This is a genomic window from Peptoniphilus sp. BV3C26, from assembly GCF_000478985.1.
Classification (GTDB): Bacteria; Bacillota; Clostridia; order Tissierellales; family Peptoniphilaceae; genus Peptoniphilus_B; species Peptoniphilus_B koenoeneniae.
On the sequence record NZ_AWXB01000015.1, the window covers coordinates 1 to 57,671 of the forward strand.

General features: G+C 31.1%; 55 protein-coding genes and 2 pseudogenes (1 of these 57 running past the window's edge). 33 read left to right on the forward strand and 24 right to left on the reverse strand.

Annotated features, from left to right (window positions below):
* Positions 1-303 precede the first annotated feature (303 nt).
* Genes HMPREF1253_RS01620 through selD form a run of 6 tightly spaced genes read right to left on the reverse strand, consistent with a single transcriptional unit; the run spans position 304 to position 4,914 of the window.
* Positions 304-1,053 (reverse strand): NADPH-dependent oxidoreductase, encoded by a 750-nt coding sequence (locus tag HMPREF1253_RS01620; protein WP_023055061.1) that lies wholly within the window; start codon positions 1,051-1,053, stop codon positions 304-306.
* Between the two features lie 25 nt (positions 1,054-1,078).
* Positions 1,079-1,969, reverse strand: a complete 891-nt coding sequence (locus tag HMPREF1253_RS01625) for a DMT family transporter (protein ID WP_369758365.1) — start codon at positions 1,967-1,969, stop codon at positions 1,079-1,081.
* Positions 1,939-3,066: an aminotransferase class V-fold PLP-dependent enzyme gene (locus HMPREF1253_RS01630; protein WP_023055068.1), complete on the reverse strand. Its 1,128-nt coding sequence runs from the start codon at positions 3,064-3,066 to the stop codon at positions 1,939-1,941. The genes HMPREF1253_RS01625 and HMPREF1253_RS01630 overlap by 31 nt, the downstream gene beginning before the upstream one ends.
* A complete protein-coding gene (locus HMPREF1253_RS01635) occupies positions 3,063-3,335 on the reverse strand; it encodes a DUF3343 domain-containing protein (RefSeq protein WP_023055064.1) in 273 nt (90 codons plus the stop codon). The genes HMPREF1253_RS01630 and HMPREF1253_RS01635 overlap by 4 nt, the downstream gene beginning before the upstream one ends.
* A complete protein-coding gene (gene yedF, locus HMPREF1253_RS01640; RefSeq protein WP_023055053.1) occupies positions 3,335-3,919 on the reverse strand; it encodes a sulfurtransferase-like selenium metabolism protein YedF in 585 nt (194 codons plus the stop codon). The genes HMPREF1253_RS01635 and yedF overlap by 1 nt, the downstream gene beginning before the upstream one ends.
* Complete coding sequence (gene selD / locus HMPREF1253_RS01645) at positions 3,916-4,914, reverse strand: selenide, water dikinase SelD (protein ID WP_023055057.1); 999 nt, start codon at positions 4,912-4,914, stop codon at positions 3,916-3,918. The genes yedF and selD overlap by 4 nt, the downstream gene beginning before the upstream one ends.
* Before the next feature lie 65 nt (positions 4,915-4,979).
* Between selD and mnmH the strand changes: the two genes are divergently transcribed.
* The gene (gene mnmH / locus HMPREF1253_RS01650) at positions 4,980-5,999 is read left to right on the forward strand and encodes a tRNA 2-selenouridine(34) synthase MnmH (protein ID WP_023055042.1); all 1,020 of its coding nucleotides are present in this window, start codon (positions 4,980-4,982) and stop codon (positions 5,997-5,999) included.
* A 32-nt stretch (positions 6,000-6,031) separates the two neighbouring features.
* On the opposite strand, the gene HMPREF1253_RS01655 is transcribed toward mnmH, so the two are convergent.
* Positions 6,032-7,123: a histidinol-phosphate transaminase gene (locus HMPREF1253_RS01655; protein WP_023055051.1), complete on the reverse strand. Its 1,092-nt coding sequence runs from the start codon at positions 7,121-7,123 to the stop codon at positions 6,032-6,034.
* A 71-nt stretch (positions 7,124-7,194) separates the two neighbouring features.
* Between HMPREF1253_RS01655 and HMPREF1253_RS01660 the strand changes: the two genes are divergently transcribed.
* Positions 7,195-8,214 carry a low specificity L-threonine aldolase gene (locus HMPREF1253_RS01660; RefSeq protein ID WP_023055036.1) on the forward strand — a complete coding sequence of 340 codons (1,020 nt, stop codon included), beginning with the start codon at positions 7,195-7,197 and terminating at the stop codon, positions 8,212-8,214.
* Positions 8,215-8,278: 64 nt separating this feature from the next.
* Here the strand turns inward: HMPREF1253_RS01660 and HMPREF1253_RS01665 are convergent, their stop codons facing one another.
* The 9 genes from HMPREF1253_RS01665 to mnmE all read right to left on the reverse strand — a co-directional run bounded on the left by HMPREF1253_RS01665 (position 8,279) and on the right by mnmE (position 19,420).
* Positions 8,279-9,295 carry a PTS transporter subunit IIC gene (locus tag HMPREF1253_RS01665; RefSeq protein ID WP_023055041.1) on the reverse strand — a complete coding sequence of 339 codons (1,017 nt, stop codon included), beginning with the start codon at positions 9,293-9,295 and terminating at the stop codon, positions 8,279-8,281.
* A 620-nt stretch (positions 9,296-9,915) separates the two neighbouring features.
* Positions 9,916-11,043, reverse strand: a complete 1,128-nt coding sequence (locus HMPREF1253_RS01670) for an alanine--glyoxylate aminotransferase family protein (RefSeq protein ID WP_023055047.1) — start codon at positions 11,041-11,043, stop codon at positions 9,916-9,918.
* Positions 11,044-11,056: 13 nt separating this feature from the next.
* Positions 11,057-11,479: a hypothetical protein gene (locus HMPREF1253_RS01675; protein ID WP_155803717.1), complete on the reverse strand. Its 423-nt coding sequence runs from the start codon at positions 11,477-11,479 to the stop codon at positions 11,057-11,059.
* A gap of 8 nt (positions 11,480-11,487) precedes the next feature.
* Positions 11,488-12,375, reverse strand: coding sequence for a PhzF family phenazine biosynthesis protein (locus tag HMPREF1253_RS01680; RefSeq protein ID WP_023055037.1), 888 nt, complete (start codon positions 12,373-12,375; stop codon positions 11,488-11,490).
* A complete protein-coding gene (locus HMPREF1253_RS01685; protein WP_023055046.1) occupies positions 12,372-13,319 on the reverse strand; it encodes a ParB/RepB/Spo0J family partition protein in 948 nt (315 codons plus the stop codon). Before HMPREF1253_RS01685 ends, HMPREF1253_RS01680 begins: the two co-directional genes overlap by 4 nt.
* Positions 13,320-13,323: 4 nt before the next feature.
* Positions 13,324-14,097, reverse strand: coding sequence for a ParA family protein (locus HMPREF1253_RS01690; RefSeq protein ID WP_036739129.1), 774 nt, complete (start codon positions 14,095-14,097; stop codon positions 13,324-13,326).
* A 1,351-nt stretch (positions 14,098-15,448) separates the two neighbouring features.
* Entirely contained in the window at positions 15,449-16,150 is a 702-nt protein-coding gene (gene rsmG, locus HMPREF1253_RS01700; protein ID WP_023055078.1) for a 16S rRNA (guanine(527)-N(7))-methyltransferase RsmG, read from the reverse strand.
* Positions 16,140-18,041, reverse strand: a complete 1,902-nt coding sequence (gene mnmG / locus HMPREF1253_RS01705; RefSeq protein WP_023055077.1) for a tRNA uridine-5-carboxymethylaminomethyl(34) synthesis enzyme MnmG — start codon at positions 18,039-18,041, stop codon at positions 16,140-16,142. Before mnmG ends, rsmG begins: the two co-directional genes overlap by 11 nt.
* 8 nt (positions 18,042-18,049) lie before the next feature.
* Positions 18,050-19,420, reverse strand: a complete 1,371-nt coding sequence (gene mnmE, locus HMPREF1253_RS01710) for a tRNA uridine-5-carboxymethylaminomethyl(34) synthesis GTPase MnmE (RefSeq protein WP_023055044.1) — start codon at positions 19,418-19,420, stop codon at positions 18,050-18,052.
* Positions 19,421-19,581: 161 nt separating this feature from the next.
* Here mnmE and HMPREF1253_RS01715 point away from each other — a divergent pair, with 161 nt between their 5' ends.
* Positions 19,582-22,101, forward strand: coding sequence for a ribonucleoside-diphosphate reductase subunit alpha (locus HMPREF1253_RS01715; RefSeq protein ID WP_023055045.1), 2,520 nt, complete (start codon positions 19,582-19,584; stop codon positions 22,099-22,101).
* Positions 22,102-22,112: 11 nt separating this feature from the next.
* The gene (locus HMPREF1253_RS01720) at positions 22,113-23,153 is read left to right on the forward strand and encodes a ribonucleotide-diphosphate reductase subunit beta (RefSeq protein WP_023055014.1); all 1,041 of its coding nucleotides are present in this window, start codon (positions 22,113-22,115) and stop codon (positions 23,151-23,153) included.
* Between the two features lie 90 nt (positions 23,154-23,243).
* Here HMPREF1253_RS01720 and HMPREF1253_RS01725 read toward each other — a convergent pair whose 3' ends face one another.
* A complete protein-coding gene (locus HMPREF1253_RS01725; protein ID WP_023055022.1) occupies positions 23,244-24,485 on the reverse strand; it encodes a uracil-xanthine permease family protein in 1,242 nt (413 codons plus the stop codon).
* 171 nt (positions 24,486-24,656) lie between these two features.
* Between HMPREF1253_RS01725 and rpmH the strand changes: the two genes are divergently transcribed.
* The 17 genes and pseudogenes from rpmH (at position 24,657) to HMPREF1253_RS01810 (ending at position 38,834) form a co-directional block, all read left to right on the forward strand.
* Entirely contained in the window at positions 24,657-24,791 is a 135-nt protein-coding gene (gene rpmH / locus HMPREF1253_RS01730) for a 50S ribosomal protein L34 (protein ID WP_023055015.1), read from the forward strand.
* A complete protein-coding gene (gene rnpA, locus HMPREF1253_RS01735) occupies positions 24,791-25,114 on the forward strand; it encodes a ribonuclease P protein component (protein WP_023055021.1) in 324 nt (107 codons plus the stop codon). Before rpmH ends, rnpA begins: the two co-directional genes overlap by 1 nt.
* Positions 25,111-25,326: a membrane protein insertion efficiency factor YidD gene (gene yidD / locus HMPREF1253_RS01740; protein ID WP_023055058.1), complete on the forward strand. Its 216-nt coding sequence runs from the start codon at positions 25,111-25,113 to the stop codon at positions 25,324-25,326. The genes rnpA and yidD overlap by 4 nt, the downstream gene beginning before the upstream one ends.
* A gap of 12 nt (positions 25,327-25,338) precedes the next feature.
* Complete coding sequence (locus HMPREF1253_RS01745; protein ID WP_023055025.1) at positions 25,339-26,058, forward strand: YidC/Oxa1 family membrane protein insertase; 720 nt, start codon at positions 25,339-25,341, stop codon at positions 26,056-26,058.
* The gene (jag, locus tag HMPREF1253_RS01750; protein WP_023055039.1) at positions 26,055-26,933 is read left to right on the forward strand and encodes an RNA-binding cell elongation regulator Jag/EloR; all 879 of its coding nucleotides are present in this window, start codon (positions 26,055-26,057) and stop codon (positions 26,931-26,933) included. The genes HMPREF1253_RS01745 and jag overlap by 4 nt, the downstream gene beginning before the upstream one ends.
* Before the next feature lie 412 nt (positions 26,934-27,345).
* Positions 27,346-28,688 (forward strand): annotated as a pseudogene (gene dnaA, locus HMPREF1253_RS01755) (chromosomal replication initiator protein DnaA).
* Between the two features lie 144 nt (positions 28,689-28,832).
* Positions 28,833-29,909, forward strand: coding sequence for a DNA polymerase III subunit beta (dnaN, locus tag HMPREF1253_RS01760; protein ID WP_023055072.1), 1,077 nt, complete (start codon positions 28,833-28,835; stop codon positions 29,907-29,909).
* Positions 29,910-29,916: 7 nt separating this feature from the next.
* A complete protein-coding gene (locus HMPREF1253_RS01765) occupies positions 29,917-30,126 on the forward strand; it encodes an RNA-binding S4 domain-containing protein (RefSeq protein ID WP_023055066.1) in 210 nt (69 codons plus the stop codon).
* Positions 30,117-31,199, forward strand: a complete 1,083-nt coding sequence (recF, locus tag HMPREF1253_RS01770; protein WP_023055062.1) for a DNA replication/repair protein RecF — start codon at positions 30,117-30,119, stop codon at positions 31,197-31,199. The genes HMPREF1253_RS01765 and recF overlap by 10 nt, the downstream gene beginning before the upstream one ends.
* Positions 31,196-33,118, forward strand: a complete 1,923-nt coding sequence (gene gyrB, locus HMPREF1253_RS01775) for a DNA topoisomerase (ATP-hydrolyzing) subunit B (protein WP_023055024.1) — start codon at positions 31,196-31,198, stop codon at positions 33,116-33,118. The genes recF and gyrB overlap by 4 nt, the downstream gene beginning before the upstream one ends.
* Positions 33,119-33,126: 8 nt before the next feature.
* Positions 33,127-35,556 carry a DNA gyrase subunit A gene (gene gyrA / locus HMPREF1253_RS01780; RefSeq protein ID WP_023055076.1) on the forward strand — a complete coding sequence of 810 codons (2,430 nt, stop codon included), beginning with the start codon at positions 33,127-33,129 and terminating at the stop codon, positions 35,554-35,556.
* Positions 35,557-35,862: an STAS domain-containing protein gene (locus tag HMPREF1253_RS01785; protein WP_023055055.1), complete on the forward strand. Its 306-nt coding sequence runs from the start codon at positions 35,557-35,559 to the stop codon at positions 35,860-35,862.
* A 4-nt stretch (positions 35,863-35,866) separates the two neighbouring features.
* Positions 35,867-36,211, forward strand: coding sequence for a hypothetical protein (locus HMPREF1253_RS01790; protein WP_023055075.1), 345 nt, complete (start codon positions 35,867-35,869; stop codon positions 36,209-36,211).
* A 1-nt stretch (position 36,212) separates the two neighbouring features.
* A pseudogene (locus HMPREF1253_RS01795) lies at positions 36,213-36,993 on the forward strand (SigB/SigF/SigG family RNA polymerase sigma factor).
* 2 nt (positions 36,994-36,995) lie between these two features.
* Positions 36,996-37,628 (forward strand): transporter associated domain-containing protein, encoded by a 633-nt coding sequence (locus HMPREF1253_RS01800; protein ID WP_023055019.1) that lies wholly within the window; start codon positions 36,996-36,998, stop codon positions 37,626-37,628.
* A 95-nt stretch (positions 37,629-37,723) separates the two neighbouring features.
* Complete coding sequence (locus tag HMPREF1253_RS01805; RefSeq protein ID WP_023055050.1) at positions 37,724-38,290, forward strand: chromate transporter; 567 nt, start codon at positions 37,724-37,726, stop codon at positions 38,288-38,290.
* The gene (locus tag HMPREF1253_RS01810) at positions 38,280-38,834 is read left to right on the forward strand and encodes a chromate transporter (RefSeq protein ID WP_023055031.1); all 555 of its coding nucleotides are present in this window, start codon (positions 38,280-38,282) and stop codon (positions 38,832-38,834) included. Before HMPREF1253_RS01805 ends, HMPREF1253_RS01810 begins: the two co-directional genes overlap by 11 nt.
* 12 nt (positions 38,835-38,846) lie before the next feature.
* Here the strand turns inward: HMPREF1253_RS01810 and HMPREF1253_RS09570 are convergent, their stop codons facing one another.
* Positions 38,847-39,668 (reverse strand): LysR family transcriptional regulator, encoded by an 822-nt coding sequence (locus HMPREF1253_RS09570; protein WP_023055069.1) that lies wholly within the window; start codon positions 39,666-39,668, stop codon positions 38,847-38,849.
* 163 nt (positions 39,669-39,831) lie between these two features.
* Here HMPREF1253_RS09570 and HMPREF1253_RS01820 point away from each other — a divergent pair, with 163 nt between their 5' ends.
* The 11 genes from HMPREF1253_RS01820 to HMPREF1253_RS01870 all read left to right on the forward strand — a co-directional run bounded on the left by HMPREF1253_RS01820 (position 39,832) and on the right by HMPREF1253_RS01870 (position 51,986).
* Positions 39,832-41,178, forward strand: coding sequence for an MATE family efflux transporter (locus HMPREF1253_RS01820; protein ID WP_023055027.1), 1,347 nt, complete (start codon positions 39,832-39,834; stop codon positions 41,176-41,178).
* A 57-nt stretch (positions 41,179-41,235) separates the two neighbouring features.
* Entirely contained in the window at positions 41,236-41,781 is a 546-nt protein-coding gene (locus HMPREF1253_RS01825) for a GNAT family N-acetyltransferase (protein ID WP_023055026.1), read from the forward strand.
* 4 nt (positions 41,782-41,785) lie between these two features.
* On the forward strand, positions 41,786-42,790 hold the full coding sequence (locus HMPREF1253_RS01830; protein ID WP_023055073.1) for a DnaD domain protein: 1,005 nt from the start codon (positions 41,786-41,788) through the stop codon (positions 42,788-42,790).
* A gap of 1 nt (position 42,791) precedes the next feature.
* Positions 42,792-43,754, forward strand: a complete 963-nt coding sequence (locus HMPREF1253_RS01835) for an ATP-binding protein (protein WP_023055038.1) — start codon at positions 42,792-42,794, stop codon at positions 43,752-43,754.
* 107 nt (positions 43,755-43,861) lie between these two features.
* The gene (locus HMPREF1253_RS01840; protein ID WP_023055079.1) at positions 43,862-44,563 is read left to right on the forward strand and encodes a response regulator; all 702 of its coding nucleotides are present in this window, start codon (positions 43,862-43,864) and stop codon (positions 44,561-44,563) included.
* A gap of 1 nt (position 44,564) precedes the next feature.
* A complete protein-coding gene (locus tag HMPREF1253_RS01845) occupies positions 44,565-46,352 on the forward strand; it encodes an ATP-binding protein (protein WP_023055067.1) in 1,788 nt (595 codons plus the stop codon).
* Positions 46,349-47,680, forward strand: coding sequence for a hypothetical protein (locus HMPREF1253_RS01850; protein WP_023055033.1), 1,332 nt, complete (start codon positions 46,349-46,351; stop codon positions 47,678-47,680). The genes HMPREF1253_RS01845 and HMPREF1253_RS01850 overlap by 4 nt, the downstream gene beginning before the upstream one ends.
* A gap of 8 nt (positions 47,681-47,688) precedes the next feature.
* On the forward strand, positions 47,689-48,504 hold the full coding sequence (locus HMPREF1253_RS01855; RefSeq protein ID WP_023055070.1) for a hypothetical protein: 816 nt from the start codon (positions 47,689-47,691) through the stop codon (positions 48,502-48,504).
* A 1,020-nt stretch (positions 48,505-49,524) separates the two neighbouring features.
* Entirely contained in the window at positions 49,525-50,340 is an 816-nt protein-coding gene (locus tag HMPREF1253_RS01860) for an MBL fold metallo-hydrolase (protein WP_023055071.1), read from the forward strand.
* The gene (gene surE, locus HMPREF1253_RS01865; protein WP_023055048.1) at positions 50,318-51,052 is read left to right on the forward strand and encodes a 5'/3'-nucleotidase SurE; all 735 of its coding nucleotides are present in this window, start codon (positions 50,318-50,320) and stop codon (positions 51,050-51,052) included. Before HMPREF1253_RS01860 ends, surE begins: the two co-directional genes overlap by 23 nt.
* A gap of 4 nt (positions 51,053-51,056) precedes the next feature.
* On the forward strand, positions 51,057-51,986 hold the full coding sequence (locus HMPREF1253_RS01870) for an alpha/beta fold hydrolase (protein WP_023055074.1): 930 nt from the start codon (positions 51,057-51,059) through the stop codon (positions 51,984-51,986).
* Between the two features lies 1 nt (position 51,987).
* Here the strand turns inward: HMPREF1253_RS01870 and HMPREF1253_RS01875 are convergent, their stop codons facing one another.
* The 6 genes from HMPREF1253_RS01875 to HMPREF1253_RS10355 are packed head-to-tail and all read right to left on the reverse strand — an operon-like array spanning position 51,988 to position 57,216.
* Positions 51,988-52,512, reverse strand: a complete 525-nt coding sequence (locus tag HMPREF1253_RS01875) for a DUF3783 domain-containing protein (RefSeq protein WP_023055018.1) — start codon at positions 52,510-52,512, stop codon at positions 51,988-51,990.
* Between the two features lie 27 nt (positions 52,513-52,539).
* Positions 52,540-53,262, reverse strand: a complete 723-nt coding sequence (gene ymfI, locus HMPREF1253_RS01880) for an elongation factor P 5-aminopentanone reductase (RefSeq protein ID WP_023055023.1) — start codon at positions 53,260-53,262, stop codon at positions 52,540-52,542.
* Positions 53,263-53,301: 39 nt separating this feature from the next.
* A complete protein-coding gene (locus HMPREF1253_RS01885) occupies positions 53,302-53,730 on the reverse strand; it encodes a lipoprotein (RefSeq protein ID WP_023055065.1) in 429 nt (142 codons plus the stop codon).
* A gap of 8 nt (positions 53,731-53,738) precedes the next feature.
* Positions 53,739-54,137 (reverse strand): hypothetical protein, encoded by a 399-nt coding sequence (locus HMPREF1253_RS01890; protein ID WP_023055029.1) that lies wholly within the window; start codon positions 54,135-54,137, stop codon positions 53,739-53,741.
* Positions 54,134-54,490, reverse strand: a complete 357-nt coding sequence (locus HMPREF1253_RS09575) for a DUF6483 family protein (protein ID WP_023055054.1) — start codon at positions 54,488-54,490, stop codon at positions 54,134-54,136. The genes HMPREF1253_RS01890 and HMPREF1253_RS09575 overlap by 4 nt, the downstream gene beginning before the upstream one ends.
* Positions 54,487-57,216 carry a TRAP transporter fused permease subunit gene (locus HMPREF1253_RS10355; protein ID WP_023055040.1) on the reverse strand — a complete coding sequence of 910 codons (2,730 nt, stop codon included), beginning with the start codon at positions 57,214-57,216 and terminating at the stop codon, positions 54,487-54,489. The genes HMPREF1253_RS09575 and HMPREF1253_RS10355 overlap by 4 nt, the downstream gene beginning before the upstream one ends.
* A 113-nt stretch (positions 57,217-57,329) precedes the next feature.
* Here HMPREF1253_RS10355 and hpf point away from each other — a divergent pair, with 113 nt between their 5' ends.
* A protein-coding gene (hpf, locus tag HMPREF1253_RS01905) for a ribosome hibernation-promoting factor, HPF/YfiA family (protein WP_023055016.1) crosses the window boundary here: on the forward strand, positions 57,330-57,671 show its 5' portion. 186 nt of this gene lie beyond the right edge of the window; the window shows 342 of its 528 coding nt (coding positions 1-342); its start codon is at positions 57,330-57,332; its stop codon lies off the right edge, out of view.

The following is a 57,671-nucleotide window of genomic DNA, read 5'->3' on the forward strand; positions in this document are numbered from 1 at the left end:
TATGATGAAAACTTTTTTGTCAACAGTTTTTTTTTTAATTAAAATTTCATTTTTTTAATTTTTTTCCTGCCTCGAAAAAAGTCAGCTTTAATAGTATATGCAGCCTTTGTTTTCTTGTCAACACTTTTTTTAAAAAATTTTTTAATTTTTTTTAATTTTTTGCTTTTGCGCTAAAAATAGGCTTTTCTTTGCTTTATTATCTTTATTTTTTAGTCTTTTTTATTAAAATTTCTAAATAAAAAAATCCTAAAGCCCTATAAACTTATTTTTCAAAGTTTATAAGACTTTAGGATTTTTATTTTTTTACTTTAAGCCTAAGTCAAAGCCTTGTTTTTTTATGGAATCTAATACTTTTCTTCTCTTTTCGTTAGCTTGTTCGTATCTAGTTACCACTTGTTTACTAAAGGAGTCGCTTCGTCTTCCCTCTGCCCTTGTGTCATAGTAGTGGGTCATTTCCATGTCATAGTCTTTTATCTTTTCAAGGTAAGAATCAAATTTTTTGTACTTATTTTCAAAAACTTTAAGTTCCATGGGCATTCTCGGTTTTATTTGAGGATCTTGATTGGGGTATCCCATTCCCAGTCCTACTACGGGAAAGGTAAGTTCGGGTAGGTCCAGAAGTTCTATTATTCTGTCATAGTCATTTAAAATGCTTCCAAAGTATACTGTTCCCAAACCTAAAGATTCTGCTGCAACTACCATATTTTGAGCAGCAAGGCAGGCGTCTGTAAAACCTTGAAAAAACCTGTCCATGTCCCTTGCTTTTTCAAGATTTTTTCCTTGTTCTTCCCCTATTTTTAAATTCCTATAATTATCAACTATAAAAATTAAAAGTTCCTTAACTCTTGAGGCATATTCCTGATTGCAAACCTTAGAAATTTCTTTTTTTAAATTTTCATCTTTTACTCTTATTATGGAGAAACTTTGCATTCCCGTTGATGTAGCAGTTCTGTTTGCAACTTCAAAAAGTTTTTTTAAGGTTTTGTCGTCTATTTCTTCTTCCGTAAATTCCCTTATTGATCTGTGCTTCAATTGGTTTTCAATGGTATTCATAATTTTTTTCTCCTTTCAGGTTTTCTTAAGTTTCTGCTTCTTGGACTTTTTTTGCCATTTTATAGTTGTAGTACCCTGCTCCTATTATCATTGCCATTCCTATTAGGCTTAAAGAATCCACTTTTTCTCCAAAACAGATAAGGCCTAAAATTATTCCTATGGGTATGGCGCTGAAGTTATATATGCTGACTTCTGATGCAGGAGCGTATTTGTAGGCAAGGGTTACGAAAAGTTGTCCTAGGCCTGCAGTGATTCCTATCATTATTAAAAGTAAGGCTTCTTTTAAGTCGGGAACTTGGAAATTTCCCACTATAAAGGGTAAACAGCCTAAGGTTGAGTAAAGTCCGAAATAAAATATTATAACTTCTGAACGTACTTTATTTTTAAGAACTCCCAACATTGTGTAGGCCAAAGATGCTCCTATGGCGGAAATTACAGCAATCATAGCAGGCCCCGGATCGTTTACTAAGTTGGGTCTTATTACTATAAACATACCTGCTATGGAAAGTATCAGGGCAAAAATTGAATAGCCCCTAAGCTTTTCTTTTAATATAAGGGCTGCAAATACCATAACAAAAAATGGACTCATTTTTGTTATGGCAGATACGTCTGCTATTGCCATATGATTAACGGCATAAAAGTTTGTTATCATTCCTAAAAATCCGAAGGTACACCTTAAAAATAAGGGCATTTTCCCATCTTCAACTTTTAAATTTTTAAGATTTTTTTCTAATGCCAAGGCTATAAACATGCCTATTGTTATTATTAAATTTCTGGAAATAAGTTGTTGAAATATTGGTATTTCAGCTGTATATCTTACAAATATATTCATAAGAGAAAAGAAAAAGGCCGATAAAAACATATAAAGAGCCCCTTTTTTTCTGTCTACTTTGATACTATCATCTCCTCTAAAAATTTTTTTAGTATATCTATTTCTTCTTTTGTATTAAATGTGGATAGGGATAATCTTACCATTCCTCTTTCTTCAGTGCCAGCTCTTTTGTGTAAAAGAGGAGCACAGTGGGAATTTGGTCTTGAACAAAGCTCAAGTTTTTCCCAAAGTATTTGGGAAACAAAGGCCGAGTCATAATCTAAAAGATTGAAGGATAAAATTGGAAGATGATTTTTTTCAAAATCTCCATATATTTTTATTCCTTCTATGTCTTTTAAAGAATTGTATAGGTAAGAGCTTAATTCTTCAAGTTTTTCATAGGGGGGATTTTTTAAAAGGTAATCCACTCCGGCTCCAAGTCCTATTATGGAATGGACATTTATCGTTCCATATTCAAATAGGTCTGGATAAATGTCTGGAGTGTGTCTTTCAAAGGATCTATAGCCGCTTCCTCCACTGAAGACTGGCTTAAATTTTTCAGAACTTCTATTTATTATGCCCCCTGTACCTGTGGGTCCATATAGGGATTTATGACCAGTAAAACAATAAATTGCATTTTCAAATTTGCTCAAATCAGTTTTTATTGCTCCGGCTCCCTGGGCTCCATCTATTATTAAAAGTAGCTTATGTTTTTTTGTAAAAGCATAAATTTTTTCCAAGTCGCTTATATTTCCCACTACATTGGAAGCCTGGGTTATTATAAGGGCCCTGGTATTTTTTCTCAAAAGTCCTTCCAAGTCCTGATATTTTAAATTAAATTTATCATCACAATCTAAAAAGCTTATTTCCATTCCCCTGTCTTGAAGTTGATAAAGGGGTCTTAAAACAGAATTGTGTTCTAAGACACTTGTGATTACATGGTCTTTTTCATTAAACAAGCTTTTTATAACTAAATTTAAGGAACTTGTAATGTTAGGGGTAAATGCAATGTCCATTGCTTCCACTCCGAAAAGTTTTGCAATGGACTTTCTAACTTGATAAATTTTATTCATGGCCGCTAATGCTGGTCCATAGGCTCCCCTTGAAGGATTTGCGTATTTTCCTGAAAGGGCATCTGACATGGCAACTTTTACTTCTCCCGGCTTTATTAAACTTGTTGCGCTGTTGTCAAAATATATCATAACTTTTCTATCTCCGGCAGGGCAAAGGTACAAGATCTGGGATTTCCATAGGTGAAGGTGTATCTTCCCAAAAGGTGCATATCTTTTTTGTCAAAAAGTTTTTCTATTTCTTCTCTATTTTCAAAGGGGCTTCTAAGACAAAAACCACAGCCCGACTGAACTTTTGAAGGAACAGGTATAAGCCTTGCTTCAATATTATTTTCTTTTAAAAGGTCATTAGCAGCTTCAGAATAATTTAAACCCTCAAAGGTATACACAATATATTTCATTAAGGTTTCACCACCCTGTAAGTGGCCATAAGCCTTGCTATTTCATACATATTAGTTATTGTTCCCACTTGAATTTTTTCTTTAAGACCATATTGACCGGCGCAAAGTCCGCAGGAAAAAATTTCAACTCCTCTTTCTTCCAAAAATTTTAAATCTTTTATGGAATCTTCCCAAGTTGCAGGAATATAAACTCCCTTATTGTAAAAAATTATTTTTTCAGGAAGGTGGTTTTGCTCAGTTAGGGCGTAGATAAAGCCTCCTAAAAGTTTTTTAGAAAAGTCCTCATCTCCTACTCCCATCATATCTGATGAAATTACAACTATATAGGCATCTGAACTTTCACTTACTTTTTTACTTTCTTTTTTTTCTCCATTTTGTGTAAATAAAACTTCAAAATCAGTCTTTGAATTTTCTTTTACCTTGGTAATATAGCCCATTTGTTCTGCTAACTTTGAAAGATTTTCTGTTGCAATTAAATTATCTACAAGAACTGTAAATTCTTTTTCCTTTTCATCTTCAATAAATTTTTTTGACATTATAACAGGTTTTGGACAAGGAATCCCCCTGGCATCTATAATTTTCATACTACTCTTATACCTCCCTCTTCTTCTATTTCTCCAATTCTTTTTAAAAATAAATTTTTTTCTCTAAATCTTCTCATGACTTGTTCGCCCTTTTCCCTATCTATGGTAAAGAGCAGTCCTCCCGATGTTTGTGGGTCAAATAGAAGTTCCTCCATGGCAAAATCATCTATTTCAAATTTTACATTTTTTAAATAATTTCTATTTCTTTGACCGCCTGCTGTAAATAAAAATTTTTTAGCTGCATCAAGAGCTCCAGGAATTTCCGGAATCATAGAAGAATAAATCCTGGCTCCATGATTTCCTATCATTTCATTTAAGTGGCCTAAAAGACCAAATCCAGTCACGTCTGTAACGGAAGATGGATTAAATTCTTTTAAGGCTTCGCCACTGTATTTGTTAAGGCTTATCATGGATTTTACCGCTTCCTCATAGGATTCTTTACTTGCCTCATTTTGCAAATAAGCTCCAGCAACTAAGGAAACTCCCAATTTTTTTGTAATAAAAATATAATCTCCCGGCTTTGAGCCTGTATTTCTCCAAATTTTTTCAGGATTTACCATGCCCGTTACGCTTAAACCATATTTTATTTTTTTATCGTGAATGGAATGACCGCCTGAAAGGGAAGCTCCGGCTTCTTTAACCTTGTCAGCTCCACCCCTTAAAATTTCTTGTAAAATATTTATGTCTTCCTCTTCTGGAAAGGCGACAATGTTAAGAGCTGAAATAACTTGTCCACCCATGGCATATACGTCGCTCATGGCGTTGGCAGCGGCAATTTGCCCAAATATATAGGGATCTTTTACCATAGGAGGGAAAAAATCCAAAGTGTTTATTATGCCAATTTCATCTGTAAGTTTTATGACGCAGGCATCGTCTTTTCCTTCAAAACCTACAATAATTTCCGGTCTTTTATAAATGTCCAAATTTTTTAAAATTTCATCTAAATTTCCGGCTCCTATTTTTGCATTGCAGCCTCCGCAAACTTCAAGTTCCACATTCTCATCTCCTTTGTATATTTTATCACAGTGTTGTAAAATGACAATGGAGGTCGGATAAGCCTATGTTTGAAGATAGTAAAATTGAAGATGTAATAGACAAAGATTTTATTTATATAGATTTAAGAAGCCCATCAGAATATAAATCTTCTCATATTGCAGGAGCTTTAAATTTGCCAATTTTAGATGATGATGAAAGAAAAATCGTCGGCACCCTTTACGATAATTCCCAAGTGGAAAAAGCAAAGCTTTTGGCTGTCAAATACGCCTCAGTAAAGCTTTCAGACTTTTATGAAAAAATTGTAAACCTTACAAAAGAAGCCACTCCTATTTTATATTGCTCAAGGGGCGGCATGAGGTCTGGAGTTTTATTTAATTTTTTAAGATCTATGAAAATCCCTGTGAAAAAATTGCATGGCGGCTACAAGGCTTATAGAAATTACCAAATTGAAGCCCTTAAAAAAATGACGGAAGAAATTGATTTTATAGTCCTTGACGGCTATACAGGTTGTGGAAAAACTCACATTATAGAGGAACTTAAAGGCCTGGGCCTTGATACTTTAAATTTGGAAAAATGTGCAAACCACAGAGGATCTATTTTAGGAGCTGTCCTTTTAAGTGACCAACCCTCCCAAAAACAATTTGAAACAAATATTTTTGAAGAACTTAGAAAGAGAAAATCAAACCTTGTTTTTGTGGAAGCTGAAAGCATAAGGATTGGAAAATTAAATGTTCCCAAATATCTTTTTGACAAATATAACTCTTCAAAGAGGATTTTAATCACTTCTTCCCTTGAAAAAAGGAAGGAAAGAATAAAAAAAGATTATGTTCATGACAATGACCTTGAATTAATTGACACTTTAAAAAATTTAAAAAAGCGTATTAATGAAAATCTTGTGGATCAAATGATAAAAGAAATAGAAAATAAAAACTATGACATAGTTATAGAAAGACTTATGGTAAATTATTACGATCCCCACTATAAAAGTTCAAACAAGACTTTTATTAGGGAATTTTTAAATGAAAATTCAAGGGATACGGCTTTAAAAATTAAAGAATTTTTAAATGAAAAAAATAAGATGTGAAAAAATCACATCTTTTTTTATATTTATTAAACTTATATCTTGTTCTTAAAAAATTCTTCAATTCCCCTTAATAAATTTCTGTTGTCCTCTGTTTTTAAAAGGCAAAATCTGAAAAAACTTTCATCTAAATTTTTAAAGGAGGCGCAATCTCTTATTACCATTTTTTCTTTTAGCAGATATTCCCTTAAATCTTTTGCACTTTTACCATTTAAGATTTTTCCCAAGATAAAATTTCCCTGAGATTCATAAACTTTAAGGTCTTTTATTTCTTTTAAATGGGAAATCATATATTTTCTTTCCTTGCTTATGTGCTCATAAACCCTTTCTTCATAATCCCTATCTAAAAACATGACTTTTCCCATTATTTCAGCAGCTATATTTACTCCCCAAAGGATAAGTTTTTTTGAAAAACTTTCTAAAACTTCTTCATTTCCGCTAATACCATAGCCAAGTCTTATTCCAGGACTTGCAAAAAATTTGCTTGTGGAACGGACTGCCAAAAAATTTTTATACTTTTTAATAAGTTCAAGGGAAGTATATCTTTTTATATCTGTAAATTCCACATAGGTTTCATCTATTAAAAAGTTGCAACTTTCATTTTTTAATAGGTCTTCTATTTCTTCTTTTGTAAAAATAGAACCTGTGGGATTGTTGGGATTTGCAAAGGCGAATAATTCTATTTTTTCATCTTTTATTATCTTTATAATCTCTTTAAGGTCAGCCTTAAAATTTCTTTCTTCTTTTAAATTATAATAAAATATTTGAGCATTTATTTTTTTAAGTTCATTTTCATATTCACTATAACAAGGGGACAATAAAAGGGCTTTTTTAGGATTTATAAGCCTTATATAGTTACAAATAAGCTCCGTTGTCCCTGAACCTAAGATTATATTTTCTTCATCTATTTTTGTGTAAGTTGATATGGAGTTTTTAAGGTCAAAATATTCCGGATCTGGATAAGTTGTAAATAAATTTAAATTTTCCTTTAAGTAATTTATAGCTTTTTCTGAATTTCCAAGGGGATTTATATTGGAAGAAAAATCCCTGATTTCTTTTACGTCAAACTTATATTTTCTTGCAAGTTCAAAGAGATTTGCTCCGTGACTGTCTTTTTTTATTTTCATAGTATCTTTCCCTTTCTTATTCTATAATGTAATTATATAAGTCATTTTGTTTTAAAACAACGGAGGTAGTTATGAAAAATTTTTTAAACGACTATAACGATAGAGGCCACGAAAAAGTTTATGACTTCTTAAGCAAGCTTCCCGAAAGGGGTTTAAAGGGTTATTCTCTTGATGAATATTCTTTTTCTGTAAGGGAAAAGTTGAAAAAAGAAATAGGAAGAGACGATATTGATGTGGAATTTGTTGCAGGAGGGACTGTGGCAAATATTGTATGTGCAACCCACACTTTAAGAAACTATGAAGCTATTGTTTCTGCAAAGACTGGACACATTGCCATCCATGAAAGTGGAGCTCTTGAAGCAACAGGTCATAAAATTATTACCTTAGAAAGTGAAGACGGAAAATTAAATCCCGAGCTTCTTTTAGATAGACTTTCTCTCTTCGGAGCTGAAAATGATGTTATACCAAAGATGCTTTATATTTCAGAAACTGCTGAAACAGGAGCTGTATATACAAAAGAAGAGTTAAAGGATCTTTATGAAGTTTGCCTACAATATGGACTTTATATGTTTATTGACGGTGCAAGACTTTCAGTCGCTCTTGCTGCAACAGGTATGACTTTAAAAGATATTTCAGAGGTTTGCGACATTTTTACAATCGGTGGAACTAAAAACGGGGCCCTTTTCGGAGAAGCTCTTGTTATTGTAGATGAAGACCTAAAGGAAAGATTTAGAAATCACATGAAACAAAAGGGTGCAATTATGGCAAAGGGCTTTATCCTTGCAGCGCAATTTGACGGACTTTTCGATCAAGGTCTTTATTATGAAATTGGAAAAATTGCCTATGAAAAAGCTATGACTTTAAAGAAAAAACTTGATTCTTTAAATATTTCCTATGCCTTTAAGCCTGAATCAAACCAAATTTTTGTTAAACTTTCAAAAGATCAAATTGAAGAACTTAGAAATAGACAAGTTTTATTTGATGTGGAAAATTTGGGAACAGATAAGTTCAATATAAGATTTTGCACTTGTTACAGGACAAGTGATGAAGAAATTGACGGCTTAATAGAAGATTTAAAAGAAATTTTATAAAATAAAAAAAACAGTTTATGGCTTTCGTTTTTCACGAAAAAAACCATAAGCTGTCTTTTTTTGTTTAAAAATTAAGTTTCATGTCCCCGTCTTTTATCCAATTTGCCTTTTTTAAAACCATATAAATTATATAACTTACTATGGCAGGCAAAATAATATGAAGAAGTATTATAAGTCCCAATAACTTTGTAAAAGGAACATTTTCCATGGCGGTAAAAGTTGCAATTTGTCCTACTAAACCACTGGTACCCATGCCACTTCCAAGAGGAGTATTCTCCATTTTAAAAACTAGAGTGGCAAGAGGCCCAAGTATTGCCGAAGCAAGAGTTGGCGGTATTAAAACCTTTGGATTTTTTATAATATTTGGCATTTGAAGCATGCTCGTTCCAAGACCTTGAGCAACAAGACCTTGCAGACCGTTGTCCTTAAAAGATGTTACAGCAAATCCTATCATCTGACAGGAACATCCAATAGTTGCAGCTCCGCCAGCAAGACCGGAAAGAGAAAGCATCATACATAGGGCTGCACTGGATATGGGAAGGGTTAAAACAATTCCCACTATAACGGAAACAATTATGCCCATTAAAAATGGCTTTTGATTTGTTGCAATCATTATTATACTTCCTATACCAGTCATAAATTTTTGAATATAGGGTCCTATAAAGGTGGCTACAGTTACTCCCACAAGAACTGTCACAACAGGAGTTATTACTATATCTATTTTTGTTTCCTTGCTTACAATTTTTGCAACCTCTACTGCAATTAAACTTGCTATATAAACTCCCATAGGTCCGCCCAGTTCATTTCCGCATATTCCTACAAGAGTTATGGAAAATAAAATTAAATTAGGTGCTTGAAGGGCGTAGGCTATGGAAACTGCTATTGCAGGTCCCGTTGCTTTTTGAGCTAAGGGCCAAATTGTCTTGCTTAAAAATTCTATGCCCAAGCTTTGTCCCAAAGTATTAAGTATAGTTCCTACCAAAAGACTTGCAAAAAGTCCATATGCCATTGCTCCCAAGGCATCTACAAAATAAATTTTCGGAGATAGGGAAATGCCCTTTCTCTTTAAAAAAGTTCTCATCATGTCCTCCTTTTTTTACGCTGTTTATTATTATACACCTATTTTCTCGAATGAAATAAGATAAAAAACGAGAAAGCAAAAATAAAAAGAAAAGATCAATTGAAAAAATTTTAAAATAAATTGAATAAAAAATTTTGAGTTTTTCTCCAACAAAAGACACGCGGACCGGTAAACCGGTCCCTAGGCCCCACAAAATCCCACGCATAAATTTATAGTAATTTTATCCAAACATGGAATCCACGCAGGAATGTGGGGTAAATTTATGCGAAGAGATTTCATAAGATTAAATCTTTACATATGAATGTAGGGACCAATTTATTGGTCCGGTCGCCGTAAGGCGAATTATTTGGAAACAAAATAAAAAACGAAAAAGAATAAATGGAGAAAATGTATGTTGAAAAATTTAAAATAAAATAAAAATAAAAATGTAAATTAAAATAAATTTTAAATCAAATATTTATTTTGTTCTCCCACATTATACACGCGGACCGGTAAACCGGTCCCTACAAGATTTTCAAGGGTTATTGTGAAAATAAATTTGTTTAAAATGAAAGGATTTCTTAAATAATTTAAAAAATCCATTGATTTTATTTTCATATTTTCAATGGATTTTTTGCTTTTTACTTATTTATTTCTTTTTCAAATTGATCTTTTAAGGATGTTTTTAATTTTACTCCCAATTCTTCAAATACTATGTCAAGCTTTTGGAAGAGCTCTATGAAATTTTCCTTGTTTATGTTGTTGCCCATATGACCTATTCTGAAAACTTTATCTTCTATGTCTTGAATACTTCCTGAAATAATCATTCCATGTTCTCTCATTTTTCTTGTGATTTCTCTTGCATCTATTCCTTCTGGGGATAAAACTGCTGTTACTGTGTTGGAGTGGGAGTCTAAGGGATAAAGTTTAAGTCCTGCTTTTTCTATGGTCTTTCTTGTTGATTCTGCATATTTTTTATGAAGGTTTATGGAGTCTTTTTCAAATAAGATGTCCAGAGCCATATTTAGGGCGTAGACTAAGTTTTCATTCATTGTATAGGGAAAATCAAAGGAGTCATAGGTGTAGTTGTAATAATTTTCAAAGTTTAAATAATAACTTGAAACTTTTGTTTTTCTTTTGGCTATTTTTTCTTTTGCCCTTTGTGAAATTGTTATTGTTGTAAGTCCTACTGGGGCTGAAAGACATTTTTGGCTTCCTCCTATTAAAATGTCAACTTTGTCTTCATCAAAGTTTATTTCTTCTCCACCTATTGCTGAAACTGAATCTACTATGGTTAAAATTCCTCTTTTATTTAAGGCTCCTGCTATTTCTTTTATGCTGTTTGTAATTCCCGATGGAGTTTCGCAATGAACGAAGGTGGCAATGGAAAAGTCTGAGTCTTTGTCTAAAAATTCATTTAATTTTTTAAGGTCTATTCCTCTTCTATAATCAAATTTAAGCTCTACTGCCTTGCCGCCGTATCTTTCTACATAATCGCTAAAGCCTTTTCCAAAATACCCGTTGTGAAGGACTAAAACTCTTTCTCCTCTTTCCATTAGGGAGCAAACTGCTCCTTCAAGACCCATAATGGCTTCTCCTAACATTAAAAATGAGGTTGCTTCTGTTTTTAAAAGTTTCGAAATCTTTTTTTCCACGTTTCTGTGAAATTTTGTATATTCAGGATCCAGGTCTGGGTTGGTTAAAAACTGACCCATTGCATCCATTACTCTTTTATCTATACTTGTTGGTCCTGCACATAATAATTTCATTTTTTTCTCCTATCTATTTTGTAAATTCATCAAAAAGTTTGTCAAATCTGTCACTGCTTGAGCCTATTATCTTATACCAAATTCCATCTATGGAAACAAAGGTGTTTTTTCTTAAAATTTCAATTTTCCCTCCGTTTTTCTTATATAAGTTTAAGACTCTTATTTCCGAGCTTTCTGAAGCGTCTTTAGTTGATTTTTTGCCTTTTATTTTTTTTATTGCTGATGCCATGACTTTTATTGATTGTTTGTCATTTACCGTTCTCATGGTTTCTTCTTTATATTTTACAAATTCAAGGTATTCTATATCCCTTGGATTTATTTTTATTATTCTGTTTTGAATGGCAAAAAAACTGCTGCTTATATAAATTAAAAAGGCTATTAGTAAAACAATTTTTATTTTTTTCTTGTTTTCCCTTTTCCTTTTTCTGTCAATCATTTTTTGGTTCAAATTTTAAGCACTCCTGTCATAAATACAAATCCTCTGCCCATTACTCTTGTCATATCAAATTCTTCCAAATATTGAGCATAAACTTTTGAAGTTCTGTTCATATGGCTTCCCTGGGTACAAGTTATTCTTCCTGTTTTTGATAGGTTAAGACTTCTTAAATATTGTAAAACCGTGGCGGCACTTGTTCCGGAACCTGGCTCTTCAAAAATATCTATCCCTGGGCTAAAGGTCCTTTGGCTTATGTTTATAAAGTCATCGCTTGTAAAGGCAAGGATACTTATTGCTTCTTCCCTTTCTACCAATTTTTTTGCTTCTTGGTAGTCGAGCTTTATGTTTTGTAGGCTTTCTTCATCTTTTATGGGAACTACTAGGTCGCAAATTCCCGAGGATATTTTTTTTATGGGAAATTCTTCATCATTAAGGCCTATTTTATCTTTACTTATGCCTAAGATTTTTTCCATTTCTTCTTTTGTTACTTGTGTGGGCTTTTCTTCCAAGGTTAATCTCATTTTCACATTTGTAACTTTACTATCAATATAATCTATACAAACAGGAATTTTACCGCACTTTGTGTGTTGTATTATCTTTATTTCACCTTCATCTATTGGCATTATATATTCCTCTTCTGCTAAGGCGTAAAAGGTTGCTATTGTTGCATGACCACAAAGATCAATTTCCCCTTCTTTTGTGAAAAATCTTGTAGAATACCTATTTACGTCAAGTTTTTTTATAAATACCGTTTCGCTTTGATTTAAGTCTTTGGCAATATTTTGCATGTCTTTTTCGTCCATATTGCCATTATCTATTACAACTCCTGTTGCGTTTCCTGTAAATGCTCTATTAGAAAATGCGTTTACTAAATACATTTTGTATTCTTTAATCAATATATTTCATCCCCCAGTATTACATTTGAAATTCTTTCTAAGTCTTCATCTGAGTAAAATTCTACTTCCAGCTTTTTTATTTTTCCCTTTCCCTTTATGGAAACCTTAGTTCCCAAAGCTCCGGAAAGTCTTTCTCTTAAATCTTTAAGATACTTATCTTCTGCAATTTCAGGGCCCTTATCTTTAGAATCTTTTGTTCCTCCTATAAATTGGGCTATTGTGATCCTTTTATTGGCAATTCTTCTTGCTTCTTTTACTTGCCTTTGAGGATCTTCTATGGAAAGGAGAATCAGTCCATGAGATAGGGATAGTTTTCCTGTATTAATCATGTCTTTAACTTCTTGGGGAAGTTTTAAAAGTCTTATTCTGTTACCTATATATTGCCTGCTCTTGCCCATTAATTTTGCTAAATCTTCCTGGGTCATGTCATATTCTTCAAGAAGTTTTTCATAGCCTCTTGCTTCTTCAAAAGCAGTTAAATCCTTACGTTGAACATTTTCTATTATGGCTATCTTATCAGACTGAAAATCATCCAAATCCTTTATGATTGCCGGTATTTTTTTAAGACCTGCAAGCTTTGAAGCGCGAAAACGCCTTTCCCCTGCAACTATAATATAATAATTTTCCTTGGGTCTTAAAACTATAGGTTGAATAATTCCATACTCTCTAATAGAATCTGCCAGCTCCATAAGAGAATCCATATCGAAAAATTGGCGAGGCTGATCTTCATTTACTTCAATTTTATCTAATTCAACTTCTCTTAAACTTGAATTATTTTCCAAATCTTCATTTTTATTTTTCTCATCAAGATTATTTTCTTCATAAAAATTTTCAAAGTCCTGATTTGTTTCTTCCTTTATATTAATAATATCTTCAATTATTTCTTCTGAATTGTTGGTTAAGAAATTTTCTATACCTCGTCCCAAACCTCTTTTTTTAACCAAAAAATCACCTCTTTAAAATTTCTTTGGCAAGCCTTCTATAAGCAAAAGCCCCCTTGCTTATACCTTCATACCTGAAAATATCCATTCCATATCCAGGAGACTCGGCAAGCCTTACATTTCTCGGGATCATAGTTGAAAAGACCTTATCCCCGAAAAATTTCCTAACATCATCGACAACTTGCTTACTAAGTTTATTTCTGCCGTCATACATGCACATAATAACTCCGAAAATTTCCAACTTATTATTAAAGTTTTCCCTTACAAGGTTTATGGAATCCATAAGTTGTGAAACTCCCTCAAGAGCGTAATACTCAGTTTGAACGGGAATTAAAATGCCATCTGAAGCAATAAGAGCCATCATGGATAAAATTCCAAGAGAAGGAGGGGAATCAATAAGAACATAATCATAGGCTTCCTTTAATTTATCCAAGTGGTTTTTTAACCTGTATTGCCAGTTTCCATCCCTTGCAAGCTCAATTTCAACGCCTGCAAGCTCTCCATTAGATGGAATTATATCAACATTTTTTGATGGAGTTTTTAAAATTAAATCCTCTTTTCCATCAATTATCAAATCATAGATAATATCCATATCCCCATTTTTATCAAGACCTATTCCACTAGTTGCATTGGCTTGAGGATCGATATCAACTATCAAAACCTTTTTCTTAGATCTTCCCAGAGCTGCTGCAATGTTTATAACACTGGTAGTTTTCCCTACTCCGCCCTTTTGATTGAAGATCGTTAAAACCTTAGTCTTTGATTTATTCTTATCTTCTATGATTTCAGTATTGTCAATTTTTTCTTCTTTTATTTTTTCAGTCACAATTAAACCTGCCTATAAAATAATCTATAAGAACATATGTTCTGTAATATATTTAAATTTTTACTTTCTTATTTATATTATAAGAGATAGGGATTCTTTTTAAAGGGAAAGTGTTTTTATTTTTATATTTTTTATGCTTCACGTAGAGCATTTTTGTTTTTATGTTTTTTATGCTCTACATAGAGCATTTTTTTCAATAAACTTTTATCCATATTTTTTCTTTTTCGTTTTTCCATTTTATTTTATTTAATTCGGCTTACGCCGCCGGACCAATAGCAGATATTTGCAGCCAAATCAAAGATTTGGGCAAATAGTTGCATGAGACCTACCACGATTTTTTTCAAAAATCGGGTTAGGGCTTCAAATTGGTCCCTACATTCGCTTGCAGGGGTTTATTCTTGTGAACCCTCTTCGCATAAATAAACTCCTCATTCTTTCGTGGATTCCATGTTTGGATGAAATTACAATAAATTTGTGCGTGGGCTTTTGTGGGTTGTAGGGACCGGTTTACCGGTCCGCGTGTATAACGTGGGAAAACAAACCATGCATTTAATTTAAAATTTATTTTAAATTTTTTTATAAATATTTTTTTACGCTCTACGTAGAGCATTTTATTTTTCATTTTTTACGCTCTACCTAGAGCATTTTTATTTTATGTTTTTTTATGCTTCACGTGGAGCATTTTTATTTTTCATTTTTTACGCTCTACCTAGAGCATTTTTATTTTATGTTTTTTTATGCTTCACGTGGAGCATTTTTATTTTATGTTTTTTTACGCTTCACGTGAAGCATTTTTATTTTTCATTTTTTTATTTTGTTTCCAATTATTCGCCTGACGGCGATCGGACCAATAAATTGGTCCCTACATTCTGTTGCAAATATTTACTCTCTTGAAACCTGTACGCATAAACAAACCCCTCATTCTAACGTAGGATTTGTGGGTTGTATGGACCGGTTTACCGGTCCGCGTGTATTGGGTGGGAGAACAAACCACACATTTTTTTATAAATTATTTTTATGCTCTACATGAAGCATTTTTAAAATTTATTTTTTTATGCTTCACGTAGAGCATTTTTATTTTATGTTTTTTTACGCTCTACGTAGAGCATTTTTATTTTATGTTTTTTATGCTTCACGTGGAGCATTTTTATTTTATATTTTTTACGCTTCACGTGGAGCATTTTTACTTTATGCTTTTTACGCTCTACATAGAGCATTTTTTGTTTTAAATCTTATGCACTATAAAAGAACATATGTTTGCATTTATTTTTAAAAAAAATAAGAGCCTTTTTAGGCTCTTTTCCTTTTATAAGGGTTGTGTCCTTGGTTTTCCGCCGGCTCTTGGATATTTTTTTGGGGTTTCTCTTATTTTTTCTACTATTATAAGGCTATGAAGGATTTCTCCTGGCAGTTTTATTTCTTTTATGTCTACAATTTTTCCTCCCAAAATATCTATGGCGTTTTTTGCTTCTTTTACTTCTTCCTTGTATTCGCTGCCTTTCATGGCTATAAAATATCCGGCTTTTTTTACAAAGGGCAGGCTATATTCTGCAAGGCTTGACATATTTGCCAAGGCTCTATTGGTCACCAGGTCAAATTTTTCTCTATAATCTTCTTTTCTTCCATATCCTTCAGCTCTTCCGTGGACTGCTTCAATATTTTTTAAGTTTAATTCTTTTATAACTTCTTGTAAAAAAATTATTCTCTTGTTTAAAGAATCCATAAGGCTTATTTTTAAGCCTGGATACATTATTTTTAGGGGAAGTCCTGGAAATCCACCGCCTGTCCCTATGTCTATAAGGCTTTTACCCTCTTTTATTAGCCCTGTATTTATAAGGGTGAGGCTGTCTAAAAAATGCTTTATATATATTTCTTGGGCTTCAGTTATTCTTGTGATGTTTATTTTTTCATTCCATTCTAAGAGGAGTTTTTTATAGATTTCAAATTGATTTATTTGTTCCGGATTTATGTCTATATTGTATTCTTTTAATGTTTCTTCAAATTTCATTTTCTCTTCTCATTTTTTCAAGTCCTATTAAAAGCACATTTATATCGGCAGGGGATACACCTGTGATTCTTGCGGCTTGAGCTATACTTTCCGGCCTTATTTTTGATAGTTTTTCTATGGCTTCAAGTCTTAGTCCTTGAATTTTTTTGTAGTCCAAATTTTTATCAAGTTTTTTGCCTTCCAATTTTTTAAATTGATTTATTTGTTGGGCTTGTTTTTTAATGTAGCCTTCATATTTTATTTCTATTTGAACTTCTTCTATAATGTCGTCTCTTAATTCTTGTCTTTCTGGATCTAAGGCTGCAAGTTTTTTATAGTCCAATTCCGGTCTTCTTATGAGCTCTTCAAGGCTTAAGACGGTTTTTATAGGAGTTGAACCTAAGCTTTCAATTATCTTGTTATTTTTTTCATTTGGATTTATTTTTACTTCCTTAATCCTTTTAAGTTCTCTTTCTATATTTTCTTTTCTATAAAGATATCTTTCATACTTTTCAGGACTTACAAGACCTATTTTATATCCCTTTTCAGTCAGTCTTAAATCTGCATTGTCTTGACGAAGGGTAAGGCGATATTCAGCTCTTGCAGTCATCATCCTATAGGGCTCTTTTGTTCCTTTTGTTACAAGGTCATCTATTAATACTCCTATATAGGCTTCACTTCTATTTAAGATTAAAGGTTCTTTTTCCTTAACTTTTAAAGCTGCATTTATACCTGCAATAAGTCCTTGGGCTGCTGCTTCTTCATAGCCACTTGAACCATTTATTTGACCGGCAAAGAATAGGCCACTTATATCCATGTGTTCCAATGAACGGTCTATAACTGTTGCATCTATTGCATCATATTCTATGGCATAGGCACTTCTCATAATTTTTGCATTTTCAAGACCTAAGATATGTTTATAAAATTCAACTTGCACTTCTTCAGGTAGGGAAGAGCTTACTCCTTGAATATACATTTCATCTGTTGAAAGTCCTTCCGGCTCAATGAAAACTTGGTGAGATTTTTTATCCTTAAATCTCATTACCTTATCTTCAATAGAAGGGCAGTATCTTGGTCCTGTACCTTCAATATCTCCTAAATAAAGGGCACTTCTCATAATGTTGTCCCTTATAATTTCATGGCACTTTTCCGTTGTATAAGTTAAGTGACAATCTATTTGGTCTATGGTCATGTCCTTATCTATATTATCAAAGGAAAAGGGAACTATTTTTTCATCACCCTTTTGTACTTCCATATTGGAAAAATCTATGGAAGATTTTAAAACTCTTGCAGGAGTTCCCGTTTTAAGTCTCATTAGGCTAAGGCCCAAATCCCTTAGGGAAGAGGAGAGTTCATTTGCCGGTTGAAATCCGTCTGGCCCTGCAGGATAATTTACTTCGCCCATAAAAACTCTGCCCTTTAAATAAGTTCCTGTTGCCACAACTACAGCCTTGGCACCGTAAATTGCCCCTGTTTTTGTTAAAACTCTCTTAACTTTTTTATCTTCAACAATTATTTTTACAGCCTCTCCTTGACGTAAATCCAAGTTTTCTGTCTCTTCAATAACTTTTTTCATGGAGTCGTGATATTTTCTCTTATCTGCCTGAGCTCTTAAACTGTGAACTGCTGGGCCCTTTGAAGTGTTAAGCATCCTTGACTGAATAAAAGTCCTGTCAATATTTCTTGCCATTTCACCACCAAGGGCATCAATTTCTCTAACTAAATGGCCCTTTCCAGTGCCTCCTACATTGGGATTGCAGCTCATTGCAACAACTGAATCCAAATCAATTGTAAGAAGTAAAGTTTTAAGGCCCATCCTTGCAGAGGCAAGACCCGCTTCACTTCCTGCGTGTCCTGCTCCTATTACAACAACATCATATGATTTTGCTTTATATTCTCTAACTTCCGCCATATCTACCTCTATTTACCAATACAAAATTCTTTAAAGACCTTATCCAGAATATCTTCCGTACTAGTTTCTCCTGTAATAAGTCCCAGCTCATTTAAAGCCTGTCTTAAATCAACTTCAATTAAATCTAAAAATTCCTGACGTTTAATACCGTCAATAACTGATTCCATTGAACTATAAGCATCTTTTAAAGCTCTTACGTGCCTTAAATTATTTACATAAAAATCTTCTTTGCCAACAATTTGGCCTTGAAAAAACATCTCCACAATTTTATTTTCAATTTCTTCAATAGAACCCTCTAAAATGGAAACGCTCATATATTTCTTATCCTTTAAGAGGTCTTTAATTTCCTCATCTGAAACTTTTCTTTTTAAATCACTTTTATTTAAAAGAATAAGGGTCTTTTTATTGTCAAGAAGTTTTATAATTTCTCTATCATCATCATTAAAAGGCTGAGAAGGATCTAAAAGGGCAATAATAAGATCAGCATCTTCAATAGATTTTTTTGCTCTTTCAACTCCAATTTGTTCAACCTTATCATCAGTTTCTCTAATGCCTGCAGTATCCGTTATCTTTAATAAAATTCCATCAAGATTAATATAATCTTCAATAATATCCCTTGTAGTGCCGGGAATATCAGTAACAATAGCTCTTTCATACTTGAGCATGGCATTTAATAAACTGGATTTTCCAACATTGGGCTTGCCTAAAATAACTGTATTTATTCCATCACGAATAAGCCTTCCCCTGTCAGAACCTGAAATTAATTTAAAAAGATCATCTTTAACTTCAAAAGCATCTTCAAGTAAAGATTCATACTGAGCTTCTACAATTTCATCTTCGGGAAAATCAATATTTGCAACAATAAGAGAAATCATAGCCATAATTTTTTCACGAATAAGAGAAATAAGTCCCGTAAGCCTTCCTTCCAATTGCTTTACCGATTGCTCATAAGAAGAATCCGTCTTTGCCTTTATAAGGTCAATAACAGCCTCTGCCTGGGATAAATCCAATCTTCCGTTTAAGAAAGCTCTCTTTGTAAATTCACCTTTTTCCGCAAGCCTTGCACCCTTATCTATAATTAAGTTTAAAATTTTTCTTACGGATATAATTCCCCCGTGACAATATATTTCCACAAGATCTTCACGAGTGTAGGTGTAGGGCTTTAACATTTTTACAATTAAAACTTCATCAATAACCCTATTTCCGTCAACAATGTGTCCATAAGATAAAAATCTGTTTTTTATATCTGTCAGAGAAATATTTCTTTTTGATCTAAAAATTTTTTCTGCAATTTCAATACTCAAGGGTCCGCTCATTCTAACTATGCCTATTCCAGCCTCACCCGTTGCACTTGATATTGCACATATTGTATCAACCATATTTCACCTCTTTATCATTATATCAATAAAACTTTTTTAAATTATATAATTATTTCGCCAAAAATCATAATAAATTCTCCACTTAAAGTCAATTAATGTTAATATATAGTATGTAAACAAAATTTTTTTAATTTAAAAATACAAGATATGGGAAGGTAGAAATGAAAATAAAAAAGCGAAACGGTAGAACCGTTGATTTTAATTTGGAAAAAATAGTTATAGCCATTAAAAAAAGTTTTATAAGTATTAATAAAAACTTTGAAGATTCCGAAATTTTAAAAATGGCTGAAGAAGTTAAAAGTCAAATTGAAAAAGACTACAATCCGGAAAAACTTCCCACAGTGGAGCAAATTCAAGATTTAGTTGAACTTACCCTTATTGAACACAAATATATTGACGTTGTAAAATCCTACATCACTTACAGGGCTAAACATTCTCAAGATCGTATGGTTGTTGAAGGATTTAAGGAATATATAAAAGATGAAAAACTTTTAAATATAATAAGGAAGCTTCGTGATGATTTTGATGGAAGTTTATATAAAATTGAAGCCCTATTTTTAAAATTTAAAAGTTTTTGCAAGCCCAATATGGAAAAAAATGAAATCAGAAATATTTTAATTAAGGCTGCTGCAGAACTTACAACAAAAGAAGCTCCAAAATGGGAATATATAGCGGGAAGATTTTATCGCTACGACTTGGAAAAGAAAATCATAGAAACTTATGATGGCAAAGATTTTTATGAAAAAATTAAATTTTTAACAGAAAAAAATCTCTACGGAAAATATATTTTGGAAAACTACAGCGAAGAAGAAATAAAAGAATTGGAAAAAGTCATGGATCCTAAAAGGGACAGACTCTTAACCTATTCTTCCATAGACCTTTTGGCAAAGAGATATTTAATAAGAAGCCATGACATGAAAATATTAGAAAGACCCCAGGAAATGTTTATGGGCATTGCCATGCACTTGGCTCTTCCAGAAAAAGAAAACAAACTTAAATGGGCAAAGAGGATTTATGATGTTCTTTCTTCTTTAAAAGTTACAGTGGCAACTCCCACTATGAACAATGCAAGAAAGCCCTTCCATCAACTTAGCTCATGCTTTATAGATACAGTACCCGATACCCTTGATGGAATTTATAGGTCCATAGACAACTTTGCAAAAGTTTCAAAACATGGTGGAGGAATGGGTCTTTACTTTGGGAAAGTTCGTGCTGCCGGTAGTGATATAAGAGGCTTTAAGGGTGTTGCAGGAGGAGTAATCCGCTGGTTAAAACTTGTAAATGACACTGCTGTTGCTGTTGATCAATTGGGAGTAAGACAAGGTTCCTGTGCAGTTTACCTTGATGCTTGGCACAAGGACTTGCCGGAATTTTTACAACTTCGTACAAATAACGGAGATGACCGAATGAAAACTCATGACATCTTTCCGGCTGTTTCCTATCCAAATTTATTTTTCCGTCTTGCTAAAAATAATATAGATGCCGACTGGTATATGTTTGATCCCCATGAAATAATGATAAAAAAAGGTTATTGTCTGGAAGATTTTTATGGGGATGAATGGGAAAAGAAATATTATGAATGTGTAAATGACAAAGAAATCTCAAGAAGGGTAATGAGCGTTAAAGATATGGTAAGGCTAATTATAAAATCTTTAACTGAAACAGGAACTCCCTTTGCCTTTTTTAGAGATAATGTAAATGAAATGAATCCCAATTCTCATAAGGGCATGATTTATTCATCAAATCTTTGCACTGAAATAATGCAAAATATGAGTCCCATAGAACTTATTTCTCAAGAAATACAAAGTGAAGAAGGACCTGTTATAGTTACAAAGACAAGACCCGGCGATTTTGTAGTTTGTAACTTGGCAAGTCTTGTCCTTGGAAATATAAATCTTCACGATGAAAAAGAAGTGGAATATGTAATAGAAACTGCCGTAAGAGGACTTGATAATGTAATAGATTTAAATTATTATCCTCTTCCTTATGCAAAAATAACAAATCAAAAATATAGGGCAATAGGTCTTGGAACAAGTGGCTACCACCACGCTCTTATAAAGGAAGGCTTCGCTTACAGTGATGAAGAAGACCACTATAAATTTGCTGATGAAATTTATGAAAAAATAAATTATTACGCAATAAAATCTTCCATGAAAATTGCAAAAGAAAAGGGTTCCTATGAATATTTTAAAGATAGTGATTGGGAAAATGGAAGATATTTTGAAAAGAGAAACTACACCGATGAAAGGTGGACTAAATTAAAAGAAGATGTGAAGTCCTACGGCCTTCGTAACGGATATATAATGGCAGTTGCACCTACAGGTTCAACTTCTATAATTGCAGGCACTACAGCAGCGGTAGACCCTCTTATGAAGAGATTTTTCCTAGAGGAAAAGAAAGGCTCAATAATTCCAAGAGTTGCCCCAGAACTTAATACACAAACTTTCTGGCTCTATGAAAATGCCCATGAAATAGACCAATCAATAACAATAAAGGCAACTGGCATAAGACAAAGACACGTTGATCAGGGCCAATCGGTAAACCTATATATAACCAACGAATTTACCATGAGACAAATTTTAAATCTCTATATCCTTGCCAGTGAATTGGGACTTAAATCAATTTATTATGTAAGAGGAAAATCTCTTGAAGTAGAAGAATGTGAAGTATGTGCATCTTAAAGGAGGAAAAAATGGAACTGAAAAGAAGAGGACTTTTCAATGAAAATGGAGACATTGAACTTTCAAAAAGAAAAATAATTAACGGAAATACCACTAACTTAAATGATTTTAACAACATAAAATACAAGTGGACCAGCGATTGGTATAGACAAGCCATGAACAACTTTTGGATTCCCGAAGAAATCAATCTTTCAACGGACGTTTTAGATTACAGAAAATTAGATCCCTATGAAAAAAAGGCCTATGATAAAATTTTAAGCTTTTTAATTTATCTTGATTCAATACAAACGGCACAACTTCCAAACTTAGAAGCCTATATAACTGCCAATGAAATCAATCTTTGTCTATCAATACAAGCCTTTCAGGAATCAATACACTCTCAAAGCTATTCCTATATTTTAGACACCATCTGTTCACCGGAAGAAAGAACGGAAATCTTATACCAATATAAGGACGATAAATTTTTACTTGAAAGAAACAAATATATAACAGACCAATATGCAAGTTTCTTAAATGAAAAAAACACAGACACTCTAATGAAGGCAATGATAGCAAATTATATTCTTGAAGGAATTTATTTTTACTCCGGATTTATGTTTTTCTACAATTTGGGAAGAAATGGAAAGATGCCTGGAACAGTACAGGAAATAAGATATATAAATAGAGATGAAAACACCCACCTTTGGCTTTTTAGATCAATAATACTAGATCTTAAAAAAGAAAGCCCTGAACTTTTTACCCAAGAAAAAACTGAAGAATACAGAGCCCTTCTTAAAAAAGGTGTGGAAGAAGAAATAGCCTGGGGAAAATATGTAATAGGAAATAATATTCAAGGCCTAAACGAAGAAATGGTTGAAGATTATATAAAATACTTAGGCAATTTAAGAGCAAAAAATTTAGGTCTCGATGCCCTTTATGAAGGCTATGACAAGGAACCAGAAAGCATGAAGTGGGTAAGTCAATATTCTGACATAAACGAAATAAAAACCGACTTCTTTGAAGCAAAAGTATCAGCTTACTCAAAATCCAGCATAATAGAAGATGACCTATAATAAAATAAAAAAGGTGGAATCAAAAGAGATTCCACCTTTTTTATTAAGGTGACTTTTTATTTTATGAAAAAGTTTTTAATTTAAAATCTTTTATTTATTTAGAGATTCTTCATATTTCTTAAAAATTGCATTTAAGATTACTCCCACAAGTGCTGCAAGAGAAAGACCGGATATGGAAACAATATCCGTTATTTTTATACCCACATTTATTCCCACATGACCACCTAAACCGAGAATCAATATAGTTGCCATAACAATTATATTTTTAAGATTAAAGGGCATATGAGAATTTTTAATAGTCTTAACTCCGATTACGGCAATCATAGAGAAGAGAATGACACTTATTCCGCCCATAACTGCAGTTGGAATAGTTTGTAAAAATCCTCCTATCTTGCCTATACAACCAAGACCTATGGCAAAAACAGCCGCAAGTCTTAAAATACTTGGATCATAATTTTTAGTAATTGCTAAAACTCCTGTATTTTCACCGTAAGTTGTATTTGCAGGTCCTCCAACAAATCCTGCAAACATAGTTGCAAGTCCATCTCCTAAAAGAGTTCTGTTAAGACCCGGATCTTCAATAAAATTTTTCCCTACAACTTGTGAATTTGTAGTTATATCTCCAATATGTTCCATAAATACTGCAAGAACTACAGGCGCAATTATCATAATAGCTCCAAAGGAAAATTTAGGTAAACTTAATGGAGGTATTGCAAAACTTTCAGCAGTTCTTAAGGGCTCCAAATCTACAATCCCAAGTTTTAAACTCATTAAATATCCCACAACAACCGCAATTATTATGGAAAGTTGTTTTAAAAAGCCCTTTGCAAATTTATTAAGACAAATGCAAGTTAAAAAAGTTACTCCAGCTGCAAGATAATTTGAGCTTGCCATACCAATAGCGGTGGGAAGTAAATTAAAACCTATAACAATAACCATGGGACCAACTACTTGGGGAGGAAAATATGAAGTTATTTTTCCAACTCCCAGCTTTTTTATTAAAAAAGACATTATTACATACAAAAAGCCTGCCACAATTATGCCTCCTTGAGCATATGACAGACTTCCGTAAATTTTTGAAACACTTTGAATAACAGGAATGAATGCAAAAGATGAACCTAAAAAAACCGGTACCTTTTTCTTCGTACAAAAATGGAAGATTAAAGTACCGATACCCGCACACATTAATGAAGTTGAAACATTAAATCCTGTTAAAAGAGGAACCAAAACAGTTGCACCGAACATTGCAATCATATGTTGCAAAGCCAAAACAGTCTTTTTAGCAACTTTTAAAGCTTGGAATGAATTTTCTCTTTCAATTGATTTTTCCATTATAAATTTTCTCCTTCTATACATTTTTACTAATTTTACTCTTATAAAATTTTAAAGTCAAGAATATTTTTTAATAAATTTAAATAAATTTTAAGGCTTAAGGTTAAGATAAAAACTTGACACCGTAGAATTAAATAAATATAATTCTATGGTGGAGAGGAGGCGATATTTGTGAAGAGAACTTTTCAACCGAAAAACAAACAAAGAAAAAGAGAACACGGTTTTCGTGCAAGAATGAGAACTAAATCCGGTAGAGCTGTAATTAAAGCGAGAAGAAGAAAGGGAAGAAAGAAACTTTCAGCATAATGAATGAAATTTTAAAAAAGAACAGGGATTTTCAAAAAGTTTATAATAATAAAAATGTAGCCGGCAACAAAATCTATACAATGTTTATTAAAAAAAATAATTTGGACTTTTCAAGGATTGGATTTACCATAACAAAAAAATTCGGTCATGCAGTTCAAAGAAATAAATATAAAAGAAGACTTAAAATGATTTTAAGAGATTTTGAAATCGTGCCAGGTTATGACATTGTAATTGTTTTAAAAAAAGATACTTTCGGAGTGAGCTACCAAGATATGAAAAAAAGTTTCGCTCATATTTTAAATAGAAAGAAGCTGATTAAATGAAACACATTATGATTTTAATAATTAACTTTTATCAAAAAATTATTTCTCCGTACCTGCTTCCAGGTAGGCACTGCAGATTTAATCCCACATGTTCCCAATACGCCAAAGAAGCCTATATTAAATATGGCTTTTTCAAAGGGACCTATCTTTCAGTTAAGAGAATTTTAAGATGCAATCCCCTATGTAAAGGCGGTTATGATCCTCTTCCCTAAATAGGAGGAAATATGTCAGCAATAAGTAGAGTATTAGGTATGTTTTTTAAATTTATTTATGACAGCCTTTCAGGAATTATGAATGAACCTAAAAGCATATCAATTTTTGCTATTACTATTATTATCTCTACAATAATTTTAAAGATTATAGTTATGCCTATAAGTATTTCTCAAATGAAAAACCAAAAGAAAATGGCTGAACTTCAACCTGAACTCCAAAAAATTCAAAAGAAGTACAAGGGAGATCCAAAAACTCTTGCAGCTAAACAACAACAGCTTTATAAAGATGCAAACTACAATATGTTAAGCGGTTGTCTTCCCATGGTTATTCAAATGATAATATTATTAGCATTTTATAGGGTCTTTTATGAACCGGCAAAATATGTTTTTACAGAACCCGGTGCCTATGACCAAATAGCAAAACATTTTTTCTATATTAAAAATATAGATCATCCGGATACAAGTCTAATACTTCCTGTTGTTGCAGCTTTTGCTACATTTTTGTCTTCGTGGATAATGTCAAATAATCCTGCTACAAAAATGCAACAAACTGAACAATCAAAGTCCATGATGAATACTATGAATATTCTTATGCCTATAATGATTTTTTTAATGGGCAGAAGATTTGCAGCGGCTCTTGTATTATACTGGATAGTTTCCAGTTTATTCCAAGTTTTCCAAACACAAATTCAAAATATAATCATCAAACGTGAAGTGGAGGCTGAACAATGACTTATGTAATTAAAACCGGAAAAACCGTAGATGAAGCAGTAAATGAAGCTCTTAAAGAACTAAAACTTTCTCGTGACAAAGTTAATATTGAAATCCTTCAAGAGGCCTCAAAGGGCTTTTTAGGATTCGGCTCAAAAGATGCAGCCGTAAAGGTAAGTGAAAAAGAAGATACTAAAGATATTTTAAAAGAAATTTTTAGTTCAGACCTTGAATCAGAAAAGAGCAATAAGGTAAACCTTAAAAACAAAAAAGAAAACAAAACTGAGGTAAGTAAAAATTCAGAATTTTCTCAAAAAAATCTTATTGAAGATAAAAAAATAGAAGAAAATAAAGAAAAGGCTGAAGAAAATAAAGTTGAAAAGCTTGAAGAAGATAATTCAGAAGAAGATTCTTACGACTACAGCCTAAACGAAGAAGAATTTAAAAATCTTGCCAAAGAATTTATAGAAAAAGTTATGACTCCTTTAAATCTTGAATATGAGTTGGAAACATCTCTTGAAGAGAATGTTTTAACTGTAAATATTTTAGGAGACGAGAAAAAACTTGGAATTGTAATTGGAAAAAGAGGAGTAACCCTTGATGCAATCCAATATCTTTTAAGTTTAATAATTAATAAACATTCTGACAGATTTGTAAGAGTAATAGTAGACTCTTCTGGTTATAGACAAAGAAGAAAACAAACTCTTGAAAGTCTTTCAGAAAGAATGGCAAAAAAAGTTGTAAGAACAAATAGGTCTGTAAAACTTGAACCTATGAATGCCCATGAAAGAAAAATAATTCATGAAGCCCTTCAAAATTTTGAAGGAGTTTTAACTCATTCAGAAGGAACAGAACCTTACAGAAGAATTGTAATTCAAAGAGAAAGAAAATATTAAAAATTTAAAAATATTTTAATTTAAAAGTGTTTCTTAATGAAACACTTTTTTATTTATAAAGCCCTTTTTTTCGCCCTTTATTGAATTTTTTAAAGAGGGTGTGCTTGTTGATAACTTTTATTTTATTTGTTAAAATAAAGTTAATATAATTAAAAAAATGTGGATAATTTTAATTGTTGTTGAAAAAAATACTTATTAACAAACTGTTGATAAATCTGTTAATAATCTGTTTCTTAATATTTTTATTTTTTTATTTTTTATCAATTTAAGCTTTTCATACAAAACTTATCAACAAAATAAACTTATTAACAGTTGTTTATAAATCTTTTTATCTACAAAATATCTACAATTGTTAATAAGTTTTATACATGTTTTTTATCAACATAACTTTTATCCACTTAAGGAGGAATAAATGAATCAGGAAATTTCTGAAATTTGGAAAAATTTTATGAATCTTATCAGAAAAAATTCCATGAGCGAAATATCTTTTAATACTTGGTTTAAAAAAATGAATCCCAGGGAAATTAATAGAGAAAATAACGAATTTGTAATTTCCGTTCCCAATGATTTTACAAAAAGATATCTTCAAAATAGTAAAGTAAATATGGATTTAATTAAAAGATGTCTTTATGAAGCTTCCTCTGTTCATTATGACATTAAAATTATTGCAGATGACGAAGACACAAATAGATTTAATTTTAAAGATGACTTTTATATTGAAAAATCAAGGCTTAATCCTAAATATAATTTTGAAAATTTTATAGTTGGAAAAAGCAATGAATTTGCCCATGCGGCAAGTCTTGCAGCTGCAGAAAGTTATGAAAATCCTGAAGCCGCTCATTCAAATCCTCTTTTTATCTACGGAGGAGTAGGTCTTGGTAAAACTCACTTAATGCAAGCTATAGGTCATTTTATATTAAGTCAAGATCCCAATAAAAAAGTCCTTTATGTTACAAGTGAACAGTTTATGAATGAACTTATAAATTCAATAAAGACAGGAAAAAATGAAGACTTCAGAAATAAATACAGGTCAGTTGATGTACTTTTAATTGATGATATTCAATTTATTGCAGACAAAGAAAGCACTCAAGAAGAATTTTTTCACACTTTTAATGCCCTTCATGATGCAAACAAACAAATTGTACTTACATCAGATAAACCGCCTAAAGATATAAAAGCTTTAAAAGAAAGGTTGGTATCCAGGTTTGCTTGGGGATTAATAGTTGATATACAAGCACCGGACCTTGAAACGAGAATAGCCATTCTTCGTTCAAAATCAGATACTGAAGGTTTTAACGTTCCAGAAAATGTTTTAAATTTTATTGCTCATAACGTAAGAAGCAATATTCGTGAACTTGAAGGCGCTCTTACAAGAGTAAAGGCCTTTTCAAAACTTGCAAATGGAGAAATAACAGAAGAACTTGCAAAAGAAGCTATAAAAGACATTTACAATACTAAAAAGAAAAAGTTATAAACACAAAACTTATTAAAGAAGTTATATCAAAAAACTTTGACATTAGTATTGATGACATAAATTCAAAAAAAAGAACAAGAGAGATAGCTTACCCGAGACAAATAGCCATGTACATTACAAGAGAACTGACTGATTTGTCCCTACCTAAGATAGGGGAAGAATTTGGAGGAAGGGATCATTCCACTGTAATTCACGCTTATGAAAAAATAAGAAAAGACATTGAAAGAGATGTTTCTTTAAAAATAAAGGTAAGAGATCTCATAAAAGAAATTAAAAGTTAATGTGAATAAACTATGACTTATAAAAACTTATTAACAAATTATAAATAAGACTTCCTTTTGAATTTTTAATAAGTTAAATACTTATCCACAAATTAACAGCTCCTACTACTATTACTAATATAATTTTATATTATTGGAGGTAACATGAAATTTAATATAAGCAAAAAAGAATTGTCAAAACATATATCAATAGCTCAAAAAGCAATTTCTTCAAGATCTGCTATGCAAATATTAGAAGGTCTTTTACTTGTTGCAGAAAACAACACCTTAACAATAATAGGTACTGATACTGATTTAACAATTATAACAAGTGCAAGTGCCATTGTTGAAGAAGAGGGAAAAATTGTAGTAAATTCAAGACTTTTTGGAGATATAATAAGAAAACTTGACGATTCGGATATAAAAATAAGAATTGAAAAACACAATATGAACATTATTTGCAACAAGAGTGAATTTAATATAACTTGCCAAAGCCCCGATGAATATCCTATGGTAACAAATTTTGAAGAAAAAAATTCTTTTAAAATTTCCAGTGAAGAACTTAAAGAAGCTATAAGAAAAACATCTTTTGCAGTTTCTCAGGAAGATACAAGAAAGATGTTTACAGGTGTTTATATGGACTGCACCAAGGGAATAAATTTTGTTGCCCTTGATGGTTTTAGAATGAGTTTAGTTAAACTTAATAAGGAAACTAAAGAAAGTAAATCAATAATACCGGCAACAAGTTTAAATGAACTTTCAAAAATTTTAGAAGACTCTCAAGTTGATGTAAAAGTTGGAGAAAATAAAATTTTATTTGAATTTGATAATACAAAATTATATTCAAATTTATTTGGAGGAGAATATTTCAGCTACAAGGATTTAATAAGAGATAACCACACTACAAAAGTAAAAGTAGACAGGGGTCTTTTCCAAATAAGTCTTGAAAGAGCATCTCTTCTTGCTAAAGAAGAAAGGGCAAATCTTATAAAACTTGAAATAAAGAAAAATAGTTTAGTAATAAGTTCAAATACTGAAATAGGAAATGTAACTGAAGAAATTCCCTGCCAAACTGAGGGAGATGAACTTACAATTGCCTTTAACTCAAAATATCTTCTTGATGGAATAAAAATAATTGAAGATAAAGATGTTGTTCTTAATTTTACAGATTCAGTAAATCCTTGCATTATAAATACTGATTCTTACACATATTTAGTTTTACCTGTAAGACTTGCAAAGTAGGTTTTTTATGGAAAGAATAAAAATAGACACTCCCTTTATAAAACTCGACAGTTTTTTAAAACTTGCCTTGGGAATAAGTGGGGGAGACGCGAAAAATATAATTAATGAAGGTCTCGTAAAAGTAAATGAAAATATTGAAACGAGAAGGGGCAAAAAACTTTATGATCACGATAAAGTAAGCTTTGAAGATGAAATTTTTGAAGTAATATGCTTGTAAAATCAATTAGATTAAAAAATTTTAGAAATTATAAAGAAGCCCTCTTTAAAGATTTTGAAAAAATAAATGTATTTATAGGGAAAAATGCCCAGGGAAAGACAAATTTTATAGAAGCTTTGTTTTTTCTTATAAGAGCCAAGAGTTTTAAAAATGCAAAAGATACGGAACTTATAAGTTTTAATGAGGATTTTTGTGAAGTTGAGGGAATAATTTCTTTAAAAAATGTTGAAAATTCTTTTAAAATACAAATTTCAAGATACGATGGGAAAAAGTATTTTTTAAATGATAAAGAAGTAATTTTAAAAAATTATAAAAAAGCCATAAGTCCCGTTGTTTTTAAGCCGGATGATCTTTATATTGTAAAAAATTCTCCTCAAGACAGGAGAAAATATATTGATGATATTTTAATAAGTATAGATTCAATTTATGCTTACAATTTAAGTTCATACAAAAAAATTCTTTTTGAAAGAAACAAAATTTTAAAAGATTATAATAAAAATTTAAAATTATTGGATATTTATGACATACAACTTGCAAAATACGGATCAAAAATTTTAATAGACAGGCTTAAATTTTTAAAAAATCTTGAAGAATTTTCGAAAAAATACTATAAGGACCTTTCAAAGGACGATTTTAAAATTTTATATCTTTCAACAATACCTCCTAAAAAAAGTCTTGAAGATACTGTTGATATGTATATTAAAATTTTAAAAACAGTAAGAAATAGAGATTTGGATTTAAAAATAACAACAATAGGTCCCCATAGGGACGATATTGATTTTAAAATAAATGATAGGTCCGTTAAGACTTACGGATCTCAAGGGGAAATAAGGTCTGTGGTTTTAAGTTTAAAACTTGGCGAACTTAAGCTTTTGACCCTAAAAAATAATATAAATCCAATACTTTTATTGGATGATGTTTTTTCAGAACTTGACAGTGAAAGAAGAAATTATCTTTTTAATTCTATTAAAGATATTCAAACTTTTATAACTTCAACAAGTGCTGAAAATTTAAAATTTAATGAAGCCAAGTATTATTTAATAGAAAATGGAACTTATAAGGAGATAAAATGACAAATAATAGGCATTATGGTGCTGATGATATTGAGGTTTTAACTGGTCTTGAACCTGTAAGAGTAAGACCTGGAATGTATATAGGTTCAACAGGAAGTAAGGGACTTCATCATTTAATTTATGAAGTTGTAGACAATTCCATTGACGAGGCTCTTGCAGGTGTTTGCGATACAATTACAATAAATTTAAATGAAGATGGCTCAGTAACTGTTATTGACAATGGTTCAGGAATACCTGTTGAAAAACATAAGACAACTAAAAAATCAACTCTTGAAACTGTACTTACAATTTTACACGCAGGAGGAAAATTTCATAATTCCGCCTATAAAGTTTCAGGAGGTCTGCATGGAGTAGGGGTTTCTGTAGTAAATGCCCTTTCTACAAAACTTATTGCAGAAGTAAAAAGAAATAAAAAGTTATATAGACAAGAGTTTTCTATTGGAAAACCTACAAGTGAATTAGAAATTGTTGAAGAATTAAAAAAAGATGAAACGGGAACAAAAATTACTTTTTATCCTGATCCTTCTATTTTTGATACTTTAGAGTTTGATTATCACACTCTTGAAAGACGGTTTAGAGAAATGGCTTTTTTAAATAAGGGTGTAAAAATTATTTTTAATGACAATAGGGATAAAAATAATATAAAAAATAATACCTTTATGTATGAAGGTGGAATAAAATCTTTTGTTGAATATATTGATTCAAAAAAGAACCCCATTCACAAGGAAATTATCTATATTGATGAAGTAAGAGAAAACACTGCAGTTGAAATTGCAATTCAATATACAGACAGCTACAATGAAACAGTTTTGACTTTTGCAAATAACATAAATACAGAAGAGGGCGGAAGTCACTTATCAGGTTTTAGGTCAGCTCTTACAAGAACAATAAATGACTATGGAAGAAAGTATAATCTTATTAAGGAAAAGGAAGAAAATCTTTCAGGGGATGATGTAAGAGAAGGACTTACTGCTGTAATAAGTGTAAAAATTCCAAATCCTCAATTTGAAGGACAAACTAAAGCAAAGCTTGGAAATTCAGAAACAAGAGGAATAGTTGATTCAGTTCTTTCCGATAACCTTTCAAGATTTATGGAAGAAAACCCTAAAATTTCAAAAACAATTTTAGATAAGGCTCTTTCAGCAAGAAGAGCAAGGGAAGCTGCAAGAAAAGCTAGAGATTTAACAAGAAAAAGATCTATCTTAGATTCCATGAGTTTACCGGGAAAACTTGCTGATTGTCATGAATCAGACATTTCATTAAATGAAATATTTTTAGTGGAAGGGGATTCTGCAGGTGGTTCTGCAAAATCAGGTCGTGATTCAAATTATCAGGCGATTTTATCTTTAAGAGGTAAAATTATGAACGTTGAAAAGGCAAGACTTGATAAAATGTTAAATTCTGAAGAAATAAAAGCTATGATAACTGCCTTTGGTACAGGCATAGGAGAAGAATTTGACCTTTCCAAACTAAGATATGGAAAAATTATTATTATGACCGATGCCGATGTTGATGGTGCTCACATTATGACCTTGCTTTTAACCTTCTTCTTTAGATACATGAAACCTCTTATAGAAGAAGGCCATGTTTATGTGGCACAACCCCCTCTATTTGGTATAAAAAGAGGGGAAAAGGTAATAAGATATTGCTACGATGAAAACGAACTGGAAAGAGCCCTTAATGAGCTTGGAAGAGATAAAAATTATAAGATAGCAAGATACAAGGGACTTGGAGAAATGAATGCGGATCAACTTTGGGAAACCACAATGGATCCGGATTCAAGGCTTCTTTTACAAATTCATGTAGAAGATTTAATTGAAGCTGATGAAGTTTTTTCAACTTTAATGGGAGTTGATGTAGATCCAAGACGTGAATTTATTGAAGAAAATGCAAAATATGCAGAAAATATAGATGCATGAGGTAGATTATGGTAGAGAAAAATGAAAATGGAATAATTGAAGTTGATATTTCAAAAAAAATGAGGAGTTCTTACCTTGACTACTCCATGTCGGTTATAGTTTCAAGAGCTCTTCCAGATGTAAGAGATGGACTTAAACCTGTTCACAGAAGAATTGTTTACGGAATGCAAACCCTTGGTATTACACCGGATAAGAGTTTTAGAAAATCTGCAACTCTTATAGGTGAAGTAATGGGAAAATTTCACCCCCATGGAGATTCCAGTATATATGATGCCGCAGCAAGACTTGCTCAGGATTTTAACATAAGATATCCTCTTGTAGAAGGTCAAGGTAACTTTGGTAACATTGACGGAGATAGACCAGCCGCTGCTCGTTATACAGAAGTCAGGATGGATAAAATAGCTCTTGAAATGTTAAGGGACATTAATAAAAATACTGTTGATTTTGTTCCTAATTTTGATGAGAGAGAATTAGAACCTACAGTTCTTCCATCAAGGTTTCCAAACTTAATTGTAAATGGATCTGCCGGTATTGCAGTAGGTATGGCAACAAATATGGCTCCTCACAATTTAAAAGAAGCTATAAATGCAGTTGTATCTTATATGAGAAACGAAGACATAAGCATTGAAGAAATCATGAAGGATTTAAAGGGTCCGGATTTTCCTACAGGAGCAATAATTTTAGGGAAAAAGGGAATAATTGATGCTTATAAAACAGGAAGAGGAAAGATACAAGTTAGGGCAAGAGCTGAAATTGAAGAATATAAAAACAGAAGTAAAATTGTCGTAACGGAAATTCCTTACCAAGTAAATAAATCAAATTTAATAATAAAAATTGCAGACTTAGTTAAAAATAAAGAAATAGAAGGCATTGCAAATATAAAGGACCTTTCATCTCATAAAAAAGGTATAAGAATTGAAATAGACCTAAAAAGAGATGCAAATCCAAAGGTAATATTAAATCAACTTTATAAAAATACCCAAATGCAAATAACCTTTGGTATTATAAATCTTTGCCTGGTCGATGGAGAACCTAAAGTTTTAAATATAAAAGAACTTATTAAATATTATGTTGACCATCAAAGGGAAGTTGTAAGAAGAAGAACTGAATTTGATTTAGATAAGGCAAAGGCAAGGGCCCACATCATTGAAGGTTTAAAAATAGCTCTTGATAATATTGACAGAATTATAGAAATTGTAAGAAATTCAGAAGACGATGCTGAAGCAAAAGAAGCTTTTACAAGGGAATTCGGACTAAGTGAGCTTCAAGGTCAAGCAATTCTCGATATGAGAATTAAAAGACTTACAGGATTAGAAAGAGAAAAATTAGATAATGAATATAACGACTTAATAAAGCTTATAGCAAAACTTGAGTCAATTCTTGAAAACAAAAAATTGTTGGATCAAACAATAATTGATGAAATTGAAGAAATAAAGGAAAAATATTCAGATTTAAGAAGAACTGTAATTGTTGCAGATGAAGGAGAAATAGACGAAGAAGAGTTAATTGCAGAAGAAGATGTTGTAATAACCCTTACCCAATTTGGCTATATAAAAAGAATGCCTGAAGGAACCTATAAACCACAAAGGCGTGGAGGAACGGGAATAGCAGCTCTTACAACAAGGGAAGAAGATTTTGTAAAAGACCTTTATATAACATCAACTCACGATACAATTTTATTCTTTACAAATTTCGGAAGAGTATATTCATTAAAAGCCTACGACATTCCTGAAAGTTCAAGACAGGCAAAGGGAACTGCAATTGTAAATCTTTTAAATCTTTCAAGAGATGAACAGGTTACAGCAGTTGTTCCTGTAAGAGATGAAGAAGAAAGCTCAAGTCTAACAATGATTACTAAAAACGGACTTGTAAAAAAGACCGGATACAGTGAATTTAAAAATATAAGGAAAAATGGACTTAATGCAATAAATTTAAGAGAGGGAGATTCTCTTATAGCAGTAAGACTTACAAAGAAAAACGATGAAATTATACTTGTAACTAAAAACGGAATGAGTATAAGATTTGGTGAAAATGCAGTAAGGTCTATGGGAAGAAGTGCTCAGGGAGTAAAATCAATAGAACTTAAAGATGATGATGAAGTTGTAAGTTTTGATATAGCGGAAAATGAAAAATATTTGCTTGTAATAAGTCAAGGCGGCTACGGAAAGATGACTAAGATGAGTGAATATAGAAATCAAAACAGAGGCGGCATAGGTCTTATTACTTATAAAATTACAGAAAAAACAGGAAAAGTAATTTCTGCAAAAGTAATAGATAAATCAGATGAAGTTATGATGATAACGGAAAAGGGAATAGTGATAAGAATACAAACCGAAGGTATTTCAGTAATGGGAAGACACACATCAGGAGTAAAACTTATGAACCTTAAAGATTCCGAAGTAGTAGCCGTTGCAAAATATGTGGGAGATGAAATATAAATGGGCTTTGAATTGAAAACAAAGGTAGAAGAAAAAATTATTGTAAAAGCAATAGGTGAACTGGATATATTTGCAACTGATGAATTTAAAGAAAAAATAAGCGAGATTTACAAAGAGAATAAATTAGATATTTTGTTTGATTTTGAAAATTTAGATTATATAGATTCAACAGGACTGGGATCCTTAATTTTTATCTATAAAGAAATGGTAAAAGACAATAAGAAAATAGAGCTTATAAATGTCAAACCAAACATCAGAAAATTATTTTTAATAACAAAACTTGATCAAATGTTTGAAATTAGGTGAAGACATGGATAAGATAAAAATAAGCATACCTCAAAAAATAGAATATTATTCCTCTGTAAGATTATTTATTTCAGGAATTTTATCTAACTTTGACTTTGATGTTGAATATATAGAAGACTATAAGATGGCAGTAACAGAAGGCTTAAACATTTCAAAAATCCAGGGAAAATTAGAAAACATAGAAATTGAATTGGACATTGAAGAAAATTATATTATGACCTTTATAAAGGGAATAGAAGAAAATTTTAAAGAAGAAGAAACAGAAATGTCCAAACTTATAATAGAGTCCCTAATAGATAAAGTAATTTTTGAGGCGGACGGACTAAAATTAATAAAAATCAGAGAATAATATGGAAAAAAACAACTCCAAAGAAAAAAAATCAATTAAAGAAGAGCGAAGAAAAAAATTTGAAGAGTATTATGAAACAAAAGATCCAGAAATAAGAGAAGAATTAATAAAAGATCATCTTTATATTGCAGATATTCTTTCAAAAAAATATTCGGGAAGGGGCATAGAATACGAAGACATATATCAAGTAGCCTCATTAGGGTTAATATATGCCGTAGATAGATATGATCCCAAAAAAGGATATGAATTTTCTAGTTTTGCAACGCCAACAATAATTGGTGAAATAAAAAAATACTTTAGAGATAAAGGATGGACAATAAGAGTACCAAGAAGAATTCAGGAACTCTCAAAAAAAATTAATAATGCAAAAGCATATTTATCTCAAAAATATCAAAGAGCGCCTACAGTAAACGACATTGCAAAATATCTTTCCAGCACACCGGAAGAAATACTCGAAGCTGCAGAAGCATCAAAAGTATATTCTCTTCAATCCCTTGATGTTATCTATGAAGCCACAGAAAGTGACAGAGATGTAAATCTTTCTGAAATCATAGGAGAAGATGAAGAATATTTTGATAAAATTGAAATGAACGATTTTATAGAAAAACTTCTTGAAAATTTAAACGAACTTGAAAGAAACATTTTGATGGAAAGATATTTTAAAAAGAGTACACAAATAGCAATAGCAAAAAAATTTCAAATATCTCAAATGACAGTATCCAGAATAGAAAAAAAGTTTTAGAAAAATTAAAAAAGAAATAGAAAAAAATCTTGGAGAATAAAAATGAATAGAAGAAAATTTTTACTCAACTTAAATAAGATAGTATATTTTTTTGAAATGTTAATTTCAATATTGTTAATAGTTGGAATAATTATTTCAGTGCCGGATATTTTCAGATACTATCATTCTATAATAATTTCACCGGCAGAACCCAGTTATGAATTATTTAAACACTTTTTAGACCACGTTCTTTTACTTGTAATAGCTGTTGAATTTGTTCTCCTAATGGTTGCCCATTCGGACTCAACAATAATTCACTTAATAATGCTTGTAATAGCAAGAAAGATGCTAATAAAATCAGACACCATGAATGACATCATAATAGGAGTAATAGCAATATCATTATTATTTGCAGTAAGAAAATTTTTAATAGGAGCATCAGACGTAGGAATATTTTCATCAAATGATAATGTATTTAGTGCTTCAACAGACATAGAAGAAATAAACAGAAAATGTAATTTTCAAATAGAAGATTTGGGATATAATTCTATAGGCGGTTTGGTTTCAGATCTTATACAGGAAAAAGGTTATGACCTTGAACTGGGAACAATGGTAGATGACGGAAAATATATTTATGAAGTTATAAAAAGTTCTAACAACGTAATAGAAAGTGTAAGCATCCATCCTATAAACTGAAAATAAAAATAGAAAACACGCAAAAAGCGTGTTTTTTTTATTTTTAAAAAATAAAAAAATTTTCTATGCTATAATGCAAAAGAGGTGTAAGTAAAATGAAAAAAATTTCCTTGGCAAAACTTTTTTGGACTTTTTTTAAAATAAATGCCATAACCTTTGGGGGAGGCTACACAATTGTTCCCATAATAAAAGATATATTTGTGGAAGATTTAAAATTAATAGATGAGGAAAAAATGCTTGATATAGTTGCTCTTGCCCAGGGAGGACCGGGAGCAATGGCAATATCCACATCAGTCTTAACAGGATATAAATTAAGAGGACCTGTGGGAGCCCTTGTTTCACTAGTGGCATCAAGTCTTCCCTGTTTAATAACTCTTTCGATAATTTCAAAATTTTATCAAGCTTTTAAAACAAATTTTTATATAAGTTCAGCTCTTTTAGGTATAAGTGGGGCAATAAGTGCCGTACTTTTTATAACAGTATACAGGATGGGAAAAAGTGCAATTAAAAAATTTCCTATTTTTTCAAGTTTTGTAATTATAAGTGTTTTTATCCTGGGATTTTTCTTTAAAGATATAAATAAAATTTATTTAATTATATTTTCAGGTCTTTCAGGACTTATAATTTTTAGTCTTTTTAAGGAGAAAAAAAATGCTGATTGATTTATATTTAACCTTTTTAAAAATAGGAATGATGGCTTTTGGTGGAGGATATGCAGTAATTCCCCTTATAGATGAATTTGTTGTAGAGGGAAATAAATGGATGAATTCAAAGGAATTTTTAGATTTGATTTCTATTTCTCAAATGACGCCGGGACCTATAGCAATAAATTCAGCAACCTTTGTAGGGCAAAAAGTAGATGGAATAATAGGTTCAATAGTTGCAACTCTTGGAGTTATAACACCTCAATTTATTTTAATGATGATCCTTGGATATTTTTTATTTTCAAAAAATAAAAAATTTGTATCTCTGGATAGGATGTTAAATGGAATAAAGGCAGGGGTGGTTTCTCTTATTTTAATAACGGCTATAAATCTTTTTAACCAATCGGTTTTTAAGGGAGCCTATTCTTTGGAAAATATGGTTTTTCCCGCAGCAGTAACTTTTATATTGGGACTTATCCTATATGGAAAAAGAACTTCTCTCTTTAAAATAATAGGAATAAGTGCAGCTTTAGGCATAGTTTTAAATTTAATAATAAAATAAAAAAATGGACTTTTAAAAAACAAGTCCATTTTCTTTTATTGATTTAAATTCATTTAATAAAATTTTAAAATCCTTGGTTATAAATTTATCTTTTTTGTAGTGAAGGATAAATCTTTTCTTAAAATTAATGTCTGAAATAATTTCATAATTTTTAGAGATTATTTCAGGTAAAAAAGCAAAATAAGGGCCAAGCTCAAGAAGTTTTAAAACGGAATCTAAAGAAGAAGATTCCCAAGCTATATCAAGTATGTATTTTTCTTTTAAAGCTTTTAAAACTTTTATAGGATAAGAATTTGACCAGGAAATAAATTTAAGGTTGTGAGGACTTAAACTTAAATTTTCTTTTTTTGTGCAAAGGACAAAATTTAAATCAATAAAATCTAAATCATCTTTAAAGGAAAAAAGATTTTCGCCTAAGAAAAGACAGTCAAGTTCATTATTTTCAAAAAGTTTTTTTAAAACATTTGAATCCTTTAAAACGAATTTAAGGCAAATATCATATTTGTTTTCTAAATTTCTTTTAAACTTTTCAATTAAATCCAAAGGCACATCTTCACTTATGCCAATTTTAATTAAAGAAGTGTTTAAAAGCTCCAAACTTATGTCTTCAAAATCTCTAAGAAGTTTTTTTGAAGAGTGATATAATTTATATCCCGCATCTGAAAGAAAAAGACTTTTACTTACTCTTTCAAATAAAACAACATTAAACTCCTTTTCTATTTGAGCAATTGCATGAGAAACAGTAGGTTGGGATATATGTAAATTTTCTCCAGCTTTAGACATATTTTTAGTATTTGCAACTTCTAAAAATATTTCCAAATCTCTAAGGGTCATATTTGTACCTCCTATAATAAAATATTATATCAGTTTAATGAGCAAAAGTTCAATAAAATTTAATTATATTCAAAAAGTAATTTTTTATATAAGTTTGCATTTACTTAAACTCTCCCTTATACTGAATTAATAGGAATAAAGAATAATAATATAGAAAATAAATATGAAAAAAACAAGAAATATAAATCTTACTGAAGGATCAATTTATAAGGGCATAATTGCCTTTTCAATACCCCTTCTATTATCAAATTTTTTACAACAATTATATAATACGGCAGACCTTGTAATTGTCGGCAGATTTGCAGGAAAAAATCCCATGGCCGCAGTAGGTTCCACAGGACAGATAAGTGCACTATTAATAGGGCTCTTTTTTGGTTTAACCACAGGAGCAAGTGTAGTAGTATCTCAAGTTTACGGAGCAAAGGATAGAAAAAAACTTGAAAAAAGCATTACAACTTCCTATGCCATAGCCATATTAGGTGGAATAATTTTAACAATAGTGGGAATCCTCTTATCCCCTTGGATTTTAAGGGCTGTAAAAACGCCCGATGAGATTATGGATATGGCTGTAAGCTATATGAGGATTTTTTTCTTGGGAATGATACCTCTTTTAGTTTACAACATGGGATCTGGTATATTAAGGAGTATGGGAGATTCAAAAAGGCCCTTTAACTTTTTACTTGTAGCGGCAATTACAAACATAATTTTGGATATAATTTTAGTTGCAGTTTTTAAAATGTCTGTTGAAGGGGCAGGCTGGGCAACATTTTTTGCTCAAGTTATAAGTGCAATCCTAGTAACCTATTCCCTAATAAAATCCGATTTTGTAAGACTTAATTTAAAAAATATTTTAAAAGTAGACCCAGATATTTTAAAAGAAATATTTAATATAGGAATTCCAGCCGGGATTCAATCAGCTATTATCTCCTTCTCCAATGTTTTAATTCAATCAAAAATAAACGAGTTCGGTGCAGATGTAATAGCAGCCTATAGTGCTGGAGGAAGGATAGATAATTTTATCTATATGGGAATTGTTTCCGTAGCCCTTTCAGCAACTACCTTTACAGGACAAAATATAGGTTCAAGAAATTATAATAGGGTTCGTCAGGGAACAAAAGTAAGTATTATTATAGGAGTAGCGGTTTCTTTATCCCTAAGCCTATTCACCTTTGTATTTGCAGATCCCCTTATAAAATTGTTTAATAAAGACCCCTATGTAGTTGAAGTGGGTAAAATATATATCAGAATTTTATGCACAACTTATTTTATTTTCTCCATGAGCGAAGTTTTAGGAGGAGTAATAAGAGGGGCAGGTTTTGCCATGGCACCTATGCTTATTTCAATAGTTTTCATGTGCGGAGCAAGGATGATTTGGATTTATATAGTATTAAAAATGATTTACAGAGTGGAAATTATTTTTATGGCTTGGCCTGTAACATGGGTTCTTGCCTTTATAGCAAACTACTTTTATTATAAATTTGGAAAGTGGAGAAGACTTCTTCCAATTTAAAAAAATAAATAAAATATGAAAAAAGGCCTTAGGGTCTTTTTTTGATATAATATAAACATGGTAGAAGGAAAAATAACAAGGATGGAAAAACTCAGCCTAAAAGACGCCTATGAATTTCAAAATTGGGGTCAGTATGAAAATCCTTTATTAAGAGATTACAACTTCATAGAAGATAAAAATTTTTTAATTAAAAATTGGTACCAAGAAAAAACAAAAAATAGATATAATGAATATTGGACAATTTTTGCTAATCAAAAACCTGTGGGTTTTATATCTTTTAAAAAAATAAATAAAATTTTTTCATCAGCAGTTTTAGGTTTGGCAATAGGAGCAAAATATAATAACTTAGGCTACGGACAAGACGCTTTAAAAACCATGGCGGACTATTATTTTAAAGAAAGAGGATTAAAAAAAATAACATTAAAAGTTGCAGCCTATAACAAAAAAGCCATTCACATCTATGAAAAAATCGGATTTAAAAAGGTTTCAAAGGGTCTTATGTTTCTTGAAAAAGATTTTTACCAGTATGGCCAAGGACAGGGTTTTGTAAAAATTTTAGGTAAAAAATTAATGCTTTATATTGTTATGAAATTGGAAAGGTAAAAAAATGGGAATTTTTTTAAATAAATGTCAGTTGGACTTAGGTTCAACCTCAATAGAAAATATATTTATTAATGACTTTATGCCCTCAGCAGATGGGTCTTTTGTAAAAGTTTATATAATGGGTCTAAAACTTCTAAAAGAAGGCCAAGGTGGGTCTGTAAAAGCTTCAGACATGGCAGATTTATTAGGTATACTTGAAAATGACGTGTATAGGGCTTGGGATTATTGGGAAAAACAAAATTTAATAAAAATAAAAAGAGAAAATGATGAGATGGACATATACTATGTAAACTTAAAAGAACTCTATATAAAAAATGTTTGGAACACTGAAAACAAAAGTCGTGAAAATTTCAGCCAAATAGTAGAAAATCCTCAAGTGGCAAACTTTTTATCAAGAATTGAATTTCTTTTAAGAAAGAGCATTTCCCCCATGCAAAAACAGGATATTTACAACTGGATAGGAGTTTATAATATGCCCATGAGCCTTATTGAAGAAGCCTTTTTCTTTGTAACAGAAATAAAAAACATATACAATGTAAAATATGTTGAAAAAGTTGTAAGGGACTGGAGCGAAAAAAATATCAGAACTCCAGAAAAACTTGAAGAAAATTTCAAAGAGCATGAGAAAAAATATTACAACTATAATTTTGTTATGAAATCCATAGGTCTTACAAAAAAAACCTTCAACCAATTTGATTTTGATTTGATAAATTCCTGGTACAGTGAATTTTCAGAAGATATAATTGAAGAAGCTCTTTCAAAAACTGTAAACATACAAAGTCCAAACTTAGGTTATGTAAATGGAGTTCTTGAAAATTGGAAAAAAAGCGGCTATACAAGTTTAGATCAAATAAGGTTAAATGACATAAAAGATAAAAAAGTTAAAAAAGTGGGACCTAATTTTAAAAACTTAAACAAGAAAACAGATTCTTATACGGGAAAAGAACTTGAAGATATTGCCAAGAAAAAAGTTGAAAAACTTCTTGATTCTATGGATAAGGGTGAATAATTTGAAAATATTTCAAAAAATTTCTAACGAATATGAAGAAATAAGAAATGAAAATACAAAAATTGAAGAAGAAAGAAAAAGGGAAGTTTATGAAAAAATCCCGGAGCTTCAGTCTATTGAACAAGAGATAAATCAAATAGGAATTAGGGCTTCTCTTGCAAGTTTAAAGGGAAAAGACACAGAAATTTCCAAAGATGAACTTAAAAATTTAAAAAATATAAGAGATCAACTTTTACTTGCAAATGGCTATGATGTAAATTATTTAGATAAAATTTACACCTGTAAAAATTGTAAAGATACGGGAATAAGTGAAAATGGAAAAAGATGTTTTTGCATGGAACAAAAAATGGCAAAAGAACTTTATAAAATGAGCAACTTAGATTACACCCTAAAAAAAGAAAACTTTGAAACTTTTGACATAAATATTTTTTCCAACGAAACCTATATTGAAGGAGAAAAAACTCCCAGACAAAACATGGAAGACATTTTAAATATTTCCTGGAGATTTATTTCAACTTTTGAAAAGGCCAACGACATGAATTTACTTTTTTACGGCTCCACAGGTCAAGGCAAGACTTTTTTAGTAAACTCTATAGCAAAAGAACTTTTAGATTCTGGCATAAATGTAGTCTATCAAACAGCTTGGGAAATTTTTGATATGCTTGAAAAAAGAAGATTTAGAAGAGATGAAGATTTTGACGAGCTTAAATTTACCATGCTTATTGAATCTCAACTTTTAATAATAGATGATTTGGGAAGCGAATTTGCAAACACCTGGCTTGCATCTGAAATTTTTAACATTTTAAATTCCAGAATGTTAAAGGGTAAAAAAACTATAATTTCCACAAACTTAGAACCTAAAGAACTTTCAGAAAGATATTCTCAAAGAGTTTTTTCAAGAGTTTATGATAAATTTTTCCCAATAAAATTTTACGGACCAGATCTGAGATGGGAAAGAAAATAAAAATATAAATTAAGGCGATTTTTATCGCCTATTTTTTTAAAACTTTTAAAAAATTATCATTCTTTTATAAATATTGTGATTTGGTATAATAGAAAGAGGAGGTCTATATGAGCGATAAAATTTTAGTCTGTGATGACGAAGCTGCAATAGCAAATATAGTCAAATATAATTTGGAAAGAGAAAAATATGAAGTTGAAGTTGCTTATGATGGAGAAGAGTGTCTTAAAATTTTAGAAAATAATGATTTTGGTCTTATTATTTTAGATGTTATGATGCCAAAACTTGACGGTTTTTCAACTTTAAGGGAAATCAGAAAGACAAATAACATTCCAGTTATAATGCTCACTGCAAAAGAAGACGAAGTTGATAAAATTCTTGGTCTTGAACTGGGAGCTGATGATTATGTAGTTAAACCTTTTTCCATGCGTGAACTTATTGCAAGAGTCAAAGCAAATTTAAGAAGGCGAGACTTTGAAGCTGAAGATAAATCTCAAGTTAAGGAAGAAAATGAAATTATTGAAGAAAATGATTTAAGAATAGATCTTGCAAAATATGAAGTAAAAAAACGTGGAAAAGTTGTAGAACTTACCCTACGTGAGTATGAACTTTTAAAATTTTTAGCCTTAAATAAGGGACAGGTTTTTTCAAGAGAAGAGCTTCTTGAAAAAGTGTGGGGCTATGAATATTACGGAGACATTCGTACAGTTGATGTTACAGTTCGTAGGCTTCGTGAAAAAATAGAAGATAAAAACAAAGAATTTAAATACATAATAACCATACGAGGAGTAGGTTATTATTTTGGAGGTTAAAATGTTTCAAAGCGTCAAATGGCGACTTATAACTATATACTTGGTTCTTGAGCTTATTGTACTTTCAATTGTAAGCTCATTTATAGTAAATAGACTTGAAACTGAACAAATAGGAAATATTTCGAAAAACATGGAGGCTAATGTAAATTCACTCATTAGCTCTTCTTTTAATGTTTTTAATGAAGACCTATATAAAAATAAAAACAAGATTGACGAACTTATAAATAATTGGCGCCTTTCTTCAAATGAAAGTATTTATGTAATAACATCTGAAAAAGAACCCATTATTATTTCCTCAAACACCAATGCAAGGGATTATTTTTTAAACAACAGGCAAAATGCCCTAACTTATAAAAATTTAGAGCCGGATTTAATTTTACAGGCCCTTCAAGGGAAAAAAGCTGAAAGCCTTGTAGAAAATAAAAATACATCTGAAAACACAAAACATCTCTTAAAACCCATTATAAGCGACGATGGAGAAGTGAAGGGTTTAATTTATGAAGTTTGCGACTTGCAAAGCGTATATAATGTTTTAAATTATGCAAAAAATATCTTAACAAGTGCCATAATTTTTGCCCTTGTAATAACCTTGGTTTTAGCCTACATACTGGCAGGATCCATAACAAGACCTATAAAAGATTTAACTTTAAAGGCAAAGGAAATGGCGAAGGGAGATTTTAATCAAAGGGTAGAAGTTAAAAGTGATGATGAAATTGGAAAATTAGGTAACACTTTTAATTATCTTACAGATGAATTAAATCTTACCATTGACAAAATGAACATTGAAAAGTCAAAACTAAATACAATTTTTGATTATATGGCTGAAGGAGTAATTGCCGTTAACAGAAATGGAATTTTAATTCATGCAAACCCTATAGCCAAGAGAATTCTAAACTTAAACGACAAGTCTATAGGAAGTCCCATAGATTTAATAAGAGTAAACATAGATAAACTTAATTACTCGGACTATAAAAGCCTTAGGGGAGAAAAAAATTTGGATCTTAACAATAATTTTTATAAGGTGAAATTTGCCCCCTATAAAAGTGAAGGTTTAAATTCAGGAATAATAGTAGTTCTTCAAGACATAACAAAAGAACACAAACTTGATTTAATGAGAAGGGAATTTGTTGCCAATGTATCCCACGAATTAAAAACTCCTATTACAACAATAATGTCCTATACGGAAACCCTTTTAGAGGTTGACCTTGATGAAAAGGGAAGAAAAAACTTTTTAAAAGTTATTGAAAAAGAAAACCAAAGAATGGCAAGGCTTGTGTCTGATCTTTTACAACTTTCCAACATGGATTACAAGCAAACGAATTGGAAGTATGAAGCTTTAAATACTTATGATTTTATAAGTGAAAATGCTGAATCTCTTGAAGTTTTATTAAATAAAAAAAGACAAAAATTAACTTTGGACATTCCTAAAGATATAAATAAAATGTTTGTGGATAGACATGGAGCAGACCAAGTTTTCAGAAACATTTTGGCAAATGCCATTAATTATACAGAAGATATGGGCAAGATAGAAGTAAAAGCAAGAAGTCTTGGAGCAAATGTAACAATAGAAGTAAAAGACAACGGAGTGGGAATTGCAAAAGAAGATTTAAACAGAATTTTTGACAGATTTTACAGAGTTGAAAAATCACGTTCAAGGGCAATGGGAGGAACGGGACTTGGTCTTTCCATAGCTAAGGAAATTATTGAATCCATGGGCGGCTCAATAAAAATAGAATCAGTTTTAAATGAGGGAACAAAAGTTACTTTAAACTTTGCAGGTGTCTTATGAAAAAAATTTTGTCAAATTTAGCAATAATTTTTTTATCCTTTCTTTTAATCTTCCAGGGACTATTTTTATGGATATCTCCGGGGATTTTAAAAAAGAGAGAAAAAATAGAAGAATTTAATACCCAAGACATTATTAAAAAAATTTTTACCCCAAGATATATACTTGCAAACTTTTCACCAAAAAACCACGGTCTTATTTTTAAAATCAGTAACTACTGGAAAGAAGACTTGGATAAAATAGGAAAAATATTAAGCCAAACAGGCCTTGATGAAACTGAAGAAATAAGTATGGAAGAATATATGGCCCTGCAGGAAAAACCCTCAATAGTATATAGATTTTCCCAAGTTATGGACGGGCGTATTTTTATAAATGTCATGGACTATGAAAGAAAAAATAGGGATATAATAAAGGGCAATTTCAGTGAAATCTATTTTTCCCAAGATGGAGATGTAATTTTACACTCGGCGGATAAAAATTATAAATTAAAATATGAAGAAGAAGACTTTGTAAAAGATAGGCTAACTGAACTGGCGAAAAGTGATTACTTAGACGTACTAAACTTTAAAGAACTTTACGGAATAAATAAAAACATATATCTTCCAAAAGATAAAATTATCTATCTTAGAGATATATCCTATGTAAACGAAGTATCTAAACTGAACAATTTACAAAAGGCCAACATGGCTATGAAATTTTTATCAAAGGACATTGACTACATCAAGGAAATAAAAGACCAGGAAGGAAATACCTATGTCTATGGGCCGAGTTTTTTAAAAATTTTGGACAGAGGACTTATAGCTTATAAAAATACCGATCAGGTAAAAAAAGAAGATAGCCAAAAATATGAAAATTTAATACTTGCCTGTAATTTTATAGGATCAAAGACTGGAAAAACTGACGGTTTTTATTTTAGCGGTTACAACATTCAAAATAATGACGACTTTAATTTAAACTTTGAATTTAGAGAAGATGGAATTCCCTTAATTTTTACTGAAGACAAAAAAGACTATATAAACTTAAAAATTTCATCAAAACAAATTACAGAATATCAAGAAATTTACAGAAGAAGCGAAGAAGGAGAAGGCGTTATAAAAATGCCTATAAGAACGAAAAAATTGGAGGACATAATTCTCGAAAACCCTCAAATATTTTCTGAAGGCATAGAAGGAGCCTTAAAAAACATAGGGGGAGTAAGTCTTGTATATTTAGATTTAAATGAAAAAAATTTGAAAGCAGGCCTTAAAATCAGTTATAAAAATAAATCCTACTATTATTCTTATGAGGCGGAAAAATTTATTGAGGTGAAAAATGGATTGGCAAAGAGCTAAAAAAAATTATGCTTTTAATTTTGCTTATAACAAATTTAATATTATTCGCCTTGATTTTATACAGATATGAAAATTATAAAGACAAGACCTCAAGTGGTGAATTTATAAATAAAGTAAGTGAGCTTTTAAAAACAAAAGACATAAGCCTTGAAACAAAAATCCCAAAATATAAATTAAATATGAAAAGTTTAAACGTTGAATTTGAAACCTACGACTTAGACAAAATGAATAGCCTGTTTTTTAATGATCTGGGAATTGTAAGCACAACAACAAGGGGTAATGGAAGAATAGACTTTAAAGACTCTTCCTTTATTTTAATAAATTCAAGAAGAATTTTGTACGAAAGACAAAAGGGTCAAGGCTATACAATTGAAAACTTAGAAGACGCAGTAAAGGCAAGCAAGGATTTTTTAGTAAAACACGGTTTAAGTAACACGGACATGATAATTACAAAAATGGAAAAAGAAGAAGATCAATTTATAGTAGAATACAGAAAACTCTATGACAACAAACTTCTTGAAACTTCCTATACAAACTTTCAAATGGACAAAAACGGAGTAAGGAAACTTGACAGACTCTGGCTCAACGTAATTGATGAAAGCGGAAGAAAAATATATATGGAATCCGCATCAAAAGCCCTTTTATCCATTTTGGAAAAAGACATATCGGACAAGAAAATAACAAAAATAGAAGCTTGTTATTACTTTGATCCAGAAGAACAAGGTTATATAGACGACATAACAAAAGTACTTCAAGGACGTGCAATTCCATCTTGGAGAATAGAATTTGACGACGGAGAAGATTTAATAGTTGAAAATTATTAAAAAATAAATCCATTGAAAAAATATCAATGGATTTTTTTAATGGAAAAAATATAAACCCAACGTATGAGACCAATAAATTGGTCCGACGGCGAAGGCGAATTAAACAAAATAAAAAAATGTAAGTTGAAAATTAAAACAAAAATGCTCTACGTAGAGCATAAAAAAATTTTTATAAAAAATGCAATGTTTTTTCTCCCACAAAAGACACGCGGACCGGTAAACCGGTCCCTACAGCCCACAAAATCCCACGCATAAATTTATTGTAATTTTATCCAAACATGGAATACACACGTGAATGTGGGGTAAATTTGTGCGAAGAGATTTCATAAAATTAAACTCATGCAAGAGAATGTAGGGACCAATTTGAAGCCCTAACCCGATTTTCACAAAAATCGTGGTAGGTCTCATGCAACTATTTGCCCAAATCTTTGATTTGGCTGCAAATATCTGCAATTGGTCCGGCGGCGTAAGCCGAATTTATTAAAACAAAATAAGAAAATGAAAAAGAAAAAATGTAGAAAAAAGATTTATTGAAAAAATATAAAACAAAATGCTCTATGTGAAGCATAAAAAAATATTTATAAACAAATTTAAAATAAATTTTAAATCAAATATTTATTTTGTTCTCTCACAAAAGACACGCGGACCGGTAAACCGGTCCCTACAGCCCACAAAATCCCACACAAATTTATTATAATTTTGAATCCACACAGAAATGTGGGGTTAATTTATGCGAAGAGATTTCACAAAATTAAACCCATGCAAGAGAATGTAGGGACCAATTTGAAGCCCTAACCCGATTTTTGAAAAAAATCGTGGTAGGTCTCATGCAACTATTTGCCCAAATCTTTGATTTGGCTGCAAATATCTACAATTGGTCCGGCGGCGAAGCTGAATAAAATAAAACAAAAAAATATAAGAACTTTTACAAATATGTTTTAAAATTTATATTTATAAAAGAGCTTTTTCCTCCTTTATTTTTTTATATAAAACTGTGTTATAATAGCTGCGGAGGTAGCTATGAGATTTTGTTCACTATCCAGCGGTTCCGACGGAAACTGTCAATATATTGAACACAAGAACACAAAAATTTTAATAGACGCAGGTCACAGCGGCAAGAGGATAAAAGAACTTTTAAGTTTAATAGATATAAATATTGAAGATATTGATGCAGTCTTTGTAACTCATGAACACATGGACCATTGTAAGGGTGTAGGAGTAATTTCAAGAAGACACAACATAAAAGTTTTTGCCAATGAAAATACTTTTAAAGCCATGAGTCCTTTTGTGAAAAAAATAAGTTTGGAAAATGCTTTTCAATTTAACAACGGTAAGGCTTTTCAATTTAAAGATTTATTTATTGAGCCTATGCCAATTTTTCACGACTGCCTGGGCGGAACAAGTTTTATAATTCACGGTGGTAAGGAAAAAATTTGTATAATTACCGATACAGGTTGGATTTCTGCAAGCATGATGGAAAAGGCTCAGGGAAGTGATTTATTTTATCTTGAGGCAAATCACGATTTGGATATGCTTATAGGAGGAACTTATACCTGGGCTCAAAAGCAGAGGATAATGTCCAATGAGGGGCATCTTTCCAATGAAAATGCAGGGAAAGTTTTAAGTAAGCTTTTAAGGAGAAAAAAGGAAAAAATCCTTCTTGCTCATTTAAGTCTTGAAAATAATACGCCTGAAAGGGCAAAGAAAACAGTGAAAGATTTGTTGCTTGGAAAAAATTTACAAGAGGGAAGAGATTATTTCTTAGAGGCTGCACCCAGATACCTTCCTTCAAATGTTTACGAATGGAGAAAAGATGAGGATACTTTTAACAAATGATGATGGATATTTTGCACCGGGCATTCTTGCTTTTGCAAAAGAAACAAGAAAAAGAGGTCATGAGGTGGTTATATTTGCACCGGATAAGGAAAATTCGGCAAAGAGCCATTCAATTACAATTTTGGAGCCTCTTTATGTAAAAAAAGTTGAAATTGAAGATTTTGAAGCTTATTCAGTTTCAGGCACTCCTGCAGATTGTGTGAGAGCTGCCATAGAAGTTAAGGGCCACAATTTTGATTTTGTATTTAGCGGTTGCAACTTAGGTCTTAATTCTGGTATGGATATTTTATATTCAGGAACAGTTTCAGCTGCTGTTGAAGCAAACATATTGGGCATTCCTTCTTTGGCATTAAGTGCTCAATATAAACACGGCAACTGTAATTTTCAAACGGCAGTTTACTACGGTCTTGAAGTTTTTGAAAAAATAAAAAATTTAAAGGAAGCAAAGCTTGTTAATGTAAATACACCCAAACTTGAAATTAATAAGGTAAAGGGAATAAAAGTTGCAAGTGTTGGAGGTTCCATTACAGATAAATTTAAAAAGACCGTAAAGGGAGATACAATAAAAATTGAGGTAGTGGGAAGAGATGCGCAAAATGATATAGAAACTGACAGGACTTATCTTGAAGACGGCTATGTTACTGTAACGCCTCTTATTTATGATTTTACAAATTTAAGAGAACTTAAGAATTTTAAGGAAATTTTCAGGTAGAAAAATGGAAGGTTATTTTAAATCAGCAAACGGAAAAAATAATATTCACTATATTGTGTGGGAAGTTGAAAATCCTCTTGCTGTTGTTCAAATTGTTCACGGTATGAGTGAACACATTGCAAGATATGATGATTTTGCAAAATTCTTAAATAAAAAAGGCTATTTGGTCATAGGTCATGATCATTTGGGCCATGGTTTAAGTGTTGAATCAAAGGAAGATTTGGGATATTTTGGAGAAGGAGATACAGTTCAATATTTAATTCAAGATATTAAAAAAGTTAATGAGATGACACAAAATTATAAGGTGCCTCATTACATATTGGGTCATTCCATGGGTTCTTTTTTAGCGAGAATTTATATTCATAAATATAAAGTTGATAGGGCCATTATAATGGGAACAGGTCATTTTACAAAGTTTCAAGGTAAATCTCTTATACGTTTAGCAAAATTAATTGCAAGATTTAAAGGCCAAAGATATAGGGCAAAAATTTTAGGCTATGTTACAACAGGAAGACTTGCAAAAAAAATTGTAGGCGGAAAATTTGATTGGATAAGTAAAAGTGCAAGAAATGTAAAAGACTTCATAGCAGACCCTCTAAGCGGTTTTGATTTTACAGCCAATGGATATATCACCTTAGGTGGAATTCTCTTTAAAATGGCCAGTCTAGAGTCTAAGAGAAGCAAATTTAAAGATACTCCCTGTCTTTTTATTTCCGGCGGAGATGATCCTTTAGGTTTAGGTGGATATGGAGTTAAAAAAGTTTTGGAAGATTATAGGAAGAGGTCATGGAAAGATACGGATATGGTTCTTGTAAAAGATTTAAGGCATGAAGTTTTAAATGAAGACGATAAAAGAAGTTATGATATATGCTATGAATTTTTTGAAAAAAAGCCCTACAAAATCTTGGAAGCCCAAGAAATTGAAGAGCCTTAGTTTAAAATAATTTCATAAATTTTTCCAGCATCTCATCTAATTTTTCTTCAGTAAGATTTTTATCAACACGAAGCTTTTCAGCTTCTTCAATATAAACATTAAGCTTGGGATTTTTAATTTCCTGAGCTTTTTTTATGCACTTACAAAGATTTTGATACTTCATAACAAGCCTGTGTTCTTCTTCAATGTGATTTATCATATAAAAAAGAGTCCAGCTCTTGTTGGTTTCTGTTAAAACAGCCTTGTGGGGAATATAAATGTCCTTTTCTTTTAAATCTCCTATAATTTCATAAAGTCTTTTTTCAGTGAAATCACAAAACATCATAAAATTTGTCTTTGAATTAAATTCCTTTTCTTCCTCATTTTCATTTTTTTTAAAACCATCTAAACCCAAAATATATCCTATACTTTGGCAAAGTTCATCTTTTCCTGCTTCCACAAGATTAATGTTGTTTTCCTTTAAAATAGAATATAAGTCATCTTTTTTTTCGTAATTTTCAAAACCATAAAGTAAAATTTTTTCCATAAAACCTCCTATAAAATATAATAAATTTTAGTAAATAGTCATTCCACCGTTAGGTGAAATAATTTGTCCTGTCATAAAAGAATTTTCATCAGAAATTAAAAAAGCTGCAAGATTTGCAATTTCAGAGGGATCTGCAAAACGTCCAAAGGGAATTTCGTTTTTTACCTCCTCAAGGTCCTTTTGACTTAAAAGATTAACCATTTCAGTTTTAACAGGACCTGGTGCAAGGGCATTGACTTTTATATTTGAATAAGCAAGTTCCCAAGCAAGGCTTTTGGTAAAAGCATTTATAGCTCCCTTTGATGCTGAATAAAGAGATTCACAAGAAGCACCCACAATTCCCCAAACGGAAGAAATATTTAAAATGTTTCCCCCACCCTCATGAAGCATCATGGGGACAATTTTTTTTGTAAGATAAATAGTTCCAAAGACATTAGTATCAAAAACTTTTCTATATTCTTCATAGGTAAGGTCTTGGACCATTTTATAAGAGGGAATGGCAGCATTATTAATTAAAACATCAATTTTTTTATAATTTTTTTCTATAAAAGAAATCATTTTGTCTATTTCATCTTTATTTGAAATATCAGCCTTAAAAATTTCAACATTTCCCTTGAGATTTTTCTTTAAAAATTCAGCAGCTTCTTTGCTTTTATTGTAATTTATAATTAAATTGCAGTCCCCGGAAAGTTTTTCAGCTATAGCCCTGCCTATACCCTTAGCTCCTCCTGTAATAAGAACATTTTTCATAAAATACTCCTTAAAAATAAAAAGCGATTTTACTCGCTTTTATTTTTTAAAAATTTCCTTATCTCCCACATAAATTGAAATTAAATCAAGTTTATTGTCCTTATTTTCATAGACAACTTTTGTTACCTTTCCATCAATATCAGACTCACTTGTTATAATTCCATTGTCATTATTAATCTTCCAAGATTTAACACTTACAGGATCCACTATGTCCTCGTCGTGTTCAAGTAAAAAAGCATTAACATTATTTGCCGCTTCAATACATTCTTCACGAGTCATATTTGAATCAAAATTTACATTTTCAAAGCCACCCTCTGAAGAAGATGTTTGAGTTTTTTTAGAGTTTTCAGTATTTGTAACCTGAGTTTTATTGTTCTCAGATCCCTTATTATTTTGATTTTCTTTTCCCTTACCGCAAGCACTTAAAATTAAGAGCAGGGATAAAAGTAGAACGGATAATTTTTTCATATTTCCTCCTAAAGTCTAAGTAATTTTTCAAAAACCTGACAAATTTCATCAGGAATTCTATAGTTAAAATATTTGCCGTCATTGTTTGTGTATATAAATATATACCCCTTATCAGTAAATTTTTTCAGGATTATATAAGTTTCATCTTTTGTGTAGTCAATTATGCCCCTATAAATGTCATTAAAGGCCTTTATTAAATTTCCATCCAAACTTTTAAGATCTTTTTCAAAAGCTTGAGGTAAAAATTCACAAAGGTCATTTCTTTTCACATCTTCATTAAGACCCTGGCTTTTTAAAATTATATTTAAATGATCCTCTGAAATTACATTTAAAGTGTCCCTTAAAGAATCTATCATCTGTCCTTCAAGGGTAACAGGTCTAAAAAATTCTCTTAAAAATCTGCTCATTTTTCACCTATAAAATTTATATTGTAGGCATCTAAAAGATCTTCGAGGCCGATTTTAATTTCTTTTCTTGAAAAATTATTTTCATGTAAAAATTTGTCGTCCAAATCATTTAAAGCCCTATAAAAACTTAAACCTATTTGAAGATATTCAGTATCATCAGGGTCAATGTTATCGTAATAAAAATTTTCTCCTTCATTAATCCTTCCGTCGGAGATTAAATTTTGAAGTTCTCTATAAATTTTATTATTTTTACTATTTTCATTGTCCTTATAAGTTTTTCCTGAGAAAAAAACGCCCAAACACATATTAATAAGGTCGTTTATCTCTTTAATAAAAGTATCGTTTTGTATCATTTTATTCCTCTTTCAAGATAATATTTTTTAGCTCCGGGATGGAGGGGAACCTTACCTATTCCCCTGAGGGCATTTTTAATTTCCACATTTTTTAAAACTTTATTAGAAGCTTTAAGTTCTTCTAAATTTTCCCAAAAAGCCTTTGTAATTTTGTAAGCACATTCTTCGCTCATATCTGAACTTGTAAAAATAACCATGGGACTTGCGGAAGTATTTATATCTTTATTGTTATTATACACGGATTTTTTAATTGTGTAATTTTCATAGCCCTTGTTATTTACATTTAATTTTTCTATAAAATCAGGATCTAAGTTTAAAATTTCGCAATTGGCGGTTAAAAGTATTTCCGTTACTGAAGCACTGGGAGCTCCTGCCATAATCCAAACTCCAGAAATTTTTTTGCTCTTTAAAAGAGAAATGGCTTCTGAAGGACTTACTCTTTCAGGAAAGATATCTTTATTTATATCCATGCCCAGGGCTTCAAAATGTGCTTTTGCTTCAAGTTCTGTTGTTGAGCCAGGGTTTCCCACAGAAAAATGGCTGCCTTTTAAATCTTTTAAGGATTTTATTTTTAAATCCTTTCTCACAAGAATTTGGTTGGGATTTAAATATAGGCTTGCAATAATTCTAAGCTTTTTATTTTCCCTGCCTTTAAAAATTCCCTTGCCCTCATAACTTTGAGAAACAATGGAATTAACAGCCATGGAAAGATTGGCATCCCTATTGTATAAAATGTTTAAATTATCTATGCCTCCACCTGAAGCTTGAATGTTAGCACGAAAATCCTTATCCCTATTTAAAACATTTGCTAGGGATGCTCCAAGAGGGTATAGGGCCCCTGTAGTTGAGGCTGTAGGTATATCAATCCTATACTTTGGACTTGTACATCCTGTTAAAAAAAACATTAAAATAAAAAATATTGGAAATTTATTTTTTACCTTAAAATTCATTTCTCCTATAAGTAAAAAAATCAGACCTATAAGAGAAAAAATGGAAGTGTATTTTTCCGGATACATTATAAGAAGTCCTAAAACTAGAAAGAGAAATCTTTTTGTTTTTGAAAGATTTTTTTTGAAAAAGCCTGTAAGGCCTAAAGAAATTGCAAAGACACCAATGGAAGAAAAAACAATTAAAAATATTATTTCTAAAAATTTGGGACTTTCAAGGCCTATTAATTTTGGATTTATTAAAAAGAAAAAAGGAAAAATAAATCCACTAAAAGCAAGTTTTAAAGCTATTAAAGAAGTCTTTACCATATCAGACTCTGCTATAGAAGAAGCAAGATAACTTGAAACTGCCACAGGGGGAGTAATATTTGAAAGGCAGGCATAAATTAAACAAAAAAGATGGGCCCCTATAGGTTGAGCTCCAAGCTTAATTAAAACAGGAACTGCAACGGAAACAACTATTACATAAGCTGCAACTCCTGGCACACCCATGCCTAAAATTAAACTCATTATTGCAACTAAAAACCAGGCGAAAATTAGAGAATGGGAATTTAAATTTAAAATCATATTTCCAAAATTAAGACCCAGGCCGCTAAGAGATACACTTCCTATAATAAGTCCTATTAAAACACAAGATATTCCAACAGCAATTGAATTTACAGCTCCATCAACAAGAGCATCTAAAATATTTTTAAAAGACATTCTTGTGGATTTTTTAAAAGCACAAACTCCAATAAGGGAAAAAATTGAAATAATTACACAAAATTCCAGAGGAAAATAAAAAAGACCGGCAATTAAAATAAAAATTGGGATTAACAAATGGCCCCTTTCTTTTAATAAATCTAAAAAATTATAAGAAAAAGCCGAACTTTTTAAATTTAATTTTTTTGCTTCATAATGAACTGAAGTAAAAATCCCCAAATAATATAAAAAGGCAGGAATAACTGCAGCCTTAACCACCCTTAAATAAGATATATTTAAAAATTCCGCCATTACAAAGGCAACAGCTCCCATAATAGGAGGAGCAAATTGACCTCCTGTTGAAGATGCAGCTTCAACAGCAGCTGCATATTCAGAAGAATATTTTTGTTTTTTCATAAGAGGTATGGTGAGACTTCCTGTAGTAGCAACATTGGCAAGAGCACTTCCGTTAACCATGCCCATAAGAGCCGATGCAATGACACTTACTTTTGCATAAGAACCGTAGCTTTTTCCCACAAGGCAAAGAGAAAGATCGCTTATAAAATCTATAAAGCCTGAAAATTTTAAAAAACTTCCAAAAAGCATAAAAAGAAAAATATAACTTGAGCTTACTCCTGCGCCAAGTCCGAAAATTCCTTCAGTTCCCCAGACAAAATGAGAAAGAACCCTTCTTAAAGAAAATCCATTGTGAGCAAGGGGACCAGAAATAAACCTACCCCAAAAAAGATAAGATAAAAAAATTAAACTTAAAAGAGTAAAAGTTTTATTGATCTTAAAAGAAACAATAAGGACAAGAAAAATTGCAAAAAAAGCAAAAATATAGTCGATTTTATAGAGATATCCCCCCCTTAAGGCAATTTTATTATAATTTAAAAAAATATAAGAAAAGGTAAAAATTGTTAAAGGAAGGGTGAAAAACTTTAATTTTTTAAAGTAAAGGCCTCCGAAAAAAATTAAAAACATAACATGAAGGCTACGGACAAAAATAGCCTGAAAGGTAAAAATATTTAAAATAATTTGGACAAAAGCCCAAAAAAGTAAAAGAAAATATGTATTTTTATTTGCCTTAATATCCATAAGCCACCCTTTAATAATTAATTTAAATCTATTATATCAAAAAATATAAAATACCTTATGAGTTAAAAATAATATTTAGGGTAAATATATACAAAAGAATAAGGAGGCACGTTATGAAACTTGAATTAATAGGCAAAAATTTAACTGTAACAGATGCTCTAAAAAATCAAGCAGAAAAAAAATTTTCAAAACTTGAAAAATATTTTTCAGACGATGTAAATGTAAGAGCGGTTTTCTCTCATATTAAAACAAATCAAAAAGTTGAAGCAACAGTATTTTTAAAAGGATCAACCTTAAGAGCTGAAGAAGAAACGGATGATATGTATGCATCAATAGATAAGGCAATTGATGTCCTTGAAAGACAAATAAGAAAATATAAGACTAAAATAAAAAAGAGAAATCAAGACAATAAAACTATAAGATTTGAAAATTTTGAAGAACCTAAAGAAGAACCA

Coding starts and splice junctions, on each gene's coding strand:
- HMPREF1253_RS01890 (WP_023055029.1), bottom strand. CDS start 54,137: ATGAGCAGATTTTTAAGAGAATTTTTTAGACCTGTTACCCTTGAAGGA.
- HMPREF1253_RS01825 (WP_023055026.1), top strand. CDS start 41,236: ATGGTAGAAGGAAAAATAACAAGGATGGAAAAACTCAGCCTAAAAGAC.
- HMPREF1253_RS01655 (WP_023055051.1), bottom strand. CDS start 7,123: ATGAAAATAAAAAAAGACAGTCACGGAGCAAATCTCTTTGAACTTGCA.
- yedF (WP_023055053.1), bottom strand. CDS start 3,919: ATGAAAATTATAGATGCCAGGGGGATTCCTTGTCCAAAACCTGTTATA.
- HMPREF1253_RS01830 (WP_023055073.1), top strand. CDS start 41,786: ATGGGAATTTTTTTAAATAAATGTCAGTTGGACTTAGGTTCAACCTCA.
- HMPREF1253_RS01855 (WP_023055070.1), top strand. CDS start 47,689: ATGCTTTTAATTTTGCTTATAACAAATTTAATATTATTCGCCTTGATT.
- HMPREF1253_RS01785 (WP_023055055.1), top strand. CDS start 35,557: ATGGGCTTTGAATTGAAAACAAAGGTAGAAGAAAAAATTATTGTAAAA.
- HMPREF1253_RS01790 (WP_023055075.1), top strand. CDS start 35,867: ATGGATAAGATAAAAATAAGCATACCTCAAAAAATAGAATATTATTCC.
- HMPREF1253_RS01675 (WP_155803717.1), bottom strand. CDS start 11,479: ATGATTGACAGAAAAAGGAAAAGGGAAAACAAGAAAAAAATAAAAATT.
- ymfI (WP_023055023.1), bottom strand. CDS start 53,262: ATGAAAAATGTTCTTATTACAGGAGGAGCTAAGGGTATAGGCAGGGCT.
- HMPREF1253_RS01885 (WP_023055065.1), bottom strand. CDS start 53,730: ATGAAAAAATTATCCGTTCTACTTTTATCCCTGCTCTTAATTTTAAGT.
- HMPREF1253_RS01860 (WP_023055071.1), top strand. CDS start 49,525: ATGAGATTTTGTTCACTATCCAGCGGTTCCGACGGAAACTGTCAATAT.
- HMPREF1253_RS01630 (WP_023055068.1), bottom strand. CDS start 3,066: ATGATATATTTTGACAACAGCGCAACAAGTTTAATAAAGCCGGGAGAA.
- HMPREF1253_RS01810 (WP_023055031.1), top strand. CDS start 38,280: ATGCTGATTGATTTATATTTAACCTTTTTAAAAATAGGAATGATGGCT.
- rsmG (WP_023055078.1), bottom strand. CDS start 16,150: ATGAAATTTGAAGAAACATTAAAAGAATACAATATAGACATAAATCCG.
- HMPREF1253_RS01840 (WP_023055079.1), top strand. CDS start 43,862: ATGAGCGATAAAATTTTAGTCTGTGATGACGAAGCTGCAATAGCAAAT.
- HMPREF1253_RS01720 (WP_023055014.1), top strand. CDS start 22,113: ATGGAACTGAAAAGAAGAGGACTTTTCAATGAAAATGGAGACATTGAA.
- HMPREF1253_RS01620 (WP_023055061.1), bottom strand. CDS start 1,053: ATGAATACCATTGAAAACCAATTGAAGCACAGATCAATAAGGGAATTT.
- gyrB (WP_023055024.1), top strand. CDS start 31,196: ATGACAAATAATAGGCATTATGGTGCTGATGATATTGAGGTTTTAACT.
- surE (WP_023055048.1), top strand. CDS start 50,318: ATGAGGATACTTTTAACAAATGATGATGGATATTTTGCACCGGGCATT.
- HMPREF1253_RS01670 (WP_023055047.1), bottom strand. CDS start 11,043: ATGAAATTATTATGTGCAGGACCAACAAGTATAGATAAAAGAGTAATG.
- HMPREF1253_RS01805 (WP_023055050.1), top strand. CDS start 37,724: ATGAAAAAAATTTCCTTGGCAAAACTTTTTTGGACTTTTTTTAAAATA.
- yidD (WP_023055058.1), top strand. CDS start 25,111: ATGAAACACATTATGATTTTAATAATTAACTTTTATCAAAAAATTATT.
- HMPREF1253_RS01800 (WP_023055019.1), top strand. CDS start 36,996: ATGAATAGAAGAAAATTTTTACTCAACTTAAATAAGATAGTATATTTT.
- mnmH (WP_023055042.1), top strand. CDS start 4,980: ATGTTTGAAGATAGTAAAATTGAAGATGTAATAGACAAAGATTTTATT.
- HMPREF1253_RS01745 (WP_023055025.1), top strand. CDS start 25,339: ATGTCAGCAATAAGTAGAGTATTAGGTATGTTTTTTAAATTTATTTAT.
- dnaN (WP_023055072.1), top strand. CDS start 28,833: ATGAAATTTAATATAAGCAAAAAAGAATTGTCAAAACATATATCAATA.
- HMPREF1253_RS01845 (WP_023055067.1), top strand. CDS start 44,565: ATGTTTCAAAGCGTCAAATGGCGACTTATAACTATATACTTGGTTCTT.
- HMPREF1253_RS01665 (WP_023055041.1), bottom strand. CDS start 9,295: ATGAGAACTTTTTTAAAGAGAAAGGGCATTTCCCTATCTCCGAAAATT.
- HMPREF1253_RS01820 (WP_023055027.1), top strand. CDS start 39,832: ATGAAAAAAACAAGAAATATAAATCTTACTGAAGGATCAATTTATAAG.
- HMPREF1253_RS01765 (WP_023055066.1), top strand. CDS start 29,917: ATGGAAAGAATAAAAATAGACACTCCCTTTATAAAACTCGACAGTTTT.
- HMPREF1253_RS09570 (WP_023055069.1), bottom strand. CDS start 39,668: ATGACCCTTAGAGATTTGGAAATATTTTTAGAAGTTGCAAATACTAAA.
- recF (WP_023055062.1), top strand. CDS start 30,117: ATGCTTGTAAAATCAATTAGATTAAAAAATTTTAGAAATTATAAAGAA.
- HMPREF1253_RS01870 (WP_023055074.1), top strand. CDS start 51,057: ATGGAAGGTTATTTTAAATCAGCAAACGGAAAAAATAATATTCACTAT.
- HMPREF1253_RS01660 (WP_023055036.1), top strand. CDS start 7,195: ATGAAAAATTTTTTAAACGACTATAACGATAGAGGCCACGAAAAAGTT.
- HMPREF1253_RS01635 (WP_023055064.1), bottom strand. CDS start 3,335: ATGAAATATATTGTGTATACCTTTGAGGGTTTAAATTATTCTGAAGCT.
- mnmE (WP_023055044.1), bottom strand. CDS start 19,420: ATGGTTGATACAATATGTGCAATATCAAGTGCAACGGGTGAGGCTGGA.
- HMPREF1253_RS01715 (WP_023055045.1), top strand. CDS start 19,582: ATGAAAATAAAAAAGCGAAACGGTAGAACCGTTGATTTTAATTTGGAA.
- gyrA (WP_023055076.1), top strand. CDS start 33,127: ATGGTAGAGAAAAATGAAAATGGAATAATTGAAGTTGATATTTCAAAA.
- HMPREF1253_RS01725 (WP_023055022.1), bottom strand. CDS start 24,485: ATGGAAAAATCAATTGAAAGAGAAAATTCATTCCAAGCTTTAAAAGTT.
- HMPREF1253_RS09575 (WP_023055054.1), bottom strand. CDS start 54,490: ATGATACAAAACGATACTTTTATTAAAGAGATAAACGACCTTATTAAT.
- mnmG (WP_023055077.1), bottom strand. CDS start 18,041: ATGGCGGAAGTTAGAGAATATAAAGCAAAATCATATGATGTTGTTGTA.
- HMPREF1253_RS01875 (WP_023055018.1), bottom strand. CDS start 52,512: ATGGAAAAAATTTTACTTTATGGTTTTGAAAATTACGAAAAAAAAGAT.
- HMPREF1253_RS01850 (WP_023055033.1), top strand. CDS start 46,349: ATGAAAAAAATTTTGTCAAATTTAGCAATAATTTTTTTATCCTTTCTT.
- HMPREF1253_RS10355 (WP_023055040.1), bottom strand. CDS start 57,216: ATGGATATTAAGGCAAATAAAAATACATATTTTCTTTTACTTTTTTGG.
- jag (WP_023055039.1), top strand. CDS start 26,055: ATGACTTATGTAATTAAAACCGGAAAAACCGTAGATGAAGCAGTAAAT.
- rnpA (WP_023055021.1), top strand. CDS start 24,791: ATGAATGAAATTTTAAAAAAGAACAGGGATTTTCAAAAAGTTTATAAT.